Annotated in this window: 53 protein-coding genes (1 of these 53 cut by a window edge); 20 read left to right on the forward strand and 33 right to left on the reverse strand. The window is 65.9% G+C overall.

Annotation, left to right across the window (positions count from 1 at the left end; translation table 11 throughout):
• Nucleotides 1-372: 372 nt before the first annotated feature.
• Nucleotides 373-783 carry a TIGR02594 family protein gene (locus DFS13_RS10650; RefSeq protein WP_006496036.1) on the reverse strand — a complete coding sequence of 137 codons (411 nt, stop codon included), beginning with the start codon at nt 781-783 and terminating at the stop codon, nt 373-375.
• Nucleotides 784-984: 201 nt separating this feature from the next.
• Between DFS13_RS10650 and DFS13_RS10655 the strand changes: the two genes are divergently transcribed.
• From DFS13_RS10655 to DFS13_RS10665, 3 genes are all read left to right on the forward strand, one after another.
• Nucleotides 985-1,896, forward strand: coding sequence for a LysR substrate-binding domain-containing protein (locus DFS13_RS10655; protein WP_034178642.1), 912 nt, complete (start codon nt 985-987; stop codon nt 1,894-1,896).
• Between the two features lie 132 nt (nt 1,897-2,028).
• Complete coding sequence (locus DFS13_RS10660; RefSeq protein WP_060212652.1) at nt 2,029-3,345, forward strand: MFS transporter; 1,317 nt, start codon at nt 2,029-2,031, stop codon at nt 3,343-3,345.
• 12 nt (nt 3,346-3,357) lie between these two features.
• Complete coding sequence (locus DFS13_RS10665) at nt 3,358-4,599, forward strand: amidohydrolase family protein (protein WP_060212655.1); 1,242 nt, start codon at nt 3,358-3,360, stop codon at nt 4,597-4,599.
• Nucleotides 4,600-4,801: 202 nt separating this feature from the next.
• On the opposite strand, the gene DFS13_RS10670 is transcribed toward DFS13_RS10665, so the two are convergent.
• Nucleotides 4,802-5,098 carry a hypothetical protein gene (locus tag DFS13_RS10670; RefSeq protein ID WP_060212982.1) on the reverse strand — a complete coding sequence of 99 codons (297 nt, stop codon included), beginning with the start codon at nt 5,096-5,098 and terminating at the stop codon, nt 4,802-4,804.
• Nucleotides 5,099-5,430: 332 nt separating this feature from the next.
• On the opposite strand from DFS13_RS10670, the gene DFS13_RS10675 reads away from it, so the two are divergent.
• Nucleotides 5,431-6,939 carry an ATP-dependent endonuclease gene (locus DFS13_RS10675; protein ID WP_212234400.1) on the forward strand — a complete coding sequence of 503 codons (1,509 nt, stop codon included), beginning with the start codon at nt 5,431-5,433 and terminating at the stop codon, nt 6,937-6,939.
• Between the two features lie 128 nt (nt 6,940-7,067).
• Nucleotides 7,068-7,874 carry a hypothetical protein gene (locus DFS13_RS39860; protein ID WP_134163147.1) on the forward strand — a complete coding sequence of 269 codons (807 nt, stop codon included), beginning with the start codon at nt 7,068-7,070 and terminating at the stop codon, nt 7,872-7,874.
• Nucleotides 7,875-8,104: 230 nt separating this feature from the next.
• Here the strand turns inward: DFS13_RS39860 and DFS13_RS10680 are convergent, their stop codons facing one another.
• The 5 genes from DFS13_RS10680 to DFS13_RS10705 form a co-directional block, all read right to left on the reverse strand.
• Complete coding sequence (locus DFS13_RS10680; protein ID WP_060212657.1) at nt 8,105-9,967, reverse strand: methyl-accepting chemotaxis protein; 1,863 nt, start codon at nt 9,965-9,967, stop codon at nt 8,105-8,107.
• 171 nt (nt 9,968-10,138) lie between these two features.
• Complete coding sequence (locus DFS13_RS10690) at nt 10,139-10,810, reverse strand: OmpA family protein (protein WP_060212659.1); 672 nt, start codon at nt 10,808-10,810, stop codon at nt 10,139-10,141.
• Nucleotides 10,811-10,880: 70 nt separating this feature from the next.
• Nucleotides 10,881-11,645: a flagellar motor protein gene (locus tag DFS13_RS10695; protein ID WP_006484340.1), complete on the reverse strand. Its 765-nt coding sequence runs from the start codon at nt 11,643-11,645 to the stop codon at nt 10,881-10,883.
• Between the two features lie 13 nt (nt 11,646-11,658).
• Nucleotides 11,659-12,909, reverse strand: coding sequence for a Crp/Fnr family transcriptional regulator (locus DFS13_RS10700; protein WP_034202675.1), 1,251 nt, complete (start codon nt 12,907-12,909; stop codon nt 11,659-11,661).
• A gap of 241 nt (nt 12,910-13,150) precedes the next feature.
• Nucleotides 13,151-13,813, reverse strand: a complete 663-nt coding sequence (locus tag DFS13_RS10705) for a glutathione S-transferase family protein (protein WP_006496046.1) — start codon at nt 13,811-13,813, stop codon at nt 13,151-13,153.
• A gap of 288 nt (nt 13,814-14,101) precedes the next feature.
• Between DFS13_RS10705 and DFS13_RS10710 the strand changes: the two genes are divergently transcribed.
• Complete coding sequence (locus tag DFS13_RS10710) at nt 14,102-15,457, forward strand: polyhydroxyalkanoate depolymerase (RefSeq protein ID WP_060212662.1); 1,356 nt, start codon at nt 14,102-14,104, stop codon at nt 15,455-15,457.
• A gap of 107 nt (nt 15,458-15,564) precedes the next feature.
• Here DFS13_RS10710 and DFS13_RS10715 read toward each other — a convergent pair whose 3' ends face one another.
• From DFS13_RS10715 to DFS13_RS10745, 8 genes are all read right to left on the reverse strand, one after another.
• Nucleotides 15,565-16,026 (reverse strand): DUF3761 domain-containing protein, encoded by a 462-nt coding sequence (locus DFS13_RS10715; protein WP_006496048.1) that lies wholly within the window; start codon nt 16,024-16,026, stop codon nt 15,565-15,567.
• A 62-nt stretch (nt 16,027-16,088) separates the two neighbouring features.
• Nucleotides 16,089-16,226, reverse strand: coding sequence for an HHHH-motif protein (locus DFS13_RS40265; protein ID WP_166677911.1), 138 nt, complete (start codon nt 16,224-16,226; stop codon nt 16,089-16,091).
• 294 nt (nt 16,227-16,520) lie between these two features.
• Nucleotides 16,521-16,955, reverse strand: a complete 435-nt coding sequence (locus DFS13_RS10720) for a cupin domain-containing protein (RefSeq protein WP_006488629.1) — start codon at nt 16,953-16,955, stop codon at nt 16,521-16,523.
• Between the two features lie 79 nt (nt 16,956-17,034).
• The gene (locus DFS13_RS10725) at nt 17,035-18,015 is read right to left on the reverse strand and encodes an ABC transporter permease (protein WP_226245117.1); all 981 of its coding nucleotides are present in this window, start codon (nt 18,013-18,015) and stop codon (nt 17,035-17,037) included.
• A gap of 16 nt (nt 18,016-18,031) precedes the next feature.
• Entirely contained in the window at nt 18,032-19,009 is a 978-nt protein-coding gene (locus DFS13_RS10730) for an ABC transporter permease (RefSeq protein WP_006488625.1), read from the reverse strand.
• A 33-nt stretch (nt 19,010-19,042) separates the two neighbouring features.
• Nucleotides 19,043-20,599, reverse strand: coding sequence for a sugar ABC transporter ATP-binding protein (locus DFS13_RS10735; protein WP_060212664.1), 1,557 nt, complete (start codon nt 20,597-20,599; stop codon nt 19,043-19,045).
• 69 nt (nt 20,600-20,668) lie between these two features.
• A complete protein-coding gene (locus DFS13_RS10740) occupies nt 20,669-21,697 on the reverse strand; it encodes an ABC transporter substrate-binding protein (protein WP_080431259.1) in 1,029 nt (342 codons plus the stop codon).
• Nucleotides 21,698-21,830: 133 nt separating this feature from the next.
• Entirely contained in the window at nt 21,831-22,748 is a 918-nt protein-coding gene (locus DFS13_RS10745) for an aldose 1-epimerase (RefSeq protein WP_006493769.1), read from the reverse strand.
• 313 nt (nt 22,749-23,061) lie between these two features.
• Here DFS13_RS10745 and DFS13_RS10750 point away from each other — a divergent pair, with 313 nt between their 5' ends.
• Both DFS13_RS10750 and DFS13_RS10755 read left to right on the forward strand, forming a co-directional pair.
• Complete coding sequence (locus DFS13_RS10750; RefSeq protein ID WP_006496055.1) at nt 23,062-24,102, forward strand: LacI family DNA-binding transcriptional regulator; 1,041 nt, start codon at nt 23,062-23,064, stop codon at nt 24,100-24,102.
• 377 nt (nt 24,103-24,479) lie between these two features.
• Complete coding sequence (locus DFS13_RS10755; protein WP_034202680.1) at nt 24,480-26,798, forward strand: PA14 domain-containing protein; 2,319 nt, start codon at nt 24,480-24,482, stop codon at nt 26,796-26,798.
• Between the two features lie 77 nt (nt 26,799-26,875).
• Here the strand turns inward: DFS13_RS10755 and DFS13_RS10760 are convergent, their stop codons facing one another.
• The 4 genes from DFS13_RS10760 to DFS13_RS10775 form a co-directional block, all read right to left on the reverse strand.
• Nucleotides 26,876-27,643 (reverse strand): ABC transporter ATP-binding protein, encoded by a 768-nt coding sequence (locus DFS13_RS10760; protein ID WP_006482526.1) that lies wholly within the window; start codon nt 27,641-27,643, stop codon nt 26,876-26,878.
• A gap of 33 nt (nt 27,644-27,676) precedes the next feature.
• Entirely contained in the window at nt 27,677-28,390 is a 714-nt protein-coding gene (locus DFS13_RS10765; protein ID WP_006482521.1) for an ABC transporter permease, read from the reverse strand.
• Nucleotides 28,387-29,076, reverse strand: a complete 690-nt coding sequence (locus DFS13_RS10770) for an ABC transporter permease (RefSeq protein ID WP_006482533.1) — start codon at nt 29,074-29,076, stop codon at nt 28,387-28,389. Before DFS13_RS10770 ends, DFS13_RS10765 begins: the two co-directional genes overlap by 4 nt.
• Nucleotides 29,077-29,249: 173 nt before the next feature.
• Nucleotides 29,250-30,023 (reverse strand): ABC transporter substrate-binding protein, encoded by a 774-nt coding sequence (locus DFS13_RS10775; protein WP_006482536.1) that lies wholly within the window; start codon nt 30,021-30,023, stop codon nt 29,250-29,252.
• Nucleotides 30,024-30,548: 525 nt separating this feature from the next.
• On the opposite strand from DFS13_RS10775, the gene DFS13_RS10785 reads away from it, so the two are divergent.
• From DFS13_RS10785 to hutC, 3 genes are all read left to right on the forward strand, one after another.
• Nucleotides 30,549-30,863, forward strand: coding sequence for a hypothetical protein (locus DFS13_RS10785; RefSeq protein WP_080431260.1), 315 nt, complete (start codon nt 30,549-30,551; stop codon nt 30,861-30,863).
• Nucleotides 30,864-30,999: 136 nt separating this feature from the next.
• On the forward strand, nt 31,000-32,127 hold the full coding sequence (locus DFS13_RS10790) for a porin (RefSeq protein ID WP_006482532.1): 1,128 nt from the start codon (nt 31,000-31,002) through the stop codon (nt 32,125-32,127).
• A gap of 182 nt (nt 32,128-32,309) precedes the next feature.
• Entirely contained in the window at nt 32,310-33,005 is a 696-nt protein-coding gene (gene hutC / locus DFS13_RS10795; RefSeq protein ID WP_006482530.1) for a histidine utilization repressor, read from the forward strand.
• A 15-nt stretch (nt 33,006-33,020) separates the two neighbouring features.
• On the opposite strand, the gene DFS13_RS10800 is transcribed toward hutC, so the two are convergent.
• Nucleotides 33,021-34,262, reverse strand: coding sequence for a glycosyltransferase (locus tag DFS13_RS10800; protein WP_111441719.1), 1,242 nt, complete (start codon nt 34,260-34,262; stop codon nt 33,021-33,023).
• Between the two features lie 94 nt (nt 34,263-34,356).
• On the opposite strand from DFS13_RS10800, the gene DFS13_RS10805 reads away from it, so the two are divergent.
• Nucleotides 34,357-34,977, forward strand: coding sequence for a TetR/AcrR family transcriptional regulator (locus tag DFS13_RS10805; protein WP_006482520.1), 621 nt, complete (start codon nt 34,357-34,359; stop codon nt 34,975-34,977).
• Nucleotides 34,978-35,161: 184 nt separating this feature from the next.
• Nucleotides 35,162-35,515 (forward strand): hypothetical protein, encoded by a 354-nt coding sequence (locus DFS13_RS10815; protein WP_006482519.1) that lies wholly within the window; start codon nt 35,162-35,164, stop codon nt 35,513-35,515.
• Nucleotides 35,516-35,555: 40 nt separating this feature from the next.
• Here DFS13_RS10815 and DFS13_RS10820 read toward each other — a convergent pair whose 3' ends face one another.
• From DFS13_RS10820 to DFS13_RS10835, 4 genes are all read right to left on the reverse strand, one after another.
• Nucleotides 35,556-36,368 (reverse strand): alpha/beta fold hydrolase, encoded by an 813-nt coding sequence (locus DFS13_RS10820; RefSeq protein WP_060212668.1) that lies wholly within the window; start codon nt 36,366-36,368, stop codon nt 35,556-35,558.
• A 109-nt stretch (nt 36,369-36,477) separates the two neighbouring features.
• The gene (locus DFS13_RS10825; RefSeq protein ID WP_006482538.1) at nt 36,478-37,395 is read right to left on the reverse strand and encodes a LysR family transcriptional regulator; all 918 of its coding nucleotides are present in this window, start codon (nt 37,393-37,395) and stop codon (nt 36,478-36,480) included.
• A gap of 264 nt (nt 37,396-37,659) precedes the next feature.
• Entirely contained in the window at nt 37,660-37,905 is a 246-nt protein-coding gene (locus DFS13_RS10830; protein WP_006482527.1) for a DUF3717 domain-containing protein, read from the reverse strand.
• 262 nt (nt 37,906-38,167) lie between these two features.
• Nucleotides 38,168-39,703 (reverse strand): amino acid permease, encoded by a 1,536-nt coding sequence (locus tag DFS13_RS10835; protein ID WP_006496062.1) that lies wholly within the window; start codon nt 39,701-39,703, stop codon nt 38,168-38,170.
• Nucleotides 39,704-40,289: 586 nt separating this feature from the next.
• Here DFS13_RS10835 and DFS13_RS10840 point away from each other — a divergent pair.
• From DFS13_RS10840 to DFS13_RS10860, 4 genes are all read left to right on the forward strand, one after another.
• Nucleotides 40,290-41,822 (forward strand): sensor domain-containing diguanylate cyclase, encoded by a 1,533-nt coding sequence (locus DFS13_RS10840; protein WP_062885350.1) that lies wholly within the window; start codon nt 40,290-40,292, stop codon nt 41,820-41,822.
• A gap of 162 nt (nt 41,823-41,984) precedes the next feature.
• Complete coding sequence (locus DFS13_RS10845; RefSeq protein WP_060212672.1) at nt 41,985-43,055, forward strand: FUSC family protein; 1,071 nt, start codon at nt 41,985-41,987, stop codon at nt 43,053-43,055.
• A 319-nt stretch (nt 43,056-43,374) separates the two neighbouring features.
• Nucleotides 43,375-44,712, forward strand: coding sequence for an argininosuccinate synthase (argG, locus tag DFS13_RS10855; protein WP_006496064.1), 1,338 nt, complete (start codon nt 43,375-43,377; stop codon nt 44,710-44,712).
• Nucleotides 44,713-44,929: 217 nt separating this feature from the next.
• On the forward strand, nt 44,930-45,427 hold the full coding sequence (locus DFS13_RS10860; RefSeq protein WP_006487487.1) for a hypothetical protein: 498 nt from the start codon (nt 44,930-44,932) through the stop codon (nt 45,425-45,427).
• Nucleotides 45,428-45,576: 149 nt separating this feature from the next.
• Here the strand turns inward: DFS13_RS10860 and DFS13_RS10865 are convergent, their stop codons facing one another.
• Complete coding sequence (locus tag DFS13_RS10865) at nt 45,577-46,887, reverse strand: MFS transporter (protein WP_034202687.1); 1,311 nt, start codon at nt 46,885-46,887, stop codon at nt 45,577-45,579.
• Nucleotides 46,888-47,063: 176 nt separating this feature from the next.
• Nucleotides 47,064-48,146 (reverse strand): tartrate dehydrogenase, encoded by a 1,083-nt coding sequence (locus tag DFS13_RS10870; RefSeq protein ID WP_006496065.1) that lies wholly within the window; start codon nt 48,144-48,146, stop codon nt 47,064-47,066.
• Nucleotides 48,147-48,254: 108 nt separating this feature from the next.
• Here DFS13_RS10870 and DFS13_RS10875 point away from each other — a divergent pair, with 108 nt between their 5' ends.
• A complete protein-coding gene (locus tag DFS13_RS10875) occupies nt 48,255-49,175 on the forward strand; it encodes a LysR substrate-binding domain-containing protein (RefSeq protein WP_060212674.1) in 921 nt (306 codons plus the stop codon).
• A gap of 201 nt (nt 49,176-49,376) precedes the next feature.
• Here DFS13_RS10875 and DFS13_RS10880 read toward each other — a convergent pair whose 3' ends face one another.
• From DFS13_RS10880 to DFS13_RS10890, 3 genes are all read right to left on the reverse strand, one after another.
• Nucleotides 49,377-50,378 carry a LysR family transcriptional regulator gene (locus DFS13_RS10880; protein WP_058902808.1) on the reverse strand — a complete coding sequence of 334 codons (1,002 nt, stop codon included), beginning with the start codon at nt 50,376-50,378 and terminating at the stop codon, nt 49,377-49,379.
• Between the two features lie 100 nt (nt 50,379-50,478).
• Entirely contained in the window at nt 50,479-50,898 is a 420-nt protein-coding gene (locus tag DFS13_RS10885) for an ATP--cob(I)alamin adenosyltransferase (protein WP_006490454.1), read from the reverse strand.
• 120 nt (nt 50,899-51,018) lie between these two features.
• Nucleotides 51,019-51,819 (reverse strand): helix-turn-helix domain-containing protein, encoded by an 801-nt coding sequence (locus DFS13_RS10890; protein ID WP_006490459.1) that lies wholly within the window; start codon nt 51,817-51,819, stop codon nt 51,019-51,021.
• Nucleotides 51,820-51,983: 164 nt separating this feature from the next.
• On the opposite strand from DFS13_RS10890, the gene DFS13_RS10895 reads away from it, so the two are divergent.
• Both DFS13_RS10895 and DFS13_RS10900 read left to right on the forward strand, forming a co-directional pair.
• Complete coding sequence (locus DFS13_RS10895) at nt 51,984-52,610, forward strand: LysE family translocator (protein WP_006490488.1); 627 nt, start codon at nt 51,984-51,986, stop codon at nt 52,608-52,610.
• A 13-nt stretch (nt 52,611-52,623) separates the two neighbouring features.
• On the forward strand, nt 52,624-53,376 hold the full coding sequence (locus tag DFS13_RS10900; RefSeq protein WP_060212678.1) for a bifunctional 2-polyprenyl-6-hydroxyphenol methylase/3-demethylubiquinol 3-O-methyltransferase UbiG: 753 nt from the start codon (nt 52,624-52,626) through the stop codon (nt 53,374-53,376).
• 24 nt (nt 53,377-53,400) lie between these two features.
• Here the strand turns inward: DFS13_RS10900 and DFS13_RS10905 are convergent, their stop codons facing one another.
• The 4 genes from DFS13_RS10905 to DFS13_RS10920 form a co-directional block, all read right to left on the reverse strand.
• Nucleotides 53,401-54,090, reverse strand: coding sequence for a DUF2848 domain-containing protein (locus tag DFS13_RS10905; RefSeq protein ID WP_006490484.1), 690 nt, complete (start codon nt 54,088-54,090; stop codon nt 53,401-53,403).
• A gap of 65 nt (nt 54,091-54,155) precedes the next feature.
• Nucleotides 54,156-54,542, reverse strand: coding sequence for a hypothetical protein (locus DFS13_RS10910; RefSeq protein WP_060212680.1), 387 nt, complete (start codon nt 54,540-54,542; stop codon nt 54,156-54,158).
• A gap of 50 nt (nt 54,543-54,592) precedes the next feature.
• On the reverse strand, nt 54,593-56,071 hold the full coding sequence (locus DFS13_RS10915; RefSeq protein WP_060212683.1) for a 4-hydroxyphenylacetate 3-hydroxylase family protein: 1,479 nt from the start codon (nt 56,069-56,071) through the stop codon (nt 54,593-54,595).
• Between the two features lie 36 nt (nt 56,072-56,107).
• Nucleotides 56,108-56,284 carry the 3' end of a flavin reductase family protein gene (locus DFS13_RS10920; RefSeq protein ID WP_006496073.1) on the reverse strand. Its footprint extends 372 nt past the window's final position, so 177 of the gene's 549 nt are visible here — the last part of the coding sequence; its start codon lies off the right edge, out of view; the stop codon is at nt 56,108-56,110.

Consider the following 56,284-nt stretch of genomic DNA (forward strand, 5'->3'; position numbering starts at 1 on the left):
CTTCATCGTCGTGGGTCCGTTCCGTGAGCTGTCTTCTAAACGTCCTCGGCTACGTCTGCGATGACCGCCGAGCCGAATAAATCAGCGTTTCCCTAGCCAGGATTGAAACGCCCGATCGCTTCGCCTCCTTCAGGAGCATGTGCAATTCTACAAAATGCACGCTAAATCGGTCTCCGAGCAACCGTGTTGAGTTACTCGATTTTGTAGATAAACGTTTCCACTGAGAGGAAAGACCTGTTAGAAATAACAGGCCGGCCAAATTTTATGGAGCATTGCAACTTCGAGCGCGACGAAGACCGACATCGCATAATGGCTCGTGTATTGCACATCCGCGTAGAGGCGGAGATTTCCGGTTGGCACTGCTGCTCCGGGTCACTCGGTAGCCGGCCAACGGTATCCGATCACTTCATGCAACGGATACGCAAGTTCCCGAACCTCTTCCAGCTGGTTGCCGCCAAACAGGTGAACGTGTTCGGCGTCGTGCCGCAGGTAGAAACCCACGTGCCCTTTCCAGCTCGTCGGATCATCGCGCGTCAGGATCGCGATGCAGCCGTAGACCGGGCGCTCCAGCGGTTTGCCCCATTCCAGCCACGAGCGCGCGAGCGCGGAGCCGGTGCCGCGGAATCCGGCGTGCGCCATGCACCAGTTCACGAAGGACGAGCACCAGGAAATCTTGTCGTCGTAGCCGACCAGGTTCGTCTGGTTGTTGTATTCGACGATGCGCGGGTTGATGCTGCCCGGCGGGTGGCGGCGGATGCCGAGTTCGGCCAGCGCGACAGGCATCCAGGGTGGGTGGGCGGCTTTCACTTTGCTCTCAGGGTTCGATAGGGTCACGTCGTTCTCGGGTACGTGTCGGTGTTGGTGTTGTTTCGCGCAATCTTCGCACGAATAGGGCGAATCCACAGCCCCGTCACGAGTGGCGATTTTCTCGTCAGGTCCGCCCGTATCATGGAGGCAGCGCCTCCCCTGACTCCCCTGCCCGCCATGCGCATCACGCCCCTGCCGCCTCTTCAGTGCCTCATCGCGTTCGAAGCCGCCGTGCGGCACGCGAGTTTCACGAAAGCCGCCGCCGAACTGCACCTGACCCAAAGCGCGATCAGCCGCCAGATCCAGCAGCTCGAGGAATTCCTCGGCCGCTCGCTGTTCGTGCGCGAACACCGTTCGCTGCGGCTGACGATCGCCGGCGAGCAATACGCGGCGCAAGTCCACCGTCTGCTCGTGCAATGCGCGGAAGCCACGCACGACGTCATGAAACCATACGGCGATCTCGAACTGACGATCGCGTGCTCGTCCGGCGTCGCGCTGCTGTGGCTCACGCCGCGGCTACCGGACTTTCGCGCCACCTATCCCAACATCAAGCTGCGCCTGATTGTGCGCGACGGCCTGGCATCGATGTCGCCCGCGGAATTCGACGTCGGCGTCTACTACGTGCGCCAGCAGGCGCCGGCCGAATACACCGCGCGCCGGCTGTTCGACGAGGAGGTGTTCCCCGTCTGCGCGCCCGGCTATCTGGCCGGCCGCACGCTCGACGCGGCCGATCTCGCGAACGAAACGCTGCTGCGCCTCGAAGACGGCCAGCGCCAATGGATGTCGTGGTCCGAATGGTTCGACCTGAACGACGTCGACCGGCAGAAGGCGCAGCCGCAGGACATCACGATCAACTCCTATCCGCAGATCGTGCAGATGACGATACTCGGTCAGGGCGTGTCGCTCGGCTGGCGCTACATGATCGACGCCTGCATCGAAGCCGGCCTGCTCGTGCGCGTGACGGAAGCGTCCGCGAGCCACGGCGGCGGCTATTACGTGATCTCGCCGAACGACCGCGCTCAGAACCAGGCCGCCCGCCTGTTCACCCGCTGGCTGTTCGAACAGGCGGAGCAGCAAACCGGGGCCTGAATACCACGCGCCCGATCCATGCGTGCAGCGCATGCAGGCATGCGAATCTTTCGTTTCAGAAAAAATTGCGGCTGTCCTTAGCATGGGATTCACGCGGGGCAGCCGCCCCGTCTTCTGACCAAGGAAGAGACCATGCAAGGAACGCTCTCCCCGCGCGCCGCGGCTGCCGTCGATGCAGCGGTGCAACAGCGCCGCCGCGCCATCGTCGCGACCGTGATCGGCAACGGTCTCGAATGGTTCGACTTCACCGTCTACAGCTTCTTCGCGGTGATCATCGCGAAGCTGTTCTTCCCGACCGGCAACGAACTGACGTCCGTGCTGCTCACCGTCGCGACGTTCGGCGTGGGCTTCTTCATGCGGCCGGTGGGCGGCATCGTGCTCGGCGTCTATGCCGACAAGGTCGGACGCAAGGCCGCGCTGTCGCTCACGATCCTGCTGATGGCGGCCGGCACCGCGCTGATCGGGATCGCGCCGACCTACGAACAGGCCGGCATCGCCGCGCCGCTCCTGATCGTCGTCGCGCGGCTGCTGCAAGGCTTCTCGGCCGGCGGCGAGATGGGCGGCGCCACCGCGTTCCTCACCGAATACGCGCCGCCGGAGAAGCGCGCGTATTACTCGAGCTGGATCCAGTCGAGCATCGGCTTCGCGGTGCTGCTCGGTGCGGCGACCGGCACGTTCGTCACGACGTCGCTCGACACGCAGGCGCTGCATAGCTGGGGCTGGCGGCTGCCGTTCCTGCTCGGGATCGTCGTCGGGCCGGTCGGCTACTTCATTCGCAGCCATATCGACGAGACGCCCGCGTTCAGCGCCGTCGAATCGCAGGCGAAGGAAAGCTCGCCGCTGAAGGAAGTGCTGCACACGTATCCGCGCGAGACGTTCGCGAGTTTCTCGATGGTCATCCTGTGGACCGTCTGCACCTACGTGCTGCTGTTCTACATGCCGACCTATTCCGTGCGCACGCTGCATCTGCCGCAATCGACCGGCTTCACGGCCGGGATGGTCGGCGGGCTGATGATCATGTGCTGCTCGCCGATCGTCGGGCGACTCGCCGACGCGTGCGGACGCCGCGTGTTCCTGTCCGGCTCGGCGCTCGCGATCCTCGTGCTCGCGTGGCCGATGTTCTCGTGGATCAATCATGCGCCGGGGTTCGCGTCGCTGATCGTGTTCCAGGCCGTGTTCGGCGTGCTGATCGCGGCCTATACGGGGCCGATCCTCGCGGCGTTCGCGGAGCTGTTTCCGACCAAGGTGCTGTCGACCGGGTTGTCCGTCGCGTACAACTTCGCGGTGACGATCTTCGGCGGGTTCGCGCCGTTCCTGATCACGTGGCTCATCGCCCGCACCGGCAGCAACATGGCGCCCGCGTTCTACGTGATGCTCGCGGCGGCCGTCAGTTTCGTCGGCACGCGCTTCGTGAAGGATGCGAAGCGTGCGGCCGCAACGACTCGATAAGGATTTTTGCTCATGACCATTACCGTGCTTCAAGGCGGCAACGTGCTCGACCTCGAACGAGGCGTGTTGCTCGAACATCATCATGTCGTGATCGAAGGCGAGCGGATCGTCGAAGTCACCGATCGGCCGGTGGATTTGCCGAATGCGCAGGTGATCGATGTGCGCGGCAAGACCGTGATGCCCGGGTTCATCGACTGCCATGTGCATGTGCTGGCGTCGAGCGCGAACCTGGGTGCGAATGCGACGCAGCCGAATATTCTCGCGGCGATTCGGTCGCTGCCGATTCTCGATGCGATGTTGTCGCGGGGGTTTACCAGTGTGCGGGATGCGGGGGGCGCGGATTGGAGCTTGATGCAGGCCGTTGAGACAGGGCTGATTCCAGGGCCGCGGATTTTTCCGTCGGGGAAGGCGTTGTCGCAGACTGGTGGGCATGGGGATTTCCGGCCTCGTGGCGATGTGCTGGAGCCTTGCTCCTGCTGTTTCAGGACGGGGGCGATTGCGCGGGTCGTCGATGGCGTCGAAGGGGTGCGGCTCGCCGTGCGTGAGGAGATTCAGAAAGGCGCGACGCAAATCAAGATAATGGCGTCAGGCGGCGTGGCTTCGCCGACCGATCCGATTGCGAACACGCAGTATTCGGAGGATGAGATTCGGGCGATCGTCGACGAGGCCGAGGCCGCGAATACTTATGTGATGGCGCATGCGTATACGGGGCGGGCGATTGCGCGGGCTGTGAGGTGCGGCGTGCGGACGATCGAGCATGGGAATTTGGTGGATGAAGCGGCTGCGATGCTCATGCGTGAGCGGGGGGCGTTTGTGGTGCCGACGCTGGTGACTTATGACGCGTTGGCGAAACATGGGGCGGAGTTTGGGATGCCGGCGGACTCCATCGCGAAGGTGGCTTCCGTGCAGCAGAAAGGACGCGAGTCGCTTGAGATCTATGCGAAAGCCGGCGTGAAGATGGGGTTCGGGTCGGATCTGCTCGGGGAGATGCATGCGTTTCAGTCTGGGGAGTTTCGGATTCGAGCGGAGGTGCTTGGGAATCTGGAGGCGCTTAGGTCGGCGACGACGGTGGCGGCGGAGATTGTCAACATGACGGGGCAGCTTGGGGTGGTTGCCGTGGGGGCGATCGCCGACCTCGTCGTGCTGGATGGGAATCCGCTTGAGGAGATCGGGGTGGTGGCCGATGAAGGCTCGCGGGTCGAGTATGTGTTGCAGCGGGGGGCGGTTGTGAAGCGGGGTGTCGGCGGACGGTGATGTGTGAAGCCATTCGGCTATTTCCGCAGGCACGGTGCTGCCTCACGGGCCTTGTGGTCGTGACAGTTGTTGAAGGTCGCTGAAGGTGGGAATTGCGGCGCTCGCGGCAATGGCCGGGGCGGTGTCGCCCCGGCGGTCAATCGCATTCGGGAAACGCCTGCATTCCACTCGCTAGAGCCGCATCAAGCGGCCCTCACAGACGTTACAGCGGCGGCGGTACCCAATCAGGATCGTGGTACGGCTGCTCTCGCAGCGCCAACTGACCGTAGTCCGGCGTGATCGTGATCTGCCGGGTCACGTAGTTGGCGTTCAGATATATGCGGTCGCCCGGCTTGAATCCGAAGATCTTGAAATCAATGTCGATCGCCTGCATCCACGGCAGGTACGGCCAGCCTCGTTTGGGAAGGTCCGGGTAGTTGCGCAGGACCAGCTCAAACCTCTTCTGCATGTTGACGGGTTTGCTCTTTCTACGACGTGGCTTAGTATTGGCGTCAGCCATTTCCGACTCCTGTACTGAGTTGGTGGTGGTCAGCGGGTCGTATGGGTTGCCGCCCATGCGGCCCGCGCTTTTTTGGTCCCTCGGGTTTCCCCTTCTTTTTCCCCTCTTCACTGGGTCTTGTTGAGCAAGACGGCTTTCTTTCGACTATCGGGGCGGAGGGGACTGCGGTCAACTTCCGATGGTGAGAAGCAAGGCTTCATGACCAGTGTAGTCGGGCTGGCATCTCAGAAATGGGGAAATGAGGGGGATTGGCCATTAGGTATAGCAATACCGCATCGCACGAGTTTCCTCAACGTTCGTCGCCGAAAATCTTCATCCGACACGCGATCAACGTGGAAAAAGCTATGGATTCCGCTATGATGTTCCAAACAACGCGCTACGGTGAAAACATGGATGTAGGCGAAATTACTCGTATTCGGGACCAGTTCCAGGGTGGTCAATGGCCGCAGTTCTTGGAGCGCGTTGACATCGCGGGCCTGAGAGGTTGGCAAGGTCAAGTGGTACAGTTTAAGTTCCCCGTGGTTGCAATTGTTGGAGAGAACGGCGCAGGAAAAAGCACCGTTCTCAAGGTCGCCGCCGCCGCGTATGACAAAACTAAAGATGGCGGATATTTCCCTTCCGATTTCTTTCTCGATACCCATTGGGACACTCTCGCTGCGATCGACCTCGGATATCAGATTAAAACGGGCGATATAACCCAGAACTTCAAGATTCGCAAGCCTAGCAAACGCTGGAGTTTTCCAGAAAAGCGCCATATCAGACGTATTTACTGGTTTGACGTTGCGCGAACCTTACCGCTAGATGCCACTGCCGGATATGCACGCGTCGCCCGCCTAGCGGCGGGAGAAATTTCGACTGAATCTTTGTCTGACGAATACAGAGGACATCTCTCGTACATCTTAGGGCGAGAATACAAAAATGCACGCTTTGCTGCACCAGACGTAAATGTAAAGCGTAAAGTTGGCCTACTCCAGCGGGACTTTGGCGAAATCTCCCAGTTCCACCAGGGCGCTGGTGAAGACACGTCCTTGGATTTAATGCTGGCGCTTCAAGAGGTTCCAAATAACTCACTAGTTATCATCGACGAGGTCGAAGCATCCCTTCACCCTCGCGCTCAGCGGCGACTTATCAACTTCCTCATAAAACTAAGTCGTCTTCGACGAGTTCAAGTTATTGTTTCAACGCATAGTCCATATGTTCTTGAAGAACTTCCTCCCGAGGCAAGGGTGCTTCTATTGCCGACCGCGGAGGGACCTACCGTTATATATGGAGCCAGCCCAGAATTTGCATTGACAAAACTCGACGACGCAATTCATCCCGAGTCGTTTGTGTACGTCGAGGATCGATCCGGCGAGGTTTGGGTTAGGGAAATTATCGCACGGCATCCAGATGGACATGCCATCCTTTCGCGCATTAAGGTTTCGCCTGTCGGTCCAGCAAATGTCGTTGCGATGATGGGTAAATTAGCGTTGGAAAACAAGCTACCTCAACCCGGCATTGGTGTTCTCGATGGCGATCAGCAGGATTCAATGGGATGCGTTCGATTGCCAGGAAATGATGCGCCAGAGCGCGTTGTATTTCAGGATCTTCAAGGACATAATTGGGGGAACTTACACGAGAGGTTCGGCATCGGCGCCGGTGATCTACATACTTACTTTGAGGATACTTTACTGAATCCCGATTTTCATCGCTGGCCTACTTTGGTCGGCGATAGAATTCTCAAGAGTGGCACGAGTGTGTGGGAAACGATGGTGACGGAGTGGTGCCGTATCTGCCTTACGGACGATGTACGCGATGGGATTGTGAGTGCGATACAGCAGACGTTGCCGGTTGGCGTTTGATGTTGATTTTCGACAAAATATTCTTAATACGCTTCGAAAGGACAATACCATCATATTTCCAAGCTCAACCCAAATATCTTGAATCGGTGACTAATTCGACCATCATCTCCGAAAAATCGAGAGCACCCATGAAAAGAAAAACATTCGGAACCTGTGCATTGACCGGGGAAACGGGTCAATTCATAAAATCACACCTTATCCCAAGAGCGCTAACTCGCCTCTCAAAAACAGGCGAAAAACGCATCCAATCTGAGATTGGAGGAAGAGCAACAAGAACGTCAGACAGTTGGTATGACTTGAAACTCGTCACTCAAGCCGGCGAGGACATATTAAGCGACATAGATTCACGCGGCATTGACGAACTCAGAAGACTTCGCTTAATTTGGAGCGGATTGAATGGACAGCAGCCTATAACCAATTGGAGTCTCGATGAAGGCCCAAGCATTCGCGAAGTCCATGTAACAAATTCAGCCACACTCCGGATATTTTTCTTGAGCTTGCTTTGGCGAGCCGGCGCAACCAAGCTTGACCATTTCCGGCACGTGCAACTTACAAGCAACGAAATTGAGGATTTAAGATCCAGAATCTTAGCCCGAGAACCAGGCCCTTTCGACGATTTTCCAATCTTACTGTATCAATTGACAGAAGGCCCCGCCCACAATCGCGTCCCCCTATTAGAAGAAGAGACACAACCCAACAGCGGAGATCAACACGAACAAAAAATTACTTACGTCAGGTTTTACTTCGACGGTCTCATTGCAAGAATTTATCTTAAATCCCGCCAAAAAATTCCAGATCATTATTCAAAAATATGCATTCAGGACAATAACAACTTCATCGTCTTTGTTCATAGATTTGAAGATTCTCGTGCCAAGAACGAAATCGTTAGCATAATAAGAGATTATGAACAAAAAACCATGAACCCTTTCCCATAGGCCAACCCAATTTAACGATTAGCCCATCCACCGGGCAACAACCCGATCAACCACGGCTTTATACTTCGTAATATATTGACAGAAAGATTCCCTCCACCGCCCCAACCCGTCAATATGAAAATGTGTTTCATTTCCAAACGCGATTAAATCCGGCGCTAACAAGCAAAAACGGCCGCCGTGAACCCACGGCAGCCGCCCCGAACACCTCAATCCCAAACTCCAAATTACCCTTACTCATCCACCTTAAAAGCCGAAACCAGTTTGGTCAATTCCGCCGCCTGCTGCTTCAAACTCTCCGCCGCCGCCGCACTTTCCTCGACCAAAGCCGCGTTCTGCTGCGTCATCTGATCGAGCGACTGCACCGCGTCCCCGATCTGATCGATCCCGGCACTCTGCTCCAAGCTAGCCTCCGCAATCTCGCTCATCATCGCGCTAACGCCTTGAACCTGCGAGACAACATCACTCATCACCTTCCCCGCCTCACTCACGAGCCGCGACCCGGCACCCACCGTCCCCGCGCTGTGCTCGATCAGCGCTTTAATCTCCTTCGCCGCCTGCGCACTACGCTGCGCCAGATTCCGAACCTCCGAAGCAACAACAGCAAACCCACGCCCCTGCTCTCCCGCCCGCGCCGCCTCCACCGCGGCATTCAACGCCAGAATATTCGTCTGAAACGAAATACTGTCGATCATCACGATGATCTCGGAAATCCGTTGCGAAGCGTCACTGATCTGCTCCATCGTCGTCACGACTTCCCCCACCACCTGCCCGCCCCGCGCCGCCGTATCCGCCGCGCCATTGATCATCTTCGCGGCCGTCGTCGCCGTCTCGGTGTTGTTGCGCACCACGGCCGTGATCTCTTCCATCGACGAAGCCGTTCGCTCCAGGTTGCTCGACTGCCCTTCGGTGCGTTCGCTCAGATCCGCATTCCCTGAAGCAATCTGCGCCGATCCGGTCGCAATCGAAGCCGATGCCGCACGAATCCGATGAACGAGCGTCGACAACGACGACACGAACCGGTTGAACGCATCCGACAATTGCCCGATCTCGTCCTCGCTCTCAACCGTCATCCGGCGCGTCAAATCGCCCTGACCGCTGGCAATCTCCGACAGCAGCGTAGCCGCCCGCCGAATCGGTGCGGCAATTGCACGCCCCACCAGCCAGATCACGATCAACGCAACCCCAAGCCCCACCACCGCCGCAACCAGTGCCGCGCTGCGGATCGCACGCGTCACCGGTCCGAGCAGTTCGGCCTGCGGCACCTGGACCACCACATACGCATTCAACTCAGGAATAAACGACGTCGCGATAAACCGCGCGCCGCCATCACCGTCGTAGCTGAGATACGCATACGGCTTGCCCGCAAGCAACGTCGACGACGCATCTCCCGGCAACCCCGGCTCATCCTTCAGAAAATGCTTACCGTCGATCAGCGACGTATCGCGATGCATCATGATTGCGCCGTCGGGGCGCACGAGGTACGCAAACCCGGTGTCACCGATCCGGTAAGCCGAGATCCCCTTCGCGAGCGCATCGACGGACAGGCTCATGCACGCCGCACCGATCGGCACGCCGTCGAGCTCCACGCGGCTGTTGATGAACATCATGTAGCCGCCGACGGTCACCTCGCGATCCATGTTCACGTCGTACGCCTTGCCCGACGACAGGAAACTGGTCAGCCACTGATCCTTGTCGGTCACCTTCCGCTGCAAGCCGGCTTCGTTGTAGTAGTTGCCGCTCTTCACCGACACCCACTGCACGGACGCGGCCTTCTGCTCGTCCTTCACGTTCTTCGCGAGCTGGATCCAGTTGCGCGTGCCGGCGTCGGGTTCGCCGTCGGCTTCCCATTGCAGCAGGAACGCATCGCGCGCGAGAATGCGCGACGCGGCGATCGGGCCGGCCATCTGGCGCTGCACGTCGGCGCGGATACCGTTGACGGCGGTCGGCAGCTCTTCGCGGACGACGCGCTCTCGCACCGCGTTGCCGATCAGACGAACGCTGAGCCCGCTCGAAATCGCGACGAACACGAGCAGGCAACCCGTCATGCTGAGAATCAGCTTGTTCTGAATGGAAAGCTTGCGCCAGAAATGCATGGGGAACCCTCGATAACCGCTCGGTCTGAGCCAGTTTGGGTTATCGGCATGCACGCGCAGAACCACATCGTCGATTTCAAATGTCGATCATTCGAGATTCGTTATGTTGTTGATGGGCGGGCATATGCAGCCGCCTATATGTACGAGAACCATGCAAATACAACGCGCGGATCAATACGCAACGAAGATCGTGACGCGCCGGTTTCGCGCTCTTGATGCCGCATCGTCCCCCGCAACAAGCGGCTGCGTATCGGCCCGCCCGATCGCCGCCAGCCGATGCGGCGTAACACCACGCTCGGTCAGATAACGCACCACACTCCCCGCCCGCGCCGACGAAAGCTCCCAGTTCGATTCGTATTTCGCGTTCGCGATCGGTACGCTGTCGGTGTGGCCTTCGACGAGGATGTCGCCGGTTGCATGCGCGCTCAATGCCTGCGCAATCTGGTTCAGCACCGGCGACGAATCGGGCAGCAACCGCGCATCGCCGACGTTGAACAGAATCTTCGCGTCGATACCGATCTCGACGCCATGCGGCGCCTTCACCAGCGAAATGCGTCCATTCGACTTCAACGAATCGAGCAGCGCGAGCCACGGCGGCGCAGGGTCGGACCTCGCGGTATCGACGGCGGCAGTCGCCGCGCCCCCGGCCTGCCGCGCAAGCGTCTGATACCGCGCATCGAGCGCGTTGTATTTCGCGAGCTGAAGCACGTACAGCGCGAGAAACAGCACCATCAGCGTCGTGATGAGATCCGCGTACGAAATCAGCCAGCGTCCGGACTGCGCGCCTTCGAGTTCGTCATCGTCGCGATCGGCAGCGGATGCGCCGTCAGTTCGAGCAGTCATGCCGTCGGGAATCCGGGTTCGTCATACGGTACAAATACAGGCCCACGCGCAAGCACGAAGCACATGAACATCACGCGAGCGATTCCGCCGCCCGCCCGCGCACATCGCCGGTCAACCGCGTCTCGATCGTATGCGGCGACTCCTTGCGCGAGATCGCGAGCAAGCCGTCGAGATACAGCTTGCGGAAGCGCATCTCGCTGTCGATCTGCGCGCGCAGCTTGCCGTACAGCGGCAGGAACACGAGGTTCGCGAACGCGAGCCCGTACAGCGTCGCGACGAACGCCACCGCGATGCCCGGCCCGAGCTGTGCCGGCTCCAGAATATGGCTCGTCACCTGCACGAGCCCGAGCACCGAACCGAGAATGCCGAAGGTCGGCGCATAGCCGCCGGCCTGCTGCCACACGCGCACGGCGGCGAGGCGGCTGCGTTCGTACGCATCGAGTTCGCGTTGCAACGCATCTTCGAGCACCGCGGTCGACACGCCATTCGCCAGCAGTTCGAGCCCGCGCCGCGCAAACGGATGAATCCCGCTCACGTCCATCGATTCGAACGCGAGCAGCCCGTCGAGCTTCGCGCGATCGCCCCATTCGAGCAGGTCGGACAGGTTCTTGCGATCGACTTCGCGCGCCCGCACGAACGCGAGCCGCAACTGCTTCACCGCGTCGAAGAAGCGCGCCCACGTGTTCTGGATCATCACCGCGCCGAGCGTGCCGCCGAGCACGATCACGAGCGCCTCGAACTGGAACAGCATCGAGAAATGCCCGCCTTCCAGCGCGAACCCGAACACGATCGCCGCGCCGCCCAGCACCACCCCGACCAGGGTCAACAGATCCATACGCGCCTCCGTATCACGCATCCGACGCCGAAGTCGACGCAACGGCCGTTGCGCCCGCCGCAGGCGCCTTCGCCGCGCGTACGGCCTCCAGCACACGCTGTTCGATCTCGTCGATCTCGACCGGATCGAGCTTGAGTTCGCGGCGCATCACCCACGACACCTCGTTGCGCCGCGCCTCGGTCATCACGGAAAACAGCTTGTCGGCCACCGCGCGATCGTCGAGGTTCGCGATCAGCTTCGCGAGGTCATAGGTATCGAACGCGCTGATCACGTCGAACAGCGTGCGCTGGTCGATCCAGACGAGATCCTCGAGCGCGCGTACGTCGCCGCCGCGGCGCGCGTTGCGGCGCGAGAAGTACGCAACGCCTTTCTGTTCGACGTAGTTCAGCACCTTCGATTTGCGGAACGCGAACACTTCTTCCGCGATCTCGCCGTTCGACAGCTTGTTGAGCAGCAGCGTCTTGTCGACGCCGATCAGCGATTCGAGATCGGCCAGTTCGATGAGTTCGAGTTCACTGTTGATCGATACGTCGAGATCGTGATCGGCCACCTGTTGCGCGCGGTCGATCACGCGTGCGGCGTCGAACGTGACGACCTGGCGCGCATCCGACGAAGCCGCGTAATCGCTTGCGCCGCCGGTGCCGTCGCCCTGCGCGGCTTCGATCGTGACGAGGTTGAGCTTCTCCATGCGCCGCAGCATCGCGAGCACGTGCGGCCGCGAATGGCCGGCAATCGCGCGGCATTTGCGAATCACTTCGGCAAGCGGCACCGAGGTTTCGGCCGCGTGCGCCTGCATCGGCCGGCGTGCCCACGTGTCGCCGGATTCGCGCGCGTCGGCGCCGGCCATCAGCGACAGCACGTGCGCATACGACAGCACGCCCGGCATGAAATCGGCATGCGTATAGGTCGCCAGTTGGTCGTCCTTGCGCTTCACGCGGCGGATCATCGTTCGCACGATATGACGCAGCAGCGCGGACACGCGCTCGATTTCTTCATCGAGCATGCCGGCCGGCACGACGGTGAGCTGACAGAACGAAAGCGCCTTCGCGGTATGCGCGCGCGGTTCGGCGGCGAGCAGCGCCGATTCGCCGAAGAATTCGCCGCGGCCGAGCGTCGCGACGATCACGCGCTTGTCTTCGCAGCGCGTGGACAGCTCGACCTTGCCGTCGGTAATCAGAAAGATGACGGGCTCGCCCGCGAAGCCCTCCGAGTAGATGATTTCTCCGGGCGCCGCGGTACGCGTCCACGATTGCTGACGATTCAAGTCGATTCCCCTGCTGCGCTGGTTATTGCGGACTGCGCGTCGCACGTCTGAAGCATGCGATCGCGAGTCGTCCCCGTGACTCGTTTACGTCATCGTGCGCAACATCCTTTAGGGCATTCGTGCTCGTTTCGAACCGAAATCAAGGTAAAACGTTTGCGGATTGCGCGGGCGCATCGATCGTTCGTTTCGCCGTTTGCGCATGTAGTGAAATTGAAAGCCCACCGCGACCGCATGCGTCCGGTCAGAACTCCATGTCGAGTTCGTCGATGTCTTCGTGCTCGGCCTTCGCCGCGTCGATCCATTCGGCGACGAACGGATGCGCGAGGACGCGCATGCAGTACTCGGCGACGTCCGGTTCGAGTTTCACGTCGTAGGTCAGGAAGCGCGTGACGACCGGCGCATACATCGCGTCGGCGATGCCGATCTCGGCACCGAACAGCCAGGGGCCGCCGTACTCGGCCAGGCACTCGCGCCAGATCGTCACGATCCGCTCGATGTCGTGCTGCGCGCGCGACCAGATCCGGAAGCCGGGGAAATGTCCGCGCAGGTTCATCGGCAGCGCGGATCGCAACGCGCTGAAGCCGGAATGCATTTCGCCGCAGATCGACCGGCAATGCGCGCGCGCATGCCGGTCGTCGGGCAGCAGCCGCGCCTGCGGGCGGATCTCGTTCAGGTATTCGGCGATCGCGAGCGTATCCCACACCGCGTTGCCGTCGTGCGTCAGGCACGGCACGAGGATAGACGGCGACAGCAGCAGCAGCTCCGCGCGCGACGTCGCATCGATCGGCACGCTGATCGTCTCGAACGCGAGCCCGCTCAGCTTCGCGAGCAGCCAGCCGCGCATCGACCACGACGAGTAATTGCGGCTGCTGATGGTCAGCGTCGTCCGTGCGTTGGATTCCATGTCGCTCCCCTGCTGAATGTCGTTCGTGCCCCTGCACCGTAAACGGACGCGCCGCATGAACGGCCGCACCACGTCTGTGCGGTCCGTTCGCCGAACTGGCGCAACGTCGCACGGCCGCGCGGCATGTGTCGCACGCCCGACCGGCAAGGCAACGCGTCACCTTCGCCCCTGCGTCATCACGTCCCGCGCGTGCCGCCGCGCTCCCGAACCGCTGCAACGCGCGTGCCAGCCTCACGCTGGCATACGGCTTGCCTCGTTCCTTGCAATGCGGCGTCACGAGCGACGGTCATGAACCTGCTTGCCTATCCCTTTTATCAATGGTCTGCGGAATGCCTGCGCCCGGCGCGTGCATGGGCCGCCGCCACCCGCGCGACGATGTCGCTGTGGCCGCCGGCGACATCGACGCCGACCGGCCGCATGGTCGACGCGCTGTGCGAACTGCTCGAATGCTGCGCGTTCTCGCATCGGCGGCCGCCGTTCGGAATCGCGTCGGTCGTCGTCGACGACGAAACGGTGCCGATCGTCGAGGAAGCGGCGGCGGTCACGCCGTTCGCGACATTGCTGCATTTCCGCAAGGCGGGGCCGGTCGCGCGCCAGCCGCGCGTGCTGATCGTCGCGCCGATGTCCGGGCACTTCGCGACGCTGCTGCGCGGCACGGTGCGCACGATGCTGGCCGACCACGACGTGTACATCACCGATTGGCACAACCCGCGCGACATCCCGCTGGCGGCCGGACGCTTCGGCTTCGACGAGTACGTCACGCACGTGATCGACTTCATCCGCCACATCGGCCCGGACGCGCACGTGCTGGCGATTTGCCAGCCGACCGTCGCGTCGCTGGCGGCCGTCTCGCTGATGGCGGCCGGCGGCGATCCCGCGCAGCCCGCGAGCCTCACGTTGATGGCCGGCCCGATCGACTGCCGCGTGAATCCGACGAAGGTCAACGAACTCGCGACGAGCCAGCCGATCGAATGGTTCGCGCGCAACCTGATCAGCGTGGTGCCGACGGGTTTCGTCGGCGCGCAGCGGTGCGTGTATCCGGGCTTCGTGCAGGTCGGCGCGTTCATGTCGATGAACCCGGACCGCCATGCGGCGTCGTTCGCCGATCTGTACTACGAACGCGCGAAAGGCGACCCCGCGAAAGCCGACACGTTGCGGCACTTCTACGACGAATATTTCGCGACGGCCGACCTCACCGCGGAGTTCTATCTGGAAACGGTCGAGAAGGTGTTCCAGCAGTACGCGCTCGCGCGCGGCGAGCTGGCGGTGGGCGACACGCTGGTCGAACCGGCGGCGATTCATCGCACCGCGCTGTTGACGATCGAAGGCGAGAAGGACGATATCTGCGCGGTAGGCCAGACGGTGGCCGCGCAGGAACTGTGTTCGGGATTGCCGTCGTACCTGAAGACGCACCATGTACAGACGGGCGTCGGGCACTACGGCGTGTTCAACGGCAGCCGGTGGGAAACGCAGATCTATCCGATCGTGCGGGCGACGATCCACGACAACGAGCCGTACGATCGCACCGCGGACGCGCAAGGCGACACGCACGGCACGCACTACGTCACGCTGCGCGCGCTGCTCGATGCACGGGCATCCGGGATCGATGCGGCGACCGAAGCGCAATCGGCGCACACGCACTGAACGCGGCTAGCCACACAGTGAATCGCCCCGCCTGAGAGGCGGGGCGATGTGTGCTGCAGCATTCGGACGACGCGCGAGCGAAACCGCTCGCGCGCCGGGCCGGCTCGTTACGAGCAGGCCTTGCCGTGCGACGCGTGGTAGCCCTTCGCCTTCGCGTCGGCTTCCGACATGTAGCTGCCGTGCTTCGTCTTGCCGTAGTACTTGTCGGTCGAGCAGTGATAGACCTTCGTGCTGTCGTTCGCCCACACCTTGCCCGCGCCGCCGCCCGGCGCCGCGGCCGTCGTGGCGGCGCTCTTCGCGCCTGCGGCGCCCGATGCCGGCGCGGCGGAAGCCGCCGTAGCCGGGGCCGCGGCCGGTGCGCTCGCCGCGGCAGCGCCCGATGCGCCGTACCACGTCTTCACGCCCTTGTGGCCCGCACATGCGCCCTTCTTCGACGCGCCCGAGTAGAACGAGCCGTCCTTGCACAGCCCGGTCGTGCCGGCCGGCGCGCTGGCCGGAACCTGCGCGAACGCACCGATCGACACACCCATGCCGGCGACCAGCGCGGCGATCAACATCGTTTTTTTCATGATCCTCTCCTGATTTGCCTGAATGACGAAAGCGTCCGGGACATCCCCGGCGACAGCGACGGTTACCGCGCCCAGCGGCACACGCGGTGATGGTGATGATCGAAGTGGCACACGCGGTGCGAATGCGCTTCGGCCAGTGCCGGCACGAGCACGGCGCAAGCCAGTGCGGTGGCCGTCAGGATCTTCGCGATGCGGTTCATGGTGAAACTCTCCCGGATAGTCAGCCGGTGATCCGGCTGGTACCTCCTTAACGCCGGGCGTCGACACGCCGTGCACCGCCCCTGCGGGCAATTGACGATCTTTGACATCGCATCGCCTGTCGACGATCGAAGCTGACGAATGTCTTTCTTTTCTTTCTGGTTCTTCAGCTTCTCGATCGTTTGGAATTCGAAGGAATGTGTCGAAGCGAAAAGCAGTGCGCGTAAATCGCGCCGACCAATAAAAAACCGCCTGAATGCAGGCGGTTCGTCTAGAACGCACACCCACTCGACCGGCTACGCACCGACCTCGCCCCACGGCGTCGGTTCCGGCACCGCGCACGGCCCGTCGACATCGATCGATTTGAAGTCGGCAGGCCCGACGATCTCCAGGTACTCCATGTCCGGCGAGTAATCGAACAGGTAGTGGACGATCCCCGGCGCCTGGTGCACGCAGTCGCCCGCCGCCACCAGCGTTTCCTGTTCGCCGTACATGAAGCGCGCCCAGCCCTTCAGCATGATCACGATATGGAACTCGGCCTCGTGACGGTGCCAGCCGGTGCCCGCCTCCGGTGCATGATTGGCCCTGACGAGTTGCGCGACGACCTTGCCGTTCGTCGCGGCGGCGATACCGAGATCGCGGTACAGGAAGAAGTCGCGCAGGCCCTCGCCTTGAAAGGCGGTGTCCTGCGGCTTCACGTGGGAAAAAGCGGTGGTGGTCGGCGTGCTCATCGCGGTGCTCCTTCATCGAAAGGATCACGTGAGACAAGCATTAAGCGTTCCAGTTTGCGGCGGCACGACACCGTGCGCGTCAGCGCTTGCGCCGCTTGCCGGTCAGCAGCGTCTGCGCGATCACCGCGAGCAGCAGGAACGCGCCGCTCGCGAGGTTCTGGTAGTACGGGCTCAACGTGCCGACCTGGTTGATCACGTTCTCGATCACGCCGAGCAGCAGCACGCCCGCGAGCGGGCCGAACAGCGTGCCGACGCCGCCCGTCAGCAGCACGCCGCCGATCACCGCCGCCGCGATCGATTGCAGCTCGTAGCTGTTGCCGGCGCCCGGCAGCCCCGAATCGAGCCGCGACGCGAGCAGTGCGCCGGCCAGCCCCGCCAGCGCCCCGCTCAGTCCGTACGTGACGACCTTGAGCCCCTCGACGTTCACGCCGAGCATGCGCGCCGCCTCCTCGTTGCCGCCGATCGCGAACACGCCCGCGCCGTAGCGCGTGTGATTCAGCACGAACGCGGCGACGAGATACGCGACGAGCACGATCCACACGAGATGGCCGACGCCGAACAGCGAGCCGTTCGCGATCGTCGCGAAGAAGCCGGGGTTCGCGATCAGCATGTCCTGGCTCGCGAGCACGAGCGACAGCCCTTTCAAGCCGAGCAATGCGGCGAGCGTGACGATGAACGGCGCCATCCGCGCGCGGGCGATCAGCCAGCCGTTCATGAGCCCGACGATCAGCCCGACGCACACCGGCGCGGCCAGCGCGGCGCCCCAGCCGTACGGCGCCGCATACGCGGCGATCACGGTGCCGAGCCCGACGAGCGAGCCGACCGACAGGTCGAACCCGCCGAGGATGATCACGAAGCTCTGCCCGATCGTGATCAGCGCGACGAACGCGGCGGCCGCGACGATATCGAGCAGGTTCGGTGCACTCAGGAAATGCGGAAACACGCGGCCGGCGATCAGGCACACGAGCACGAGGATCGCGATCGCGCCGCGCGCCTGCACGAGCCGGACGAACTGCGCGCGGCGCGCGCGGCCGGCATCCTGCGCGGTGTGCGGAGTCATCGGCGCGGTCGACATGTCAGGCTCCCGAGCGTTGCAGATACAGCGCGCCGAGGATGAACGCGGCCTTCAGGATCTGCGCATACGTGTAGCTGATGTTGTTCATGATGAAGCTGGCATCGAGCAGTTGCAGGAGCAGCACGCCGAACACGGTGCCGACGATCGACACGCGCCCGCCGGACAGCGGCGTGCCGCCGATCACCGACGCGGCGATCGCATCGAGTTCGAAGTTCACGCCGACATAGTTCGGATCGCCTGCGCCGAGCCGCGCGGTGGCGAACAGGCCTGCCAGCCCGGCCAGCGCCCCGCTCGCCGCATAGACCGCCAGCAGCGTGCGCCGCACCGGCACGCCGGCCAGATGCGCGGCGTCGCGGCTCGCGCCGACGAGAATCGTGTAGCGCCCGAAGGTCGTGTTGCGTACGACGAAGAACACGACGGCCGCGCACACGAGCGCGATCAGCATCACGACCGGCAGCCCGAACCACGTGCCGATGCCGACGAAGTCGAACGCATCGGACGGCGGCAGGCTCACGCGCGAGCCGCCGAGCAACGCCTGCGCCAGCCCGCGCGCGGCGACCAGCAACGCGAGCCCGGAAATCAGCGGATCGATGCCGAGCCGCGCGACGAGCCCGCCGTTGAACAGGCCGACCGCGAGCCCGATCGCAATGGCCGCCGCGAACGCCGCGCCGGTGCCGTACGGCAGGCACACCGCGATGATCGCACTGGACAGCGCCATCACCGAGCCGACCGACAGGTCGATCCCGCGCGTGGCGATCGCGAGGTTCTGCCCGAGCGCGATCAGCACGATCGGCGCGGCCTGGAACAGCAGGCTGCGCGCGGCGAGCGGATTCGAGAAGCCGGGCGTGACGATCAGGTTGAAGACGGCGAGCGCGACGAACGCGAGATACACGCTGTGGTCGCGCGCCTGCGCGAACAGCGAGCGGCGCGACGGGCGGCGGGCTTCATCGGGTTCGCTCATCAGGTTGGCAAGATTCACGCTGTCCTCGTCCTCGGGTCGATGTGCGGGGCGTCAGGTCTGGTTCGCGAGCAGCGCGGTCACGTCGTCGGGGCTCGCGCCGCGCGTCGGCAGTTCGCCGCTCGTCGCGCCTTCATGCAGGATCACGAGCCGGTCGGCCAGCTCGAGCAGTTCTTCCATCTCCGACGACGTCGCGACCACCGCGAGCCCGTCGTCGGCGAGCCGTTTGACGAGATCGTGCACTTCGGCCTTCGCGCCGACGTCGATGCCGCGCGTCGGGTCGTCGAGCAGCAGCACCGACGGCTCGGTCGACAGGCAGCGCGCGATCAGCGCCTTCTGCTGGTTGCCGCCGGACAGCGTCGAGATCGGCGCGCCCGCATGCGACGCCTTGATGCCCAGCTCGCGGATGTAGCGCTCGACGAGCGCCTCCTGCTTGCGCACGGAGATGAAGCCGAACCGGGCGATGCGCGGCAGCACGCACACGACGATGTTCTCGCGCACCGACAGCTTCGAGAAAATGCCTTCCGAGCGGCGATCCTCGGACAGGAACGCGAGCCCCGCGCGAATCGCGCGCGCCGGGTCGGCGCCGTCGAGCGCCCTGCCGCCGACGCGCACCGCGCCGCCGTCCGGCTGCTGCGCGCCGAATACGGCCTTGAACGTTTCGGTGCGGCCCGCGCCGAGCAAACCGGCGAGCCCGACGATCTCCTTCGGCGCGACGCGGAACGACACGTCGCGCAAACGCGTGCCCCAGCGCAGCCCGTCGACGGCGAGCGCGGGCTCCCGCGTCGTGTCGGCGGCCACCGTCTCCGCCTGTTCGCGCGGGCCGTGCGCACCGACTTCGCGGCCGAGCATCGCCGCAATCAGCGCCATGCGCGGCAGCCGGTCCGGCGACTCGCTGCGCACCACCGCGCCGTCGCGCAGCACGGTGAGCCGGTCGCACATCCGGTAGCACTCCGACAGCCGATGGCTCACCAGCACGATCGCGATGCCGGTCGCGCGCAACTGCTCGACGACGCCGAACAGCACCTCGACTTCCGCACCGCTCAACGCGGAAGTCGGCTCGTCGAGAATCAGCACGCGCGCGCCGAGCGACACGCCGCGTGCGATCGACACCATCTGCTGCTGGCCGAGCCCGAGCGAGCCGACCTTGTCGGCCGGATCGACGTCGAGCCCGTAACGCTCGACGATCTCGCGGGTACGCGCCCGCATCGCGCGGCGGTCGATCCACGGGCCGAAGCGGCGCGGCTCGTGACCGAGGAAGATGTTCTCGGCCACGCTGCGTTCGGGAATCAGGTTGATTTCCTGGTAGACCGCGCAGATGCCCGCGCGCTGCGCGGCACGCGGGCTGTCGAACGACACGGGCACGCCGTCGACGCGGATCTCGCCCGCATCGGGCTGGTGAAAGCCGGTGAGGATCTTGATCAGCGTCGACTTGCCGGCGCCGTTCTCGCCCATCAGCCCGTGCACCTCGCCCGCGCGCAGCGACAGCGACACGCCGTTCAGCGCGCGCACGACGCCGAACGTCTTGCCGACGCCGTGCGTTTCGAGCACGACGGGTTGGCCGTGGGCGCCCGAGTCGGCGCCGGGTCCGGCGGGAAGCGTTGCGTCCATCGCGCGCCTCGCGTTCGCGGTTGAGCGGTTGAGCAGCGATTGAGCGATTGCCGAGCGTTTGCCGGCCGGTCAGTAGACGAGGTTCGCTTCGAGCGAATGCTTCGCGTTCGCCTTGTCGTACAGCGCGTCATCCATGATCTGCTTCTGCGCGACCGGCTTGCCGGCGAACCATGCTTCGAGCGACTTGAACGCGAGCGGGCCGAAGCGCGGGTTCGTCTCGACGCTCGCCGCGGCCGAACCGTTCGCGATCGCGGTGACGAAGTCCTTGGTGCCGTCGATCGACACGACCGTCACGCCGCGCTGCTTGCCGGCCTGCCGCAACGCGGTCATCGCGCCGAGCGCCATCGTGTCGGCCTGCGCGTAGACGGCGTTCACGTCCGGATGCGCGAGCAATACCTGCTCCATCACCTTCTGCGCTTCGGTGGCCGACCAGTTCGCGGTTTGCGACGCGACGATCTTCATGGTCGGGAATTTCTTCAGGCCGTCGGCGAAGCCGTCGGTGCGCTGGCTCTCGACGGTATTGCCGTAGCCGCCCTGGATCTCGGCGATCACGGCTTTGCCGCCCGTCGCATCGGCGAGCGCCTGCGCGGCGCGCTGCCCCTGCCGGAAGAAGTCGGAGCCGAGGAACGTGATGAAATCCTGGCACGGCGTGCCGGCCGTCTGGCGGTCGATCGTGACGACCGGAATGCCCTTCGCGCGCGCCTGCGCGAGCGCGGGCTGCAGGCCGGTCGAATCGTTCGGCGCGACGATCAGCGCCTGTGCGCCCTGGTTGATCATGCTTTCGATATCCGCGACCTGCTTCGCCTGGTTCGCGTTCGCATTCGTATACAGCAGCCGCTTGACGCCGGCCGCCTTCGCGGCGGCACGCACCGACGCGGTTTCGGTCGCGCGGAACGGGTTCTGTTCGTTCTCGGACTGCGAGAAGCCGACGACGAGATCGGTCAGCTTCACGCCGCCCGGCTTCGGATTCGTGCAGGTCTGCGCGGAATTCGCACCGACCTTCTGCGCATTGTCCTGCGCATGCGCGATCGCGACGCATCCGAGCGTCACACCCATCGTCACCACGATACGTTGCAGCTTTGCACGGCTCGGCATCATCGTCTCCAAATGTTGTGATGGCGTGATCGGCCCGCGCCCCGTCGCCTGCGGACGGCATCGGCGTCACGAATTAATATTATTACTCGATATTATCGCCTGCCCGACTCAGGATAATCCCGTATCGCCGGACCCGTCAGGCGGGGCCCGGCGTCCACCGCAACGTCGCCTGCAGCGACTCGCCCGGCGCCAGCACGCAGCCGCCGACGAGCGACGCGGGTTCCGTTGCATTGAAGCTGTCCGTCGTGTTCGTGACGGGCTCGACGCACAGCGCGTCGGCGCCCGACGGCGCGTACACGACGAGCTGATCGAACGGCTGCTCGGCCTGCAGCACCAGCTGCCGGCCGCGCTCCGGCCAGATCACCGCGGCTTCGCGCGACCAGCCGACGAAATTGTTGTCGAGTTCGAATGCATCGACCGGCATCCCGCCGCGCAGCGCGGCGACGGCCGGGTGATCGCCGACGTGGGTAGGCAGCACGTCCGCATCGGCATGCCACATCGCGTCGACGTGCGCCTTCACGACGGTGTGCGGCGTGCGCAGGTAATACGGGTGATGGCCCATGCCGAACGGCATCGGCTGTGCGCCGAGGTTGCGCGCGGACAGCGTGATCGACAGCACGGGGCCGTCGAGCCGGATCGACTGGCGCGCCTCGTAATGGAACGGCCAGTCGCCCGCGCGGCTTGTATCGGGGCGATGTTCGAAGCGCAGGTCGACCTGCATCTCGTCGCGCCGCTCGACCTGCCACGGACGCAGCCAGCCGTGCCCGTGCAGCGCGTGACGATACGCATCGTCCGGGCCGGACAGGTCGATCGTGCGGCCGTCGAATTCGAACTTCGCGTCGCGGATGCGGTTGCAGTACGGAAACAGCGGGAAGCTCGCGAAGCGCAGCGGATCGCCGCTCGCGAGCGCCGCGTCGGTGGTCGGGCGAAACCAGTGCTGCGGGCCGTCCGGCGCTTCGTCGTAGTACGCGGCGATCGAGCCGCCGGCCAGCGGCGCGACGCGGACGCGGGTCGACCCGCTGGCGAGTTCGATCAGGTCGGTGTGGCGGGGCATTCCCATCGGCATCGATCATCCCGGGATGAAGCTGACGACCCCGTCGCCGGCATGCAGCATCCGGCCGCGGGCATGTGCGGCCAAGGATGGCACGGCGCCGCCCGCGTGGTCAATAATATTTGTTGATATTATTATCCGGACATCCACGCATCCGGCGGAACACGCGTAAAGCTTGATTGCCGGCCCGAATGGCCGATGTTACCGTCGGGTCAGATTGATCCGACCCGCTGTTCATCACCGACTTTATTTGCCCATCCTGCCGAGGCCGGACCGCGCTCCTACCGTGAAACGCTCTACTCAACGTCGCCCCACGATGACCGACATCGCCAAGCTTGCCGGCGTGTCGCAATCCACCGTCTCCCTCGTGCTGAACAACGCGGCGGGCACCAAGTTCTCGGACGCCACGCGCGAAAAAGTGCTGAAGATCGCGCACGAGCTCGGCTACCGGTTCCTGCCGCGCGAAGTGACGATGACGCACGGCGGCGAGCGCGACCTGATCGTCTATCTGGCCGACGAAATCTCGACGAGCCCGCACCCGGTCGTCAACATCGACGGCGCGCGCGACGCGGCGTATGCCAACGGCAAGCTGCTCGCCGTGTACTCGACGCACGGCAACGTCGACATCGAGCGCCAGGTGCTCGAATCGGTGCTCGCGATGCCGAACCTGCTCGGCGTCGTCTATGCGACCGTCTATACGCGCAAGGTCGCGTTGCCGGCCGAGCTGCTGCGCGTGCCGGCCGTGCTGCTCAACTGCTACACGACGGACAGCGGGCTGTCGTCGATCGTGCCGGCCGAAGTCGCGGGCGGCCATGCGGCGACCGAATACCTGCTGCGCGCGGGCCACCGGCGCATCGGCTACGTCAACGGCGAGCCGTGGCAGGACGCCGCGAAGGATCGGCTGAAGGGCTATCGCACCGCGCTGGCCACGGCCGACATCCCGTTCGCGCCGGAACTCGTGCGCGACGGCGACTGGGGCTCCGACACCGGCTTCGAGCAGACGCTGTCGCTGCTGCGCGAGCCGAACCCGCCCACCGCGATCTTCTGCGCGAACGACCTGATGGCGATCGGCGCGATCGAGGCCGTCAAGCATCTCGGCATGCGCGTGCCCGACGACATCTCGGTGCTCGGCTACGACGACCAGGAAATCGCGCGGCACACGCACCCGCCGTTGTCGACGATCGTGCTGCCGAACTACGAGCTGGGCCGCTGGGCGGTCGAGATCCTGCTGCAGGAAGAACAGAACCGTGCGGTCGGCATGCCCGTGCGCCGCCGCGCGATCAAGCTCGACGGGCCGCTCGTCGAGCGCGGGTCGGTGCGGACCGTCGAGACGGCCGCGCAATCGGCGAGCGCGTAGGCGCACCCCTTCCTCCTTCCGACACCCCCCTGCGACGCGGGCGGCACATTCGCTGCCCACGCGTGCTTGCACGCCCTGTCGCCCCCCGCTTGCCCTCCGTTGCAGCCCATTCGAGGGTAAACACCATCACTAAATTATTAGTAATATTTTCCCGGCATTTCTATACTTGCGTCGGCATCGGGCAGAACCCCGGGCCACGGCAGAACAACACGACGAGACGGTGACCGGAAGCGACCGCGCGCGAACCCGCCGCGCGGCCCGCTCCGTGCCGTCCGCACATCACACGCGCACCGTGCCGCGACGCTTGCCGTCCGGGCACCGCTTCATCGCATCGAGTCACCAGTCGTCCGCTTCTCCCCATTGATCCGGAGTCCAGAATGACTATCACGTCTCGTCTCAAGCCCGCCGCGCTCGCGGTCTTCGTCTTGCTCGCCTCGTGCGGCGGCGATGATTCGTCCGCCCCGTCGGCATCCGCGCTTGCCGCGCATGCGTCCGTCGATGCCGCGTCCAGCGACGGTGCGGCCACGGCCAACGCCGCCGCATCCAGCGATTTCATGAACATGGGTCACGGCGGCCCGTCGCATTTCCCGAACCAGCTGGTCACGCTCGGCCTGCCGGGGCCGACGCCCGCGCTGCGCGTGTCGTCGCGCGGCGTGCCGCCGTATGCGCCGCCGCCACCGCCCGTCGCGACCGACACGCAAACGCTGACGCTCGCCGATTTCGATACGTACGGTCCGGCGTGGACGAGCGGCGGCACGAACACGATCCGGATCGACGGCACGAGCACGGACGGCGCGAAGCTCGTCACCAACGCGCAGCATCCGGCGTACGGCCACGCGTCGTACGAAGCGGACGTGACGATCGGCGCGCCCGCGCCCGGCGCGAATACCGCGAATGCGGGCTTCATCGTGCACGTGACGAACCCGTCGGTCGGCACCGATGCGCTGACGGGCTACTACATCGGGCTCGACGCGGTGCGCCACGTGGTGCAGGTCGGCCGCGAGCAGAACAACTGGACCGACTTCATCGACTACCCGGCGCCCGCGGTCGTGCCGGGCAGCACGCATCACCTGAAGGTCGTCACGCGCAACAACGCGATCGACGTGTATGTCGACGGCGCGCAGGTGATCAGCATCAACGACGCGACGAGCGGCCTGACGACCGCGCTGCGCGCGGGCGCGTTCGGGCTGCGCCGCTTCGGCGCGAGCGTCGCGTTCAGCAACGTGACCGTGAGCCGCCATCCGGACGTCGCGCCGAAAACCTACGACTTCTCGCGCGTGGTGGGCGCCGTGTACAACCCGTGGAATGCCGTCAACGCGATCGATTTCTGGCAGCACTACGATCCGGCGATCGTCGACCGCGAGCTCGACTACGCGCAGACGTACGGGATGAACACGATCACCGTGTACCTGCACTACCTGAACTGGGTCAACGATCGCGACGCGTTCCTCGCGAAGTTCGACAGCCTGCTCGAGATCGCCGCGCGCCACGGGCTGAAGGTCGCGCCGATCTTCTACGACGATTGCTGGCACGTCGATCCCGCGTACGGCCCGCAGCCCGCGCCGATCTTCGGCGTGCACAACAGCCGCTGGGTGCAGTCGCCCGGGCAGTCGGTCGAGCAGCAGTACCTGCAGCCGATCGCGGCCGGCGCGTCGACCACCTACAAGCAGGACCTGCAGCACTACATCGCCGATTTCGTGTCCGCGCACCGCAACGACCCGCGCATCCTGTACTGGGAGCCGATGAACGAGCCCGGCTGCAGCGGCAACGGCGCGCTGCAGCCGACGCGCGCGCTGATGATGAACGACGCGCGCATCGCGATCCTGAACGCGGGCGCGACGCAGCCGATCAATTCGCCGAACGTGCAGGAGCCGGAAGGCGATTACTTCTCCGACTTCCATGCGTTCCACCCGTACGCGCTCAACGCGACGACACCCGACTACTCGCTGCCGCCGAGCCTGCTCGACAGCCTGAATTCGGAAACGCTGCAGCGCGGCTGGCCGGGCGGCCAGGCAGGCCAGACGATGGCCGGCATCGCATCCACCTACGGCGGCAAGACGGGCTTCCTCGTGTGGGAGTTGATGATCGGCCGCACGAATACGCGCTTCCACTGGGGGCAGACGGCGTCCGCCCCGGCGACCGTCGAGCCGGCGACGCCGTTCCAGGGCACGCTCTACCCCGACGGTCACCCGTGGAGCACGGCCGAGGTGCAGGCGCTCGCGAGCGCGTTCAGCTCGCGGCTGCGCGTGCTGAACGCGACGTACTACAACGACACGACGTTCACGACGCCGGTGTTCTCGTCGATCACGCCGCTGGTCGATTTCGACCTGAACACCGAGCGCGGCACCGATTCGCCCGATGCGTCGAAGGGGATGAATGCGACGAACTATGCGATCCGCTGGACCGGCGCGCTCGACATTCCGAAGGCCGACAACTACACGTTCAGCGTGACGAGCGACAACGTCGCGCGCGTGTGGATCGACGGCCGCAAGGTGATCGACAAGGAACAGCCGGGACTCGCGACCGCGAAGGGCCGCATCCACCTGTCGCAGAAGCGGAACGTGCCGATCCGCGTCGAGTACGTGCATGCGAGCGGGCCGGCCAGCATGCATCTGCAATGGTCGAGCCCGAGCGCGGGCCGCGACACTCTCGTCCAGGTCGCGCAGCGGCCGTTGACGGACGCGCTCGCGCAATAGCAGGCGTTACCCGCGTGAACGCCCGTGAAGCCTGCGCGGCTTCACGGGCGTTGCGATGCAACCGGCAGACGCGTTTATTACTTCAACCGCCCCGACAGAAACTGCCCGAGCCGCTCGCTCTTTGGATTCACGAGGATCTGCTGCGGATCGCCCTCCTCCTCGATCTTCCCCTGATGCAGGAAGATCACGTGGTTCGATACGTTGCGCGCGAAGCCCATCTCGTGCGTGACGACGACCATCGTGCGCCCTTCCTCGGCGAGCTTCTGCATCACCTTCAGCACTTCGCCCACCAGTTCCGGATCGAGCGCCGACGTCGGCTCGTCGAACAGCATCACTTCCGGCTCCATCGCGAGTGCGCGCGCGATCGCGACGCGCTGCTGCTGACCGCCCGACAGATGCGACGGATACATGCCCTCGACGCGCGGCGCGAGGCCGACCTTCTCCAGATACTTGCGCGCCCGCGCGATCGCTTCGTCCTTGCCGACCCCGAGCACGGCCATCGGCGCCTCGATCACGTTCTCGAGCACCGTCATGTGCGCCCACAGGTTGAAGTGCTGGAACACCATCGACAGCTTCGTGCGCATCCGCTGCAACTGCTTCTGGTCGGCCACGCGCAGCGACCCGTTGCGGTCGCGCGTGGTCTGGATCGGCTCGCTGCCGATCGTGATCTGCCCCGAGCACGGCTGTTCGAGGAAGTTGATGCAGCGCAGGAACGTGCTCTTGCCGGAGCCGCTCGAGCCGATGATGCTGATCACGTCGCCGGCCTTCGCCTTCATCGACACGCCCTTCAACACCTCGTTGTCGCCGAATTTCTTGTGCAGGTTGTCAACGGTAAGCTTGTACATGCTGGGTCCTTCGTTGCGGATCTTGCGGATGCGTTAATGGCTGCGCGGCGCGAGGTACGCGAGCCAGCGCGTCTCGAGCTTGCGGAACGCCCAGATGAGCGCGAACACGACGACGGCGTACAGCACGGCTGCGATGCCGTAGGCCTGGAACGACATGTAGGTCGCCGAATTGACGTCGCGCGTGACCTTCAGGATGTCGGGCACGGTCGCGGTGAACGCGAGCGTCGTCGCATGCAGCATCAGGATCACTTCGTTGCTGTAGCTCGGCAGCGAGCGGCGCAGCGCGGACGGCAGGATGATGCGCGTATAGAGCTTGAAGCGCGACATCCCATAGGCCATCCCGGCTTCGATCTCGCCGGACGACGTCGCCTTGATCGCGCCCGCGAAGATCTCCGTCGCATACGCGCATTCGTTCAGCACGAACGCGAGCAGCGTGCAGTTCATCGCGTTGCGGAAGAACGTGTCGAGCAGCACGTGGTCGTGCACGACCTGCAGGCTGTAGATGCCCGTGTAGCACATCAGCAGCTGCACGTAGAGCGGCGTGCCGCGGAACACGTACGTATAGAGCCACACGGGGCCCGAGATCCAGCGGTTCGACGACGCCCGCGCGATCGCGAGCGGCACGGCGAGCGCGAAACCGAACGCGATCGACACGACCAGCAGCCACAGCGTGATCGCAAGGCCGCTGAAGCGGTAGCCGTCGGAATAGAGATAGTTTTGCCAGTACTGGCTGACGAGTTCGATCATAGTGCGAGCCTCCGGACACCGACGGAATAACGCTTCTCGAGGTGATGCAGCACGACGTTCGACACCGTCGTGATCGCGAGGTAGATCGCGCCCGCAGCCAGCGTGAAGAAGAAGAAATCGAGCGTGCTCTTGCCGGCGTCCTGCGACGCCTTCACGACGTCCGCGAGGCCGATGATCGACACGAGCGCGGTGGCCTTCACGAGCACCTGCCAGTTGTTGCCGATGCCCGGCAGCGCGAAGCGCATCATCTGCGGGAACAGGATGCGGTGAAACACGCGCCAGCCGCTCATCCCGTACGCGAAGCCGGCTTCGAGCTGGCCGCGCGGCACCGCGAGGAACGCGCCGCGGAACGTCTCGGTGAAGTACGCGCCGTAGATGAAGCCGAGCGTCACGACGCCGGCCACGAACGGGTCGATGTCGATCTGGTCCCAGCCGAGCAGGTCGGTCACGTCGTTCAGCAGGATCTGGATCCCGTAGAACAGCAGCAGCATCAGCACGAGATCGGGCACCGCGCGGATCAGCGTCGTATAGAACGTGCCGACCGACTTGAGCACGCGGTTGGCCGACAGTTTCGCGGCCGCGCCCGCGAGGCCCAGTATCAGCGACGCGGCGAGCGACAGCACCGCGAGCTTCACGGTCTCGACCGTGCCGGCCCACAGCAGCGGGCCAAATCCTTGGAAGATCATATGAGGAACCCAGAACGAGGTGGCTGGATTGTCAATAGCCATTAAGCGCGCAGCAAACGAGTTCTGCGCACGACGTGATGCAGCCTGCTCATCAAGCCGGACGCGGCCCGCGCACGGTGCGGCATCCGGCAACGCAGGCGGCGCGCCGCCATCGATGCGCGCCGCCCGCGCGGTCAGCCGCCGTAGACGTCGAACGCGAAGTACTTCTTCTCGAGCTTCTTGTAGGTGCCGTCCTTGATGATGTCGGCGATCGCGTGGTCGATCTTCGCCTTCAGGTCGGCGTCGTCCTTGCGCAGGCCGATGCCGGCGCCGTTGCCGAGCGTCTTCGGATCGTCGATGTCGCCGCCGGCGAACTGGAAGTTCGCACCGCGCGGCGTCTTCAGGAAGCCGATGTCGGCCTGCACCGCGTCCTGCAGCGCCGCGTCGAGGCGGCCCGACATCAGGTCCTGGTACACGCCGTCCTGGTTCTGGTAAGGCACGACCTGCACGCCCTTCGGCGCCCAGTACGCCTTCGCGTAGGTTTCCTGGATGGTGCCCTGCTCGACGCCGACCGACTTGCCCTTCAGCGATTCGGCCGTCGGCTGCAGGTTCGCGCCCTTCTTCGCGACGAGGCGCGTCGGCGTGTTGAACAGCTTGTCGGAGAACGCGATCTGCTCGGCGCGCGCCGGCGTCATCGACATCGACGACAGCACGCCGTCGAACTTCTTCGCCTTCAGCGCCGGGATCATCCCGTCGAAATCGTTCTCGATCCACACGCATTTCGCCTTCAGGCGGGCGCAGATCTCGTTGCCGAGGTCGACGTCGAAGCCGACGACCTTGCCGCTTGCGTCCTTCGATTCGAACGGCGGGTAGCTGGCGTCGACGCCGAAACGGATCGTCGACCAATCCTTGGCGTGGGCACCGACCGCGAGGCAGGCGAGGGCAATACTGAGCGCGAGTTTCTTCATGGCGTTCCTGTCAGAGGCGGACTGGGGCGGATTCCGGTCGGGCTGCCCGCCGTGAATCCTTCCAACCGGGTAATCGCGTGTTCCGGCGATGTTCCAAGTTGTACATACAACTTTGCCTTTTCCAGGATAGGGTCAGCAATCCGTGTTTATCTCTAATTGTCGGCGGATTAGGAGCGTCGACAGGATTTTCCTTAATTTTCAATTAATTATGGATTACGCGGGGCTGAATGGAGGCTTTCTTGCGGCGTACGGCGGCAGCCGGGCAGGGCCCGGCACCTGTCTAGACTTTGTCGGCCGCCGCACCGTGTTTTCCGAACCGGCCTGACGTTCGTCCAACGACGGCGTGGCCGCCGCCGGCTCATCCTGCCCTTTCCGCCTTCGGTCGCCAACGCAGCGCGTTTACGCATCCTTTGCAGACGCGCGGCGAGTCTATACACCGTCTCGCCGCGGCGATTTCTAGAATGGGCGCCATGTCGAGAACGAGATCTCCGCCGTGCAGCGCGCGCCGCGACCGGGGATGAGGCCATGAAACCGACCAGAACCGAATCCGCTGCTTCACGCCATCTGCCGCCCGCTCGCTCGCGGCGTCGCGCTCCCGCGGACACGCTCGTGCTGCTGTCGATCCGCGTCGAATCGGACAACCTCGCGGTCGTGCGACGTCGCTTGCATCAGGCCGTCGGCGCCGCACTGAACTGCTACACGGCCGCGCTCGACCGCCGCACCGGGCGCGCGTGCATCGAACTCGAAGTCGCACGGTCACAGGCGTCGCCCGCGATCCTGTCGATCCTGCGCCTGCTGCCGGCCGCCGAGTTCGGCGCGATCCGCCTGTTGCAGCACTAGCGGCGTTCGTCCCCGCCGCGCGTGACACGCGTCACGCACGCCCCCTTTTTCATCGATTCGCACGCACGGGTCCGCACGGATCCGCGCGGCGGATCGCCGTTCCCGTCGCAACGGGCCTTTCCAGGAAACACACGCAATGAAAAAAGCAGTCGTCGGTACCCTCTCGCTCGCATGCTTCGGCGCCGTCGCGCATGCGCAAAGCAGCGTCACGCTCTACGGGATGCTGGATGCCGGTATCGCCTATACGAACAACCAGTCGGGCAAAAGCGCGTGGCAGCAAGGCAGCGGCCTGCTGTCGAATACGGTCTTCGGGCTGAGCGGCAACGAGGATCTCGGCGGCGGCCTGCATGCGCTGTTCCGGCTCGAAAGCGGCTTCAACCTGAACAACGGCACGCAGTCCTATCGAAACACGCTGTTCGGTCGCCGCGCGTACGTCGGCCTGCAGAGCGATCGATACGGCGCGCTGACGCTCGGCCGCCAGTACGACGCCGTGGTCGACTATCTCGGCCCGCTCGCGATGGCGAACAACGGCGACGGCAACAACCTCGCGTCGCATCCGTTCGACAACGACAACCTCGACGATTCGTTCTACATCGACAACGCGGTGAAATACACGAGTCCGACACTCGCGGGCTGGCAGTTCGGCGGCCTGTACGGGTTCGGCAACGCGGCCGGCGGCTTCGCGAACAACCGCGCATACAGCGCCGGCGTGTCGTATGCGAACGGGCCGGTCAGCGTCGGCGCCGCGTACCTGCAGCTCAATCGCGGCGGGCTGACGGCCGGCGGCGCACTGTCGACCAACGACGCACCGAACTTCCCGGCCGTCCGGCAGCGCGTGATGGGCGCCGGCGGCAGCTACGCGTTCGACCGGCTGACGATCGGCGCGGTGTGGACGCACGCGATGTTCGACGAAACGGCCGCGTCGTCGCTGCCGGGCGCGCTGAACGCGCTGCGCTTCGACAACTACGAGATCAACGCGCGCTATGCGCTGACGCCGGCGGTCTCGTTCGCGGGTGCCTATACGTTCACCGACGGCCGTTACGACGATGCCACCGGCAGCCACCGGCCGAAGTGGCACCAGGTGACGCTGATGGCCGACTACGCGCTGAGCAAGCGCACCGACGTGTATGCGGAAACCGTGTATCAGCACCAGTTCGGCGTGCCGTCGGGCGCGACGCTCGGGTTCGCGAACGTCACGGGCGTCGCGGCCTCGTCGACCCGCACGCAGGTGGTCGCGACGGTCGGCATCCGGCATCGGTTCTGACCGCAAGCGAGCCGTCGCAGGCCGGCCGCTCTGTGCAATCCCGCATGGACGCGCGCCGGCCGAACAGGGATCATTCGGGGAATCCGGGCCGGCGCGCCCGCGAAACCGGTACACTCGGCGCCGGGCGCGCGCCGGATCGGCATTCGGCGGCGGCCCGCCGCCGACCCAGAAATCGTGATCCCATGACCACACCGATCTATCAGGAAATCAAGGACTTCATCCTCGCGCGCATTCATGCCGGCGAATGGGCGGAAGGCGACCAGGTGCCGTCGGAGAACGAGCTCGCACGCGAATTCAACGTCGCGCGGATGACCGTCAACCGCGCGCTGCGCGAGCTGACGGCCGAACAGGTGCTCACGCGCACGCGCGGCTCCGGCACGTATGTCGCGTCACCGAAATACGAATCGACGCTGGTCGCGATCCGCAGCATCTCCGACGAAGTCGCCGCGCGCGGCCACGGCTATCGCGCGCAGGTGCTGCAGGTCGGCGCGGCCGTCGCCGATGCGAAGCTCGCCGACGAACTGCGGCTCGACACCGGCAGCCCGATCTTCCATTCGCGCGTGCTGCATTTCGAGAACGACACGCCCGTGCAACTCGAGGAACGCTGGGTCAATCCGGCCTGCGCACCCGAATACGCGTTGCAGGACTTCACGACGACGACGCCGAACCAGTACCTGACGCGCGTCGCGCCGCTGCAGCGCGTCGAATACCGGATCGAGGCCGCGATGCCCGATGCCGAAACGCGCCGCCACCTGACGATGGACGATCGCGAGCCGTGCCTGCTGCTGCATCGGCGCACGTGGTCGCAGGGGCTGGTCGCGTCGATCGCGAATCTGTGGCACCCGGGCAGCCGCTACCGTTTCACCGGGCATTTCTGATGCCGCGGCGCGCGCTCACCTCGCACGCGGTCGCGCCCATCGTTCGATCGCACTGACGGCCCGCTGCAATCCCTCCTCCTGCGCGATGCGCGTGCCGAGCGCCGCCGCACGCGTCTTCGTCTCGCCGCGTTCGGCAAACGCGATCGCCCGTGCCAGCGCGGCCGCCTCCACGCGCCGCCCCGCGACCGGCGCATCGGCGACACCGAGCCGTTGCAGCCGGTTCGCCCAGAAGAACTGATCGCCCGCGAACGGCACGACCACCGACGGAATGCCGGCCCGCGCCGCCGAATGCGTGGTGCCCGACCCGCCGTGATGCATCGCCATCGCGACGCGCGGGAACAGCCAATCGTGCGGCGTGTCGCCGATCACGCGAATGTGCGCCGGCAGCAGCGACGCGTCGATGCCGCTCCAGCCCGGATAGAACAGCGCGCGCCGGCCGGCCAGCGCCTGCGTCAGCGCGGCGGCCAGCGCCGCCCGATCGAAGCCGGCCATGCTGCCGAACCCGATGTACACGGGCGGCTCGCCCGCGTCGAGAAACGCCGACAGCTCGGGCGGCGGCGTCCACGCACGCGCGTCGACCCGCCACTGGCCGCAGGCGTGCACGTTCGCCGGCCAGTCGGCCGGACCGGACAGCAGCGCCGGCGACACGCCATACAGCATCGGATGATCGGTCCACACGTGCTTGCGCGGCGGCAATCCGCAGACGCTGGCGCGCGCCGCGTTGGTCGACTTCCTGAACGCCTGCCACAGCAACGCATTCACGAGCCGATGGCTCGCGCGATTCAGCCAGCGCGGCAGCTTCCCCGGCGGCAGGAACGGCGACGCGAATTCGGCGGTCGGCGTGATCGGGATCATGCCCGTGCCGATCGCCGGTATGCGGCGATACTCGGCGACCGACAGCCCGACGAACGACGCGAGCCCCGACACGAGCAGCGCATCGCACCCGGCCGACGCGTCCGCGACTTCTTGCATCCATGCGGCCGTGTTCGCATTCGCGATCGGCGCGAGCGCCTTCGACGTATCGTTGAAGCCGCCGCGCCCGCGCACCGCATCGGCCAGCGCGCCTTCCGGTGCGATCGCGCGACGGATATCGCCGGACAGCGGCGCCGACGGCACGCCGAGCGCGGCGGCCGAGCCGAGCGTCGCCGCGTCGGCCAGCAGCCGGACGTCGTGGCCGGCATCCAGCAGCGCGCGACCGAGCGCCGCGAGCGGTCGCGTGTCGCCTTCGGTGCCGTAGGTGGCGATGACGAGTTTCATGCGGGGCTCCTCGTGCACGGCGGAAAAGGTTGGATTCAAAAAAGTGCACGTCGTATACTAATGCAATCCGCACACTTTCAGTCAATCCCCTGCCATGACGACTCCGACCGACGATCCGGGCCGCCGCGCGCGCAAACGCATCCAGATGCTCGCGCATCTCGCCGCGACCGGCGCGCGCCTGTTCGATGCGCACGGCTACGACGCCGTCACGATGGAGCAGATCGCCGCGCAGGCCGATGTCGCGAAACGCACGCTGTACAACCACTTTCCGACGAAGGAAGCCGTGCTCGCGCACTGGCTCGAAGGCGAACTCGCGCGCGATCTCGCGCATCTGCAGCACGACGTCGCGCGGCGCAAGACCTTTGCGTCGCGCATCGGCTGCGTGCTCGACGCGTCAGCCGCCTGGTGCGAGCACCATCCGGCGTACCTGCTCGCGTACCTGCGGCACCGCTTCCTGAGCATCGGCGCAGCCGAACCGGCGCGTGCGGGAGAGAACGGCAGCGACATCGCATGGGTGTGGCAGCAACTGATCGCCGCCGGGCAGCAGGCCGGCGAACTGAACGCCGCGCTGCGGGCCGATCAGCTCGCGACCTGGTTCCATCACCTGTATCTCGCGGCGATGCTGCGCTGGCTGACCGTGCCGGGGCTGTCGCTGAAACGGGAGTTTCAGTCGGTCGCGAAGCTGTTCATCGAAGGCGCGGAAGCGAAACGGTGACGCAGCCAACGCGTCGCGTGGCACACACATTGTTACAACGAACCCACACTTCGCATGCCAAATTTCCCGCGCGGCAGTATGCTGATGTCGTACGGCTGCGCACTGCGCATCGGGCAATCCCGTCGTTCGCACGCGACACGCGCCGCCGTCGCGACCGCAATCATGCGTTGCAAGGAGGGTTGTGATGGCTACCACGCATCAGCACTTCCACCTCGAACTACGGCACGCCACCGCGCCGACCTACTTCATCAGTTACCTGTTCCCTGCGTTGCTGTTCGTCTACGAACTGCTGCGCGTCGGCCAGTGGATCCGCGATCACGGGATGCAATTCGTCGCGTTCAAGCAGATGGGCTACGAGTATCTGCTGATGCTGCTGTTCGTCGGGCTGCAGATCGTCGTCGAGGCGATCTTCCTGCTCGGCGCCGCGATGCGCAAGGATCATCGCGATTTCGAGCACCGCTTGCCGAACGTGATTCTCGGCATCGGGCTTTCGATCGTACTGCTGGCGATCGATCTCGCGATCCAGCTTTCGTTCTGACCACCGGCGGGCAGGCGCCCGCCGGCGAGGGCGAGCGCGCTCAGGCGAGCGCGTCGCGCAGGCACGTCGCGACGGCGGCCAGCACGTCGTCGGTCCGCTCGCGGTGCGGCAGGTGTCCGCAGCGGGCAAGCAACAGGAACGACGACGGCCCCGCGACGCGCGCGGCGATCCGCTTCGGATGCACGTCCGACCCGTATTCGTCGTCTTCGCCGTGAATCGCGAGCGTCGCGCACTGCACGCGCGGCAGGTCGTCGTCGAGATTCCAGTCGCGAAACGCCGGCGACAGCCACGTGTCGACCCACGCGCGCAGCACCCATTCGGCCTTGTCGCCGTGATAGCGCGCGAGCCGGTCGAGTTGACCCGGCTCGTCGAACTGCCGCCCCGCGTCGCGAATGCCGGCCAGCGTGCGATCCTCGACGAACGCCTGCGCGGCGACGGTCACGAGCGCACGACACCGCTCAGGGTACGCGGCCGCACAGCCGACCGCCATCCCGCCGCCGACGCTGTGCCCGAACGCGACGAACGCGTCGACGCCGAGCCGTTCGAGTACCGCGGCGAACGCACGGTCGGCTTCGTCGCGCACGAACGTCGTGCCAAGCATGCCCGGATGCCGATCGGAACGGCCGAAACCGAGACGGTCGTACGCGATCACGTCGCGCTGCGTCGCGCGGGCGAGCTGCGCGGGGAAGTCGCGCCACAGGTCGACGCAGCCGAGCGAATCGTGCAGCAGCACAATCGGCGCGGCCGGCCCAGGCGCCGCCGCGGGCTGCGCCGACCCCGCACGCCAGCGTTTCGCAAAGAGACGCCCTTGCGGCGTCTCGACGGTCGTCTCCTCGGTCAGGATATCGGTCATGTGTCGGTCGTCTGCATGAGAGCGGCCGCGCGTCGGCGGCCGCATCGAATCCGCGCATGGTGGCCCGCCGGCGCGCGCAGCGTCAAGCAAGCCCCTACGGCCCGCGCGCTCATTCGGGCTGCGGCGGCAGATATTCCATCCGCGCCTCGTCGTACAGCCGGTAGATCAGCGCCTGCATCGCGCGGATGTCCTCCGATTCGTCGAGCGCGCGCATGCTCATGATGATCGGCGACACGAGGTTCGGATCGTCGAGCGGCTTGTAGCTGATGTCGTCGCGCTTGAGCCCGTACACGCTGTGCGGCACGACCGACACGCCCTCGCCCATCGCGACGAGGCCGAGCGCGATCTGCAACTCGCGCGTCTCGTAGATCCGGCGCGGTTGCAGCGCCCGATCGTGAAAGGCCGCGAGCACCTGGTCCGCGTAGCTCGGGCGCGGCGCCTTCGGAAAGATGATCAGCGTGTCGTTGACGAGATCGTGCAGCGACAGCACCGGTTTGGCGCTGTCGAGCACATGGCCGACCGGCAGCGCGACGATCATCCGCTCCTCGCGCAGCACGACGCGCCGCACGCTCGGGTCCTCGTGGCGGATGCGTCCGAACCCGACGTCGATGCGCCCTTCCTTGAGCGCCTTGATCTGGTCCATCGTCGACATCTCGTGCAGGCTCAGCTCGACGGCCGGATATTCGCTGCGAAAGCGCCGGATGATCTTCGGCAGCATCCCGTACAGCGTCGAGCCGACGAAACCGACCGACATGCTGCGCTCGATCTTGCCGACCCGCTTCGTCATCGATTCGAGTTCGGTCGTCTGCGCGAGCAGTTGCACCGCGTGCGAATAGAAGAAGCGTCCGGCATCGGTCAGCTTCAGCGGCCGCGCGTTGCGCTCGAACAGCGGCACGCCGAGCGCCTCCTCGAGCTGCTGGATCTGCCGGCTCAGCGGCGGTTGCGCGATATGCAGCCGTTCCGCCGCCCGCGTGAAATTCCGCTCTTCGGCCACCGCGACGAAGTAGCGGAGATGTCTCAACTCCATGTTCGAATCCTCCCGGGACAGGCAACGGACGCTCACCCGGCACCGCGCGAATAGCGCCCGCACCGCTCACCCTCGCCGGCTATCCGTACCGGCCTCCTCGATCGCCTGCTTCCCGATCCCGTCACGATACCTCAGCCGGCGCCGGTCCCGGCGCAAGCAGCGTCGTGCTGGCGACGACGCGCGGGGCTGCGCAAAGCAAAACGGGAAGCCGCGAGGCTTCCCGTTCGTTCACCGACGCCGCACGGCGGCATCGTGTCGACCGCATCACCCCTCGGTCGCGTACAGCGCATCGCGCTGCTCGTGGCTCAGCGAGTCGAGCGGCACGTCCGGCAACTGATAGCAGATCATCGTGCCGTACAGCTCGGCCAGGCAGTTGCTGCCGGCGTCGAGCGCGTAGCCGTCCTCGCCGTCCGGCGCCGGCGGGTACACTTCGCGCCACGCGTTGATCGCGGCTTCGATTCGCACGATGGAAACGGGTCCGGCCTTCCGCTCGGCGGGTGATGCGCTCATGGATTCCTCTGGGTTGCGCGCTCCGCGGGCCGTGCCGGCCCGGCGGGAGCGATGAAAACGCCGGACCGCTCGCCGGCCGCCGCGCGGCGCGCGCCGGATGCCGATCCGCGCCGCGCCTGTCGCGCCGGCCGGGCCGTGGCCCGGTAGAGTCGGGCAATATAACCGGCTTTGACCCCGTGCAGGCAAAAGCCGGGCAAAAAAAACGGGAAGCGCGCGGCTTCCCGTTTCGTCGACCGTCGCGCGGCCGCCTGCCGCGCCGGCATCAGCCCGCGGTTTCGCGGTTCGCCACCGGCTGCCGCTGCGCGCCGCGATTCGCGGCGATCCACGGCGCGATCTCCATGTCCTCGTAGCGCACGAACCGGCTCTTCTTCAGGAACCGGAAGCCGAGCCACACGACGACGAACAGCGGAATGCCGACATAGGTCGCGGCCACGCCGGCCCAGTCGATCCGGTTCGCGAGGAACGCCTGGTAATCCTGGCCGAGCGCGATCACGAGGCACAGCACGAACGCGAACAGCGGGCCGAACGGGAACCACTTCGACTGGTACGGCAACTGGTCGAGCGCATACCCCTGCTTCACGTAGCCCTTGCGGAACCGGTAGTGGCTGACCGCGATGCCGAGCCACGCGATGAAGCCCGTCATCCCGGACGTGTTCAGCAGCCACAGGTACACGGTCTTGTCGCCGTACAGCGACGTGAAGAAGCACAGCGCGCCGACGGCGGTGGTCGCGTACAGCGCGTTGCGCGGCACGCCGCCCGGCGACAGCTTCGCGAACACCTTCGGCGCGCGGCCTTCGGTCGCGAGGTTGTAGAGCATCCGCGTGGACGCGTACATGCCCGAGTTGCCGGCCGACAGCACGGCCGTCAGGATCACCGCGTTCATCACGCCGGCCGCGAAGGCCAGGCCCGCGTGACGGAACACGAGCGTGAACGGGCTCACGCCGATGTCGGTCACGTCCGTCTTCAGCAGGTTCGGGTCGGTATACGGAATCAGCACGCCGATCACGAAGATCGCGAACACGTAGAACAGCAGGATGCGCCAGAACACCTGGCGCACCGCGCGCGGGATCGTCGTACGCGGGTTTTCCGATTCGCCGGCCGCGACGCCGATCAGCTCGGTGCCCTGGAACGAGAAGCCCGCGATCATCGCGACGCCCATCAGCGCCGGCAGGCCGCCCGCGAACGGTGCGTCGCCGATCGTCAGGTTGCCCCAGCCGTTGGCCGGCGCGCCCTTCAGAATGCCGAAGATCATCAGCAGCCCGACGCCGATGAACGCGACCACGGTGACGACCTTGATCAGCGCGAACCAGTATTCGGCTTCGCCGAAACCGCGCACGGTGAGCGCATTGAGCAGGAACATCACGCCGAGGAACGCCGCGCTCCACCACACGCCCGGCACGTCCGGAAACCAGTAGTGCATCACGAGCTGCGCGGCGACGAGCTCCACCGCGATCGTCACCGCCCAGTTGTACCAGTAGTTCCAGCCGAGCGCGAAGCCGAAGCCTTCATCGACGTATTTCGCGCCGTAGGTCGCGAACGAGCCCGACACCGGCATGAACGCGGCCATCTCGCCGAGGCTCGTCATCAGGAAGTAGACCATCAGGCCGATCAGCATGTACGCAACCATCGCGCCGCCGGGGCCGGCCTGCGAGATCGACGCGCCGGACGCGACGAACAGGCCCGTGCCGATCGAGCCGCCGATGGCGATCATCGTCAGGTGGCGCGCCTTCAGCGCGCGATGAAGCTTGGGTGGGTTCGCGGGCGAACCGGGTTGGTCGGAATTCGGAATTGCGGACATAAACGAGACGAACGTTGAGCGGGCCGGCATCCGTAGCCGGCGCATGCGGAATCGGAGCGCGGCGCGCGTCCTGCGATGCATTCGATGCGGCCCCGATACGCGTTGCGCGGCGGGCGCCTGCGGCGAAGCGCGGATTCTACCTGATTCGATACGGGGACAGCTGAGGTTGCCCCGCCCGCCGCCCCGCCGGAGATTTCGCGGAATCAACGGGTTGGCCGCGTCGGCGCGGCCACGGTCGCACGTCGTTGCAAAAGACCCCGATTACGAACGGGTCATTCGATATTCGTTTTTCCCGGTCACGACCTAATCCTGTCCCGATCCGCCAAATACCGCGGCAATACGCAAAATCGACCGATCAATACACCATTAATCAGACAAAAAGCCCGACACTGGTCATTGATTCAAATCAAATCGCCCGCGCGCCATGCGGTAATGATGCGTAACCGTTTCGAATCGCCGTATCCGCATGCATGTTTTGCATGCGCACGCGAAATTCAGGAATTCGCGGGATAATGACGCTTAATTCGAAATAATCCGCGCGCGGAACCGCAACGACGCGACCAGCCGCCACCCGCCACCCCCGAGGATGAAGTCATTCCCGCTGCCCGCCACGCTGCGCCGCCATACCGCGTCGGTCGTGGCACGCATTCTGTCGCCCCGCGGCGTACTCGTGGCGGGCATCGTCCTGCTGATGTTCAGTTGGGGACTTTCCACGTCGCTATTAATCGAGGCGCGCCGCGACGCGTATGACCATGCGGTCGAAAATGCGCGCAACCTGATGCTGCTGATCGAACGCGATATCGCGCGCAATATCGAACTCTACGATTTGTCATTGCAAAACGTCGTCGACGGCGTGGCCGATCCGGAACTGATGACATTGCCGCCGCGCCAGCGCCACCGGCTGCTGTTCGACCGCGCGGCCACCGGCGCCTATCTCGGCTCCATTTTCGTGATGGATGCGCACGGCAATATCGCGATCGATTCGAGCGCATCGCCCGCGCGACAAGGCAATTTCGCCGACCGCGACTATTTCGCCGTGCACCGCGACCGGCTCGTCCCCGGCCTCTACATCAGCCGGCCGTACGCGTCGCGGCTGCGCGGCGGCGCGCTGACGATCGCGCTGAGCCGCCGGATCAACCGGCCCGACGGCACGTTCGCCGGGATCGTCGTCGGCACGCTCAGCATCGACTACTTCCGCGCGCTGCTCGACGGCCTCGCGGTCGGCCGGCACGGCAGCGCGGCGATCGTCGAGGACAACGGCACGCTCGTGTCGCGCCTGCCGTACGACACGCGGGTGGTCGGCCTCGACCTGCACGACTCGCCGCTGTTCATCGACGCGCAGCGCAGCCGCGACGGCGAGCTGAGCGGGGTCGGCGCCATCGACGGCGTGCGGCGCGTCTATGTTTACAAGCATCTCGCCGGGCTGCCGCTGATCGTCGACGTCGCGCCCGCCGAGATCGACATCTATGCGTCGTGGCAGCACCGCGCGGTGTGGACCGTCGTGCTGATGAGCCTGTTTACGGCGTTCATCGCGTGGGGCTCGCTCGCGCTGTCGCGCGAGCTGAAGCGCCGGCAGGACGCGGAATCGAAGCTGTACCGGCTCGCGCACACCGATTCGCTGACGGGCCTCGACAACCGCGGCACGTTCGATGCGGTGCTCGCGAAGGAAGCCCAGCGCGCGTCGCGCAGCGGCCGCCCGTTGTCCGTGCTGTTCGTCGACGTCGATCACTTCAAGGCGTTCAACGACTACTACGGCCACCCGGCCGGCGACGACGTGCTGCGCCAGGTCGCGCAATCGCTGTCGCGCTGCCTGCGCCGCGACAGCGATCACGTCGCGCGCTACGGCGGCGAGGAATTCGTCGTCACGCTGCCCGACACCGACGCGCCGGGCGCGGCGACCGTCGCCGAAGGCATCCGGCGCGCGATCGCGGGGCTCGGGATCGAACACGTGAAAAGCCCGTACGGGCGCGTGACGGCCAGCATCGGCACGGCCACCGCCGCCGACGGCCGGATGAACGCCGCGACGCTGCTGCGGCGCGCCGACGAGGCGCTGTACCGCGCGAAGTCCGGCGGCCGCAACCGCGTGCTGGACGCACTGTCGAGCGCGGCCGACGCGTGACGCGAGGTGCGCCGTGGCCTGACGCGGCCGCCGGCCGCCCGGCCCGTCGGCGCCGCCGTGGACAGCCCGCGCGCGTTCGGCTAGCGTTACGTCAGCTGCGCAGGCGGCGCGGCGCCGGCCCGCGCGGGCCGCCGTGCGCGTCCCGGCTCCCTCGACTCCGTCATGACCGCCCCGCTCCCGACCCGACTGCCGCCGCTCGTGCGCCACGCGCTCCGCCCGCTGCTCGACCCGTACCGCCGCTACCGGCACGCGAAGCTGATCCATGCGGCGCGCGTCGCGCTCGCGATTCTCGTGTCGATCGCGCTGTCCACCGGCCTGCGCGTGCCGCACGGCGAATGGTCGACGATCACCGTGCTGATCGTCGTCGGCGGGCTGCAACATCACGGCAACATCCGCAAGAAGGCGGCCGAGCGCGCGCTCGGCACGTCGATCGGCGCACTGGCGGGGCTCGGGCTGATCCTTCTCTACTCGTTTCTGCACGCGCCGTTCGCGATCTACCTGCTGATGGCCGTGGGGTGCGGTATCTGCGCGTATCACGCGATCGGCAAGGCCGGCTACATCGCGCTGCTGTCGGCGATCACGATGGTGATCGTCGCCGGGCACGGCGACAACGAGATCGTCGACGGCCTGTGGCGCGCGGTGAACGTGCTGGTCGGCATCGCGATCGCGCTGGCGTTCTCGTTCGCGCTGCCGCTCTATGCGACCTACTCGTGGCGCTACAAGCTCGCCGACGCGCTGCGCGCGTGCGCGGCCGTGCATGCGCGGCTCGCGGGCGACCGCCACGTGAGCGACGACGCGCACCTGAAGGAAATGGCCGCGCTGAGCGCGCTGCTCGTGCAGTTGCGCTCGCTGATGCCGTCGGTGTCGAAGGAGTGCGAGACGTCGATGGCGCAGCTCGAGGCGATCCAGCGCAGCCTGCGCCTGTGCATCGGTTATCTGGAGATCCTGTCGAGCGCGCTGCCGGCGCGTGACGACCTGGCGGCCCGCGAATACATGCGCGTCGAGATGAAGGGCCTGAACCGGCGCATCCGCGACACGCTGGTCGGGGCGAGCCGCGCGCTCAAGTTCGGCACGCCGAGCCGGCTGGCGCCGCGCCGCCGGCCGGCCGACCCGCCGCACGACGTGCCACCGCCGCCGTTGTCCGGCTACGTGTCGATCACGGCCAAGCTGGCCGGCGAAGTCGACCAGTTGCGCGAGCGGCTGCTCGATACCGCGCGGTCGTGGAATATCTGAGGCGCCCGCTTCACGCGCCTTTCTTTCATATGCCTTTCGGCACATCGACGCGGTGCGCCGTCGACGCCGGGCACGGCCGGCCACCGATCCGGCCCCGGAAATCCGGCCCGCGGCCGGTTCGTCCGCGCGCGTGTTCGGCGGCGATGCAACGCCGCCCCGCACGGCGTTCTCCACCCGGTTAACCGCCCGTCAGGCCCGCCGCGACAGGCGCGACGACGGTTCCGCACCAAAATCAGCCCTTGCCCCAACTTCCCGGACAGCCGATACTCGCATATTCCGCGAAATACGATCCCACCGGCTTCAATCCACGGTAATTCCTATGAGCACGATTCTCGAAAGCCTCCCGACCGGCCAGAAGGTCGGTATCGCCTTCTCCGGCGGCCTGGACACCAGCGCCGCGCTGCACTGGATGAAACTGAAGGGCGCCGTCCCGTACGCATACACGGCGAACCTCGGCCAGCCCGACGAAGACGATTACGACGCGATCCCGAAACGCGCGATCGAATACGGCGCAGCCGGCGCCCGCCTGATCGACTGCCGCGCGCAGCTCGTCGCCGAAGGCATCGCGGCGCTGCAAAGCGGCGCGTTCCACATCACGACCGCCGGCGTCACGTACTTCAACACGACGCCGATCGGCCGCGCCGTGACGGGCACGATGCTCGTCGCCGCGATGAAGGAAGACGGCGTCAACATCTGGGGCGACGGCAGCACGTACAAGGGCAACGACATCGAGCGCTTCTACCGCTACGGCCTGCTCGTGAACCCGGATCTGAAGATCTACAAGCCGTGGCTCGACCAGACGTTCATCGACGAACTCGGCGGCCGCGCCGAAATGTCCGAATTCATGAACCAGGCCGGCTTCGCGTACAAGATGTCGGCCGAGAAGGCGTATTCGACCGACTCGAACCTGCTCGGCGCGACGCACGAGGCGAAGGATCTGGAAAGCCTCGAAAGCGGCATCAAGATCGTGAACCCGATCATGGGCGTCGCGTTCTGGCGCGACGACGTGAAGATCGCCGCCGAGGAAGTGACGGTGCGCTTCGAAGCCGGCCAGCCGGTCGCGCTGAACGGCGTCGAGTTCAAGGATCAGGTCGAGCTGCTGCTCGAAGCGAACCGCATCGGCGGCCGTCACGGCCTCGGCATGAGCGACCAGATCGAGAACCGGATCATCGAGGCGAAGAGCCGCGGCATCTACGAAGCTCCGGGCCTCGCGCTGCTGTACATCGCGTACGAGCGTCTCGTCACCGGCATCCACAACGAAGACACGATCGAGCAGTACCGCGAGAACGGCCGCCGCCTCGGCCGCCTGCTGTACCAGGGCCGCTGGTTCGACCCGCAGGCGATCATGCTGCGCGAAACCGCGCAACGCTGGGTCGCCCGCGCGATCACCGGCGAAGTGAAGATCGAACTGCGCCGCGGCAACGACTACTCGATCCTGAGCACGAAGTCGCCGAACCTCACGTACCAGCCGGAACGGCTGTCGATGGAGAAGGTGGCGTCGACGTTCTCGCCGCGCGACCGGATCGGCCAGCTGACGATGCGCAACCTCGACATCACCGATACGCGCGACAAGCTGCGCGTGTATTCGCAAGTCGGGCTGCTGACGCCGGGCGAAGCGTCGGCGCTGCCGCAGATCAAGGGCGACGGCGACAAGTAAGTCGCTGCGTTCGACGCCGTGCCGCATCGCTTGCATGCGGCACGGTCGGGCAGGTTGCCGTGTGGCGCATCGTTGCGCACGCAGCCTGCCGCTTCCCCGCTCCCCGCCTGTCCGCTTTCCCTTCGTATTCGCATCCCGCCGCGTGACGCACCAACGGCACTGCACCGCCGCGCCAGTCATGGCAAGCTGCGAGTCGTCCGATTTTCTGCGTCGACTCATGGCCCCCCTTACCGTCATCCACCTGAACGGCCCGATCAACAGCGGCAAGACGACGATCGGCCTCGCGCTCGCACGCGTGCTGCCCGACGCGCGCTTCATCGACGGCGACGATCACGATGCGCCCGAAGACGCACCGTTCGACGTGCAGTGGGCGATTGCGCTCGAACGTCTCGTCACGCGGATCGCGAACGCGCGCGAACGCCATCTGGTCATCGCCTATCCGATCGGCGAAGCGGAATTCGAACGGCTGCGCGCGGCCTGCGAGGCGCGTGATGCGCGCCTGTTCGTCGTCACGCTCGCGCCGCCCGAAGCGGTCGCGGCGTCGAATCGCGGCGCGCGCGCGTTGACCGACTGGGAGCGCAACCGGATCGCGGAGATGTATCGCGAGGGCTATGCGGCGCGGCCGTTCAGCGAGATGGTGCTGGATACGTCCGCGGCGACGCCCGACGCGTGTGCGGCGCGCATCGCGCGGCAGGTCGCGGCGACGGCCTCGTAGCGACTGCGTCCGCATGCGCCTTCCGGCCCGCAGGTGAACATGCGCTGACGCTGACGTTCCCGCCAGCCGATCGCGCGCCACCGCGCACGAAGCCGGACGGATACGTCACGCGCCCGTCGGGCTGCCCTGCCGCGCGCACATTGCGGCGCTCACGAGTGATGCCGCACGCCCGGCACGGCCGCTTCCCGCGCCCCTTTGCGGCTCAGCATCAGCGTGACGACCGCCGACACCGCGAGCGTGCCGGCCACCACGTACAACCCCGCCGCATATCCGCCCGTCGCATGCTTGAGCCAACCGATCGCGAACGGCCCGACGAATCCGCCGAGATTGCCGATCGAATTGATCATCGCGATCCCCGCGGCCGCGCCGGCCCCCGACAGGAACGCACTGGGCATCGCCCACAGCGGCGCCTTCGCCGCACTGATCCCGATGTTGACGACGACCAGCGCGAGCACGGTCAGCAGCGCCGTATTCGCCTGCGCCGCGAACACGAACCCGATGCACGCCAGCACACATGGAATCACGACGTGCCAGGTGCGCTCGCCGGTGCGATCCGAATGTCGCGCCCACACGATCATCGCGACCACGGCGGCAATGCTCGGGATACCGGTCAGCAGGCCCGTCTGCAACGCGGTGAAGCCGAACTGCTTGACCATCAGCGGCGCCCACAGCCCGAGCGTATAGAGCCCCGCCGACGTGCCGAAGTAGATCAGCGCGAGCGCGAGCACCCGCGGATCGCGCAGGGCCTGCCACGCACCGGCCGTGTGCCCGACGTGCGTGTGGCGCGCGTCCGCTTCCGCTTTCAGCTTCGCGATCAGCCAGTCGCGCTCGTCGGCGCGCAGCCACGCGGCCTGCGACGGCGCATCGGTCAGGCGCTTCAGCACGACGAAGCCGAGCACGACCGCCGGCAGCGCTTCGACGATGTACAGCATCTGCCAGTCGGCGAGGCCGAACATCGGCGGCATCTGCATGATCGCGCCCGACAGCGGCGAGCCGATCGCGGTCGAGATCGGCGCGGCCGCCATGAACCACGCGGCGGCCACCGCGCGCTGCTTCGCGGGGAACCACAGGCTCAGGTACAGGATGATGCCGGGGAAGAAACCGGCTTCGGCCATGCCGAGCAGGAAACGCAGCACGTAGAAGCTGGTCGGCCCGGCCGCGAACGCGGACACGGCCGACACGATGCCCCACGTGATCATCACGCGCGCGATCCAGATGCGCGCGCCGACGCGGTGGAGAATCAGGTTGGACGGCACTTCGAACAGGAAGTAGCCGATGAAGAACAGGCCGCCGCCGAACCCGAACGCGGTCGGCGACAGGCCGATCGCCTGGTTCATCGTCATCGCGGCAAAGCCGACGTTGACGCGATCGAGAAAGCTGACGAAGTAAAGCAGCATCACGAACGGAATGATGCGCCACATCAGTTTCCGCGCGACGCGGGTTTCCAGATCCGCTTGCATGTGTCTCCTCCTTCGAGGTCGGACCGTGCGCCGTCGGTCGATCGACCGCGAGCGCCGGCCGGCGCCCGGCTCGCGTCGGATGCGCGAGTCGCGGGCAGAAAAAATGCCGAGTGACGCGAACGGGCGGCGCGCGGCTGGCATGCGCACATGCGCGCGCCGACCGCGCCGCGCCGCCGTCAGGCCGCCACCGCCGCGTTCGCGACGCGCTCGCAGACGGCCGCCGTCACCTGCGCGGTCGTCGCGCGGCCGCCGAGGTCGCGCGTATGCAGCGACGGGTCGGCCGTCACGGCCTCGATCGCCTGCATCACACGCGCGGCCGCTTCCGTCTCGCCGAGATGCTCGAGCAGCATCACGACCGACCAGAACGTGCCGACCGGATTCGCGAGCCCCTTGCCCATGATGTCGAATGCGGAGCCGTGGATTGGCTCGAACATCGACGGATAGCGGCGCTCGGGATCGATGTTGCCGGTCGGCGCGATGCCGAGGCTGCCCGCGAGCGCGGCGGCAAGATCGCTGAGGATGTCCGCGTGCAGGTTGGTCGCGACGATCGTGTCGAGCGACGCCGGGCGGTTGACCATACGCGCGGTTGCCGCATCGACGAGTTCCTTGTCCCACGTCACGTCGGGAAACTCCGGTGCGATCTGCTTCGCGATCTCGTCCCACATCACCATCGCATGCCGCTGCGCGTTGCTCTTCGTGATGACGGTCAGCAGCTTGCGTGGGCGCGACTGCGCGAGCCGGAATGCGAAACGCATGATGCGTTCGACGCCGGCGCGCGTGAGGATCGACACATCGGTCGCGGCCTCGATCGGATGGCCCTGGTGCACGCGGCCGCCGACGCCCGCGTATTCGCCTTCCGAGTTCTCGCGCACGATCACCCAGTTCAGGTCGTCCGGCCCGCAGCGCTTCAGCGGCGCGTCGATGCCCGGCAGGATGCGCGTCGGACGCACGTTCGCGTACTGGTCGAAGCCCTGGCAGATCTTCAGGCGCAGCCCCCACAGCGTCACGTGGTCCGGCACGTCCGGGTCGCCCGCGGAGCCGAACAGGATCGCGTCCTTGCCGCGCAGCGCGTCGAGACCGTCGGCCGGCATCATCGCGCCATGCCGGCGGTAGTAATCGGCGCCCCAGTCGAAATCCTCGAACTCGAACGCGAAGCGGTCGCTGCCGCGGGCCAGCGCCTCCAGCACCTGCTTGCCAGCCGGCACCACTTCCTTGCCGATGCCGTCGCCGGGAATCGTTGCGATACGGTAGGTCTTCATGCGGACATCCTCGATTGATCGTGAGCGTGAACGCACTTTACCGAACCGGGAGTGTAGAAACCGGGGCTATACTCAAAGCATCTTTAACTTCAATTCACGAATCCCGTCATGGCGGATACCGTCCAGCCGGCCGATCTCGGCTTCTTCTCGACGCTGGCCGCGTCGGGCAGCCTGAGCGCGGCCGCGCGCGAACTCGGGCTGACCGCGGCGGCCGTCAGCAAGCGGCTCACGCAGATGGAGCGGCGCGCGGGCGTGACGCTCGTCAATCGCACGACGCGGCGAATGATGCTGACGCCCGAAGGCGACGTGTACCTCGAGTACGCACGCCGGATCCTCGACCAGATGGACGAACTCGGCGAACTGCTCGGCAGCGCGAAACAGCGGCCGAAAGGCCTGCTGCGCGTGAATGCGACGCTCGGGTTCGGGCGCAGCCACGTCGGCCCGGCGATCTCGCGCTTCGTCGCGCGCTATCCGGAGGTGTCGGTGCAGTTGCAGCTGTCGGTGATGCCGCCACCGCTCACCGACGACGTGTTCGACGTGTGCATCCGCTTCGGCGAACCGCCCGACACGCGCGTCGTCGCGCGGCGGCTCGCGCCGAACCGCCGGCTGCTGTGCGCGGCGCCCGCGTATCTCGCGCGGCACGGGACGCCCGGCACGCCGCACGACCTGACGCGGCACAACTGCATCGGCATCCGGCAAGGCGACGAAGGTTACGGCGTGTGGCGCCTGACGAGCGGACGCGGCGCGGCCCGCCACACGGAAGCCGTGCGGATCAACGGTAACCTGACGACGAACGACGGCGAGATCGCGGTGAAGTGGGCACTCGACGGGCACGGCATCCTGATGCGCGCGGAATGGGATCTGCGCGACTATCTCGCCGACGGGCGGCTGGTCGTCGTGCTGCCGGATCATGAAACGCCGAGCGCCGACATCTATGCGGTGTATGCGCAGCGGCACCAGATGTCCGCGCGGATTCGCGCATTCGTCGATTTTCTGGCGGAAGAATTGGGACGGCTGACGGCGATCTAGGGCGGCGGTTCCCTACCCGTGGCAGCGTACGGTTTCGGGTCGCGGCGTATCGCTGCACGGATGTTCACCTGGCCTACGCGGGCCATATTCCGGCGAGTTTCGTGCTGCGTCGCCCAACTATCGACATCCTCCGATACGTACCGGATGGCCCGCGCGTTACGCCTCGCAACCATTTGAGGACTTGCCGTCGGCATCCCGCCGTCAGGCTGCCGCGACCAGTCCGCTGTAGCGGTCGCAGGTAGCGGCGGCATCCTGCGCCGGCCGCCACCCTACCGCCCCCGCCGCCGCCAGCCCTGTGTGTTCCTTCCCGGCCTGCACGAAACGCTCCGCGATCCAGTCGACGAACGCGCGCACGCCGGGCGACACATGCGGGCGCTTCACGTAGACGACCGACACGGCGAGCGCATCGGGTTGCCAACACGGCAGCACCTCCCGCAGCCGTCCCGCCTCGATCAGCGGCTGCGCGGCGACGCGCGTCGGCTGGATCAGTCCAAGGCCGTGCACGCCGCAGGCGAGATACGCCTGCTCGTCGTCCACGCTGACGATGCCGTCGAGCCGCACCTTGCGCACCGCGTCGTCCACCATGAACTCGAGCTCCGCCGGACGCTGGCCGAACACGTGCGATCCGCAAATCGCACGATGCGCGCCCAGATCGTCGGGTGTGCGCGGCACGCCGAAGCGGTCGAGATACGCGGGGCTCGCGCAGGTCACGCGCTCGAGCGCGCCGAGCCGGCGCGCGACGAGCGACGAATCGGGCAGCGCACCGAGCCGGACGCTGCAATCGATCGCGTCGCCGATGCGGTCGCCCGCGCGCCCGGCCACGGCGAGCATCAGCTCCAGATCGGGATGCCGGGTATGAAATTCGCCGAGCGCCGGCAACACGATCGCGCCCGCCACCGACGCCGGCAATTCGACGCGCAGCGGCCCGCTCGGATGCAGCGCGGCGCCGCGGATGCTCGCTTCGAGCTCGTCGACGTCCGCCGTGATGCTGACGCAGCGCCGGTAATACGCGTCGCCTTCGGGCGTCGGCCGCAGCGCGCGCGTCGTGCGCACCAGCAGCGGCATGCCGAGCGCCGCTTCGAGCTCCTGCACGGTGCGCGTGGCGGTGGCGCGCGAAATGCCGAGCGCCTGCGCCGCGCGCGTAAAACTGTTCATTTCGACGATGCGCGTGAAGATGCGCATCGCGCGGATCGGATTGTCCACCGGACACCTCTGCATGGTTGCACTCTGCCGCGGCGCGCGTTCGCGCACCGTGCGTGCGTGTCGATGTCGACGCAAGCCGCGCGCCGGCGCGGCCGTCGGGTCAGGCGTTCGCCGCCGCGACGCCGGGCGCCGGTTCGGCGAGCAGCCGTTGCGCGAGCGCCAGCGCGTCGTCGCGGCTCGCCGCCGCGTTCAGCGGATACCCCCAGACCTTCTCGAAGGCACCCGAAAAGGCATTGAGCGCCACGCGCCGCGCCGCATTGGGCTCGATCGCGATCATCCCGGGAATCCATTCGCGCGACAGCGCGCGGTTGGCCTTGCTCCACTTCGCGAGCTGCTTGCGCATCTCGTGATCGTTGTCGGCGCGATCGTCGCCGGACGGCGCGTCGTCGGTCAGAAGAACGAAGCGTTCGCGGCGCGCCAGCAGCGCGTCGAGTTCGGCAAGCAGGCGGGCGGGATCGGTGTGGGTCGAGCCGCTGTAACGCAGCCAGACAAACGGGAATTCAGTCGTGACGATTTGCATGTTGGCCTCCAGATGAGAACGATTCTCATTTTATGGATCGAGACCTGATGCGTCATTTCTCATCCCGGCCAACTGCTTTTTCAATCCGGCCAACCGTGCACGGGCGCGCAGCCCGGCGGTTCAGCGTTGCCGGTCGGTCAGGAATTGCGTCGGCGGCTTGCCGGTCGCCTTGCGGAACATCGTGACGAAGCTGCTCGCGCTTTCGTAGCCGAGATCGATCGCGATCTGGTGCACGCGGCGGCCGGTCGTCAGCATCCGCAGCGACAGCGCGACGTGCAGCCGCCGGCGCCAGTCGCCCAGGCTCATGCCGAGCTCCCTCGTCGCGAGCCGCGTCAGGCTGCGCTCGCTGATGCCCGCACGCCGCGCGAGCTCGGGCAGCGGCGACTTGTCGGCCGGGTCGTCGAGCAGATGGTCGATCAGCTTGCGCAGCCGGCGGTCGGCCGGCATCGGAAGGTACAGGTCCTCGACCGGCGCCGCGACGAGTTCGTCGAGCAGCGTCGCCACCAGCCGCCCTTGCGGCCCGTCGACGTCGTACAGATTCGGGAAGCTGGCCGCCTTCAGCAGCAGTTCGCGCAGCAGCGGCGACACGCCCAGCGTGCAACAGCGCGTGGGCAGGTCGAGCGCCGCGTCGGGTTCGACCAGCACCGCGTAGAAGGTCGCGCCGGCCGAGCCGCGCGCCGCGTGCGGGACATCGCCGGGAATCCAGACCGTGCATTGCGGCGGCGCGGTCCACACGCCGCCGTCGATCTCGCAATAGACGACGCCCGTCAGCGTGTAGAGCAGCTGCGCCTGGCGATGGCTGTGCCGCTCCAGCCGCCATTCGGGCTCGACGACCGAGCCGCCGAACACGACGAGCGGACGCGGCACGTGATAGACGTCGGCGTCCGCGGCGGGATCGGTGGTCGGTGGAAGGTCGCGCATGGAACGACGGGTCGTGAAAAAAGGCCGGACGCCGGCGCGTCCTGTCGTGCTTATACCAGAAAGGCGCGGCCGCAGCCGCGCCGTTCGAGGGCGCCTGCACCCGCGCGCCGAACCGAATACAATGCGCCGATCCCCCGCCGCTGCGCGAACCTGCCGGAGCCGCCATGTTCGACCTGACCACGCTGACCACCTTCACGGCCGTCGTTCTGGGCCTGTTCCTGATCCCCGGCCCCGCCGTGCTGCTCGTGCTGAGCCGCACCGTGCAGGGCGGCCGCAAGACCGGCATCCTGACCGGCCTGGGCGTCGCGAGCGGCGACTTCGTGCATACGCTGTTCGCGGCCGTCGGGCTGTCCGCGCTGCTGATGACGTCGGCGCTCGCGTTCAACGTCGTGAAGCTGGTCGGCGCCGCGTACCTGATCTACCTCGGCGTGCGCGCGCTGCTGGAGAAACCGTCCGATCCGTCGCTGCCGCAGGTGTCACCCGTCACGCCGCTCAAGGCGTACCTGCAGGCGATTCCCGCCGAAGTGCTGAATCCGAAAACCGCGCTGTTCTTTCTCGCGTTCATGCCGCAGTTCGTGCACCCGGAACGCGGCTCGACGTTCGTGCAGTTCGCGGTGCTCGGGCTGATCTTCGTCGTGCTCAGCTCGCTCTACACGACGCTGATCGCGTGCTCGATCCGCCCGCTCGGCCGCATCGTGAAGCGGCTCACGTGGCTCACGCGCTGGCAGGGCAAGATCATCGGCTCGATCTTCATCGCGCTCGGGCTGCGCGTGGCCGTGCAGCAGCGCTGATGCGCATGAGCGTATGACGCCCGCCGGCGCGGACCTGCTCTATACCGACCCGCGGCTCGTCGCGGTGTACGACCTGTTCAACGCCGGCGATCGGGACTTCGCGTTCTACGCCGCCGCGATCGGCGCCACCCGGCGACGCGTCCTCGATCTCGGCTGCGGCACCGGCACGTTCGCGCGACGGCTCGCGGCGGCCGGGCACGACGTCGTCGCGATCGATCCCGCGCGGGCGATGATCGATTACGCGCGACGCCAGCCGGGCGCCGACGCCGTACGCTGGTTCGCGTGCACGCTCGACGGCCTGCCGCCGGGCGCGCCGTTCGATGCGGTCGTGATGACCGGTCACGCGTTCCAGTGCCTACTGACCGACGACGACATCGACGCGACGCTGCGCGGCGTGCGACGCGTGCTCGCCGACGGCGGCCGCTTCCTGTTCGACACCCGCAACCCGCGCACCGAACCGTGGCGAGCATGGACGCCCGCGCAGTCGGCGCGCCGCATCGAGTCGCACGAATTCGGCATCGTCGATCTCCATCACGCGGTGCGGGCGATCGACGGCGCGGTCGTGACGTTCGACACGCACTACCGCTTCCGCCGCGACGACACGCTGCTGACGAATACGAGCCGGCTGCGTTTCATCGCGCAACCTGAACTGCAGGCGCACGTGATCGCAGCCGGATTCCCGGCGGCCGACTGGTGCGGCGACTGGGACCCCGCTCCGTTCGACGAAGCGACCAGCGCGGAGATCATCGCGATCTGCCGCGCGTGAGCGCGCGCGCGTTCCGCCGCCGCGTCAGCCCGCCACGGGCAGCGTGTCCACCGCGTACGCATGCCGGATCGTGCGGCCCAGCACCGGGTCTTCCAGCTCGACCTCGAACCGCTCGGCCGGCCGGATGCCGCCGATCGCCGCGAGCGTGCCGCACAGCATCGCGGTGCCGTCCTCGAAGCGGCCGCCATGACGCGCGAATTGCGCGAGCAGATCGTCCGGCGCGCGCATCGCGGTCACGTTGCCTTCCTGATACAGCACGCGCTCGCCGTCGATCGTCGCGTACGCGCGCAACACCAGTCGATCCCAGTGACCGGCCACGTCGTCGAGCTTCCACAGCGTGTTCGCGCACGGCTTGCCGCACATCTGCTTCGACACGGTGATGCCGTACGTCTCGACCTCGCGGTCGGTATGATCGGACGCGATGCCGACGAAGGTCTCGCCGCCGTCGCGCACCAGCACGAATTCCGCTTCGCCGCTGCTCTGCCCGCCCGCGACCTGGATCGCCGGCGACGGATCGAGGCGATCGGCGGCAACGCGGTAGAACACCGGCGTCGTCGCCGGGCGCTTGACGCCGAGTGCTTCCAGCTCGCGGATATGCTTTTCCATGGCGACCGTATCGCGGCCGGTCCAGCCTGCGATCACGAGCGTGTCGATCGCGATCGCGCGCTCGGTGCGGCCGTCGCGACCGTCGATCGCGAACGTGATGGTTTTCATCGAATGCTCCTCGTCGCGGGCCGCGCGATCCCGCGGGCCCGCTGTCTGTCATTGATCGACCGGGCTCACGCCGGATCGTAATAGTGGATCTCCAGCAGCACGCAGCCGCCGTTCGACTTGAACGGGCCGTGCCATGCGCCGGGCGGGCGCACCGCATACGTGTAGCCCTCGAACGGCGTGCCGCCGTTGCCGTGCTCGTCGTTGCCGACGGTCAAATCGCCTTCGACCAGAAACACCTCTTCCCAGTAGTCGTGCACGAACGGCTTCTGCGTATGCAGCCCCGCCGGCAGGCGCAGCAGGCGCGTGCGGCTGCCGCGCTTGCGCTCGGTGTCGAGCGTGCCGGACAGGATCAGCTCCTGCGCGCCGGACGCCGGGTCATAGCCCTCCGGCAGGCGCCAGTCGCGCTGCATGTCCAGCGTGTGGAATTCGTCGTGAAGCTTGTTGATGGCCATCTTTCTCTCCTGATTGCGATAGCGGGTGAAAGGAGTTGCGATGCGGCTAGTCAAGCGGCACGCGGCGTCGACAGTTCCTGGTTCAGCGAATAGCTGCCGAGCATCGAATCGACCAGATGCGACGCGCGCTGCCAGTCGTACGTGCGATACGCATGGCCCTTCGTGACGAACGACGCGCCGGCATAGAACAGTTCGTACTGGTTGTGGCGCGACGCGAATTCGGAACCGACCGCATCCCACGCGAGCTTGAAGAACTTCACGCGATCCTCGGACGAGCACACCGGCGACTTCTGCGTCTTCTCGATGATGCGCAGCAGGTCGGGGTTCTCGAAATCGCGCACGCTGGACGGCAGCATGATCATTCCGCCGCCGGCGAGCTCGCGCAGCGTGTTGAGCACCTTCGAATAGAGTTGCTGCGTGACGACCTGCGAGCCGTACAGCATGTTGCGGTTGGGCACGTAGAAGCCGTTGACGACCGTGCCCTTCGCTTCCATTCCGTAGACCCACGCCTCGACCATCGATGCTTCGGCCGCGAGCTGGCCCAGCGTCTCGCGCACCTGCGGGAACGCGTTCGTGCCGTTGACCTCGGAGATCTTCAGGCCGAGCCCGACGAGAAAGCGCAGCTTCGTCATCAGGCGCACCTGGCATTGATAGTTCTGGTACACGTGCGCGGGTGTCGCGTGGAACTGCTTCGCGCACATCGCGGTATTGCCGGCGACGAAGATCCGCTCCCACGGCACCTTCACGTCGTCGAAATACAGCACCGCGTCGTTCTCGTCGAAGCGGCTCGACAGCGGGTTGTCGAACACCGACGTCGCGTGCTCCTCGTACGACTTGCGCGACATGATCTTCATGCCCTTCGCGTTCATCGGCACCGCGAACGACAGCGCATACATCTCGTCGCCTTCGCGCAGCGGCTGGATGCAGCTGCAGAACACCTCGTTCGCCATGATCCCGCTGGTCGCGAGCATCTTCGCGCCGCGCACCGTGATGCCTTCGGCATCCTGATCGACGATGCCGACCGCGAGGTACTTGTCCTCCTGCTCGTGCGCGGCCTTCGACTGGTTCGCCTGCGGATTCACGATCACGTAGGTCAGGAACAGGTCGTTGTCGCGTGCATAACGGTAGTAGTCGCGCAGCGCGCCGGCGCGCGCCGGGTCGTATTGCTCGAACACGTCGGCGCCCATGTACATGCCGGAGAGGCACGACGCGACGTGGTCGGGCGAGCGGCCCATGAAGCCGTAATGCAGCTCCGACCATGCTTCCAGCGCGGCACGGCGCTCGACGAGTTCGTCATAGGACGTCGGCAGTTGCCAGATCCGGCTGACGCGATTGCCGGAGTCGGGCGACACGAACGTCATCTTCTCGACGTTTTCGTTCTCCGCCTGATAGTCGTACAGGCTCGCGTAGCTGCGGATCGAATTGCGGAATGCCGCGTGCGCGGTCACGTCGCCGACCGGCTGGCCGTTCAGGTAGACCTGCCGCCCGTCGCGCAGCGACGCGATGTGCTGAGTGCCGTTCTTGATCATGATGCCCTCCTGGGTGGAATGAATCGTGGGTTGCGTTCACATGGCCGACGCGTACGCGCCGTCGAGCGCGCGGTAGCGTCCGCCGAAGAAGATCAGCGGACGCCCGTCCGGGCGCGCGCGGTGCCGCATCACGCGGCCGACGAAGATCACGTGGTCGCCGCCGTCGTATTGCGCATACGGTTCGCATTCGAACGTCGCGAGTGCATCGGGTAG

Origin of the sequence: Burkholderia sp. 28_3 (assembly GCF_003253915.1) — a bacterium.
Taxonomy (GTDB): Bacteria; Pseudomonadota; Gammaproteobacteria; order Burkholderiales; family Burkholderiaceae; genus Burkholderia; species Burkholderia cenocepacia.

Coding starts and splice junctions, on each gene's coding strand:
- DFS13_RS10650 (WP_006496036.1), bottom strand. CDS start 783: ATGCCTGTCGCGCTGGCCGAACTCGGCATCCGCCGCCACCCGCCGGGC.
- DFS13_RS10655 (WP_034178642.1), top strand. CDS start 985: ATGCGCATCACGCCCCTGCCGCCTCTTCAGTGCCTCATCGCGTTCGAA.
- DFS13_RS10660 (WP_060212652.1), top strand. CDS start 2,029: ATGCAAGGAACGCTCTCCCCGCGCGCCGCGGCTGCCGTCGATGCAGCG.
- DFS13_RS10665 (WP_060212655.1), top strand. CDS start 3,358: ATGACCATTACCGTGCTTCAAGGCGGCAACGTGCTCGACCTCGAACGA.
- DFS13_RS10670 (WP_060212982.1), bottom strand. CDS start 5,098: ATGGCTGACGCCAATACTAAGCCACGTCGTAGAAAGAGCAAACCCGTC.
- DFS13_RS39860 (WP_134163147.1), top strand. CDS start 7,068: ATGAAAAGAAAAACATTCGGAACCTGTGCATTGACCGGGGAAACGGGT.
- DFS13_RS10680 (WP_060212657.1), bottom strand. CDS start 9,967: ATGCATTTCTGGCGCAAGCTTTCCATTCAGAACAAGCTGATTCTCAGC.
- DFS13_RS10690 (WP_060212659.1), bottom strand. CDS start 10,810: ATGACTGCTCGAACTGACGGCGCATCCGCTGCCGATCGCGACGATGAC.
- DFS13_RS10695 (WP_006484340.1), bottom strand. CDS start 11,645: ATGGATCTGTTGACCCTGGTCGGGGTGGTGCTGGGCGGCGCGGCGATC.
- DFS13_RS10705 (WP_006496046.1), bottom strand. CDS start 13,813: ATGGAATCCAACGCACGGACGACGCTGACCATCAGCAGCCGCAATTAC.
- DFS13_RS10710 (WP_060212662.1), top strand. CDS start 14,102: ATGAACCTGCTTGCCTATCCCTTTTATCAATGGTCTGCGGAATGCCTG.
- DFS13_RS10715 (WP_006496048.1), bottom strand. CDS start 16,026: ATGAAAAAAACGATGTTGATCGCCGCGCTGGTCGCCGGCATGGGTGTG.
- DFS13_RS40265 (WP_166677911.1), bottom strand. CDS start 16,226: ATGAACCGCATCGCGAAGATCCTGACGGCCACCGCACTGGCTTGCGCC.
- DFS13_RS10720 (WP_006488629.1), bottom strand. CDS start 16,955: ATGAGCACGCCGACCACCACCGCTTTTTCCCACGTGAAGCCGCAGGAC.
- DFS13_RS10725 (WP_226245117.1), bottom strand. CDS start 18,015: ATGACTCCGCACACCGCGCAGGATGCCGGCCGCGCGCGCCGCGCGCAG.
- DFS13_RS10735 (WP_060212664.1), bottom strand. CDS start 20,599: ATGGACGCAACGCTTCCCGCCGGACCCGGCGCCGACTCGGGCGCCCAC.
- DFS13_RS10740 (WP_080431259.1), bottom strand. CDS start 21,697: ATGATGCCGAGCCGTGCAAAGCTGCAACGTATCGTGGTGACGATGGGT.
- DFS13_RS10745 (WP_006493769.1), bottom strand. CDS start 22,748: ATGCCCCGCCACACCGACCTGATCGAACTCGCCAGCGGGTCGACCCGC.
- DFS13_RS10750 (WP_006496055.1), top strand. CDS start 23,062: ATGACCGACATCGCCAAGCTTGCCGGCGTGTCGCAATCCACCGTCTCC.
- DFS13_RS10755 (WP_034202680.1), top strand. CDS start 24,480: ATGACTATCACGTCTCGTCTCAAGCCCGCCGCGCTCGCGGTCTTCGTC.
- DFS13_RS10760 (WP_006482526.1), bottom strand. CDS start 27,643: ATGTACAAGCTTACCGTTGACAACCTGCACAAGAAATTCGGCGACAAC.
- DFS13_RS10765 (WP_006482521.1), bottom strand. CDS start 28,390: ATGATCGAACTCGTCAGCCAGTACTGGCAAAACTATCTCTATTCCGAC.
- DFS13_RS10770 (WP_006482533.1), bottom strand. CDS start 29,076: ATGATCTTCCAAGGATTTGGCCCGCTGCTGTGGGCCGGCACGGTCGAG.
- DFS13_RS10775 (WP_006482536.1), bottom strand. CDS start 30,023: ATGAAGAAACTCGCGCTCAGTATTGCCCTCGCCTGCCTCGCGGTCGGT.
- DFS13_RS10785 (WP_080431260.1), top strand. CDS start 30,549: ATGAAACCGACCAGAACCGAATCCGCTGCTTCACGCCATCTGCCGCCC.
- DFS13_RS10790 (WP_006482532.1), top strand. CDS start 31,000: ATGAAAAAAGCAGTCGTCGGTACCCTCTCGCTCGCATGCTTCGGCGCC.
- hutC (WP_006482530.1), top strand. CDS start 32,310: ATGACCACACCGATCTATCAGGAAATCAAGGACTTCATCCTCGCGCGC.
- DFS13_RS10800 (WP_111441719.1), bottom strand. CDS start 34,262: ATGAAACTCGTCATCGCCACCTACGGCACCGAAGGCGACACGCGACCG.
- DFS13_RS10805 (WP_006482520.1), top strand. CDS start 34,357: ATGACGACTCCGACCGACGATCCGGGCCGCCGCGCGCGCAAACGCATC.
- DFS13_RS10815 (WP_006482519.1), top strand. CDS start 35,162: ATGGCTACCACGCATCAGCACTTCCACCTCGAACTACGGCACGCCACC.
- DFS13_RS10820 (WP_060212668.1), bottom strand. CDS start 36,368: ATGACCGATATCCTGACCGAGGAGACGACCGTCGAGACGCCGCAAGGG.
- DFS13_RS10825 (WP_006482538.1), bottom strand. CDS start 37,395: ATGGAGTTGAGACATCTCCGCTACTTCGTCGCGGTGGCCGAAGAGCGG.
- DFS13_RS10830 (WP_006482527.1), bottom strand. CDS start 37,905: ATGAGCGCATCACCCGCCGAGCGGAAGGCCGGACCCGTTTCCATCGTG.
- DFS13_RS10835 (WP_006496062.1), bottom strand. CDS start 39,703: ATGTCCGCAATTCCGAATTCCGACCAACCCGGTTCGCCCGCGAACCCA.
- DFS13_RS10840 (WP_062885350.1), top strand. CDS start 40,290: ATGAAGTCATTCCCGCTGCCCGCCACGCTGCGCCGCCATACCGCGTCG.
- DFS13_RS10845 (WP_060212672.1), top strand. CDS start 41,985: ATGACCGCCCCGCTCCCGACCCGACTGCCGCCGCTCGTGCGCCACGCG.
- argG (WP_006496064.1), top strand. CDS start 43,375: ATGAGCACGATTCTCGAAAGCCTCCCGACCGGCCAGAAGGTCGGTATC.
- DFS13_RS10860 (WP_006487487.1), top strand. CDS start 44,930: ATGGCCCCCCTTACCGTCATCCACCTGAACGGCCCGATCAACAGCGGC.
- DFS13_RS10865 (WP_034202687.1), bottom strand. CDS start 46,887: ATGCAAGCGGATCTGGAAACCCGCGTCGCGCGGAAACTGATGTGGCGC.
- DFS13_RS10870 (WP_006496065.1), bottom strand. CDS start 48,146: ATGAAGACCTACCGTATCGCAACGATTCCCGGCGACGGCATCGGCAAG.
- DFS13_RS10875 (WP_060212674.1), top strand. CDS start 48,255: ATGGCGGATACCGTCCAGCCGGCCGATCTCGGCTTCTTCTCGACGCTG.
- DFS13_RS10885 (WP_006490454.1), bottom strand. CDS start 50,898: ATGCAAATCGTCACGACTGAATTCCCGTTTGTCTGGCTGCGTTACAGC.
- DFS13_RS10890 (WP_006490459.1), bottom strand. CDS start 51,819: ATGCGCGACCTTCCACCGACCACCGATCCCGCCGCGGACGCCGACGTC.
- DFS13_RS10895 (WP_006490488.1), top strand. CDS start 51,984: ATGTTCGACCTGACCACGCTGACCACCTTCACGGCCGTCGTTCTGGGC.
- DFS13_RS10900 (WP_060212678.1), top strand. CDS start 52,624: ATGACGCCCGCCGGCGCGGACCTGCTCTATACCGACCCGCGGCTCGTC.
- DFS13_RS10905 (WP_006490484.1), bottom strand. CDS start 54,090: ATGAAAACCATCACGTTCGCGATCGACGGTCGCGACGGCCGCACCGAG.
- DFS13_RS10910 (WP_060212680.1), bottom strand. CDS start 54,542: ATGGCCATCAACAAGCTTCACGACGAATTCCACACGCTGGACATGCAG.
- DFS13_RS10915 (WP_060212683.1), bottom strand. CDS start 56,071: ATGATCAAGAACGGCACTCAGCACATCGCGTCGCTGCGCGACGGGCGG.